Origin of the sequence: Adlercreutzia sp. ZJ304 (assembly GCF_011039075.1) — a bacterium.
Taxonomy (GTDB): Bacteria; Actinomycetota; Coriobacteriia; order Coriobacteriales; family Eggerthellaceae; genus Adlercreutzia_A.
Map to the genome: position 1 here is coordinate 1 of NZ_JAAKEG010000013.1, position 57,671 is coordinate 57,671.

General features: G+C 45.0%; 50 protein-coding genes (1 of these 50 running past the window's edge). 40 read left to right on the forward strand and 10 right to left on the reverse strand.

Annotated features, from left to right (window positions below; translation table 11 throughout):
• The first annotated feature begins 142 nt into the window (after positions 1-142).
• Positions 143-976 carry an EcsC family protein gene (locus G7Y46_RS07500; RefSeq protein WP_165253725.1) on the forward strand — a complete coding sequence of 278 codons (834 nt, stop codon included), beginning with the start codon at positions 143-145 and terminating at the stop codon, positions 974-976.
• Positions 977-1,014: 38 nt separating this feature from the next.
• Here G7Y46_RS07500 and G7Y46_RS07505 read toward each other — a convergent pair whose 3' ends face one another.
• Positions 1,015-1,281 carry a hypothetical protein gene (locus G7Y46_RS07505; RefSeq protein ID WP_165253727.1) on the reverse strand — a complete coding sequence of 89 codons (267 nt, stop codon included), beginning with the start codon at positions 1,279-1,281 and terminating at the stop codon, positions 1,015-1,017.
• A gap of 581 nt (positions 1,282-1,862) precedes the next feature.
• On the opposite strand from G7Y46_RS07505, the gene G7Y46_RS07510 reads away from it, so the two are divergent.
• Positions 1,863-3,176, forward strand: coding sequence for an AAA family ATPase (locus G7Y46_RS07510; protein WP_165253729.1), 1,314 nt, complete (start codon positions 1,863-1,865; stop codon positions 3,174-3,176).
• Here G7Y46_RS07510 and G7Y46_RS07515 read toward each other — a convergent pair.
• The 3 genes from G7Y46_RS07515 to G7Y46_RS07525 form a co-directional block, all read right to left on the reverse strand.
• A complete protein-coding gene (locus G7Y46_RS07515) occupies positions 3,173-4,327 on the reverse strand; it encodes an SLC13 family permease (RefSeq protein WP_165253731.1) in 1,155 nt (384 codons plus the stop codon). The two genes, G7Y46_RS07510 and G7Y46_RS07515, sit on opposite strands and share 4 nt — an antisense overlap.
• A 92-nt stretch (positions 4,328-4,419) precedes the next feature.
• Positions 4,420-5,112, reverse strand: a complete 693-nt coding sequence (locus tag G7Y46_RS07520) for a hypothetical protein (protein WP_165253733.1) — start codon at positions 5,110-5,112, stop codon at positions 4,420-4,422.
• Positions 5,113-5,396: 284 nt separating this feature from the next.
• Positions 5,397-5,873, reverse strand: a complete 477-nt coding sequence (locus tag G7Y46_RS07525; protein ID WP_165061584.1) for a type II toxin-antitoxin system antitoxin SocA domain-containing protein — start codon at positions 5,871-5,873, stop codon at positions 5,397-5,399.
• Between the two features lie 486 nt (positions 5,874-6,359).
• On the opposite strand from G7Y46_RS07525, the gene G7Y46_RS07530 reads away from it, so the two are divergent.
• Genes G7Y46_RS07530 through G7Y46_RS07540 form a run of 3 tightly spaced genes read left to right on the forward strand, consistent with a single transcriptional unit; the run spans position 6,360 to position 9,935 of the window.
• Positions 6,360-8,462 carry a DUF4012 domain-containing protein gene (locus G7Y46_RS07530; RefSeq protein ID WP_165253735.1) on the forward strand — a complete coding sequence of 701 codons (2,103 nt, stop codon included), beginning with the start codon at positions 6,360-6,362 and terminating at the stop codon, positions 8,460-8,462.
• Between the two features lie 7 nt (positions 8,463-8,469).
• Positions 8,470-9,351, forward strand: a complete 882-nt coding sequence (locus G7Y46_RS07535; protein ID WP_165253737.1) for a decaprenyl-phosphate phosphoribosyltransferase — start codon at positions 8,470-8,472, stop codon at positions 9,349-9,351.
• Positions 9,352-9,368: 17 nt separating this feature from the next.
• Positions 9,369-9,935 (forward strand): haloacid dehalogenase-like hydrolase, encoded by a 567-nt coding sequence (locus G7Y46_RS07540; protein WP_165253739.1) that lies wholly within the window; start codon positions 9,369-9,371, stop codon positions 9,933-9,935.
• Here the strand turns inward: G7Y46_RS07540 and G7Y46_RS07545 are convergent.
• Positions 9,914-11,053: an MraY family glycosyltransferase gene (locus G7Y46_RS07545; protein ID WP_165253741.1), complete on the reverse strand. Its 1,140-nt coding sequence runs from the start codon at positions 11,051-11,053 to the stop codon at positions 9,914-9,916. The two genes, G7Y46_RS07540 and G7Y46_RS07545, sit on opposite strands and share 22 nt — an antisense overlap.
• Before the next feature lie 77 nt (positions 11,054-11,130).
• On the reverse strand, positions 11,131-12,138 hold the full coding sequence (locus G7Y46_RS07550; protein WP_165253743.1) for a glycosyltransferase: 1,008 nt from the start codon (positions 12,136-12,138) through the stop codon (positions 11,131-11,133).
• Positions 12,139-12,346: 208 nt separating this feature from the next.
• Between G7Y46_RS07550 and G7Y46_RS07555 the strand changes: the two genes are divergently transcribed.
• Entirely contained in the window at positions 12,347-13,696 is a 1,350-nt protein-coding gene (locus G7Y46_RS07555; protein WP_165253745.1) for an LCP family protein, read from the forward strand.
• 8 nt (positions 13,697-13,704) lie between these two features.
• Here G7Y46_RS07555 and G7Y46_RS07560 read toward each other — a convergent pair whose 3' ends face one another.
• Positions 13,705-14,064 (reverse strand): Hpt domain-containing protein, encoded by a 360-nt coding sequence (locus G7Y46_RS07560; protein WP_165253747.1) that lies wholly within the window; start codon positions 14,062-14,064, stop codon positions 13,705-13,707.
• 249 nt (positions 14,065-14,313) lie between these two features.
• On the opposite strand from G7Y46_RS07560, the gene thyX reads away from it, so the two are divergent.
• Together thyX and G7Y46_RS07570 are read left to right on the forward strand one after the other, a co-directional pair.
• Positions 14,314-14,994: an FAD-dependent thymidylate synthase gene (thyX, locus tag G7Y46_RS07565; RefSeq protein ID WP_165061560.1), complete on the forward strand. Its 681-nt coding sequence runs from the start codon at positions 14,314-14,316 to the stop codon at positions 14,992-14,994.
• A 46-nt stretch (positions 14,995-15,040) separates the two neighbouring features.
• Positions 15,041-16,264, forward strand: a complete 1,224-nt coding sequence (locus G7Y46_RS07570; RefSeq protein WP_241157096.1) for a DUF1385 domain-containing protein — start codon at positions 15,041-15,043, stop codon at positions 16,262-16,264.
• 1 nt (position 16,265) lies between these two features.
• Here the strand turns inward: G7Y46_RS07570 and G7Y46_RS07575 are convergent, their stop codons facing one another.
• On the reverse strand, positions 16,266-16,721 hold the full coding sequence (locus G7Y46_RS07575; protein WP_165253749.1) for a hypothetical protein: 456 nt from the start codon (positions 16,719-16,721) through the stop codon (positions 16,266-16,268).
• A gap of 128 nt (positions 16,722-16,849) precedes the next feature.
• On the opposite strand from G7Y46_RS07575, the gene G7Y46_RS07580 reads away from it, so the two are divergent.
• From G7Y46_RS07580 to G7Y46_RS07685, 22 genes are all read left to right on the forward strand, one after another.
• Complete coding sequence (locus G7Y46_RS07580; protein ID WP_165253751.1) at positions 16,850-19,330, forward strand: DNA topoisomerase I; 2,481 nt, start codon at positions 16,850-16,852, stop codon at positions 19,328-19,330.
• A 281-nt stretch (positions 19,331-19,611) separates the two neighbouring features.
• Positions 19,612-20,241, forward strand: a complete 630-nt coding sequence (locus tag G7Y46_RS07585) for a hypothetical protein (protein ID WP_165253753.1) — start codon at positions 19,612-19,614, stop codon at positions 20,239-20,241.
• Between the two features lie 206 nt (positions 20,242-20,447).
• On the forward strand, positions 20,448-21,293 hold the full coding sequence (locus G7Y46_RS07590; protein WP_165253755.1) for a class B sortase: 846 nt from the start codon (positions 20,448-20,450) through the stop codon (positions 21,291-21,293).
• A complete protein-coding gene (locus tag G7Y46_RS07595) occupies positions 21,286-22,929 on the forward strand; it encodes an LCP family protein (RefSeq protein ID WP_165253757.1) in 1,644 nt (547 codons plus the stop codon). The genes G7Y46_RS07590 and G7Y46_RS07595 overlap by 8 nt, the downstream gene beginning before the upstream one ends.
• A gap of 183 nt (positions 22,930-23,112) precedes the next feature.
• Positions 23,113-23,583: an ATP synthase F0 subunit B gene (locus G7Y46_RS07600; RefSeq protein WP_165061541.1), complete on the forward strand. Its 471-nt coding sequence runs from the start codon at positions 23,113-23,115 to the stop codon at positions 23,581-23,583.
• A 2-nt stretch (positions 23,584-23,585) separates the two neighbouring features.
• Positions 23,586-24,119: a DUF177 domain-containing protein gene (locus G7Y46_RS07605; RefSeq protein ID WP_165253759.1), complete on the forward strand. Its 534-nt coding sequence runs from the start codon at positions 23,586-23,588 to the stop codon at positions 24,117-24,119.
• A 111-nt stretch (positions 24,120-24,230) separates the two neighbouring features.
• Entirely contained in the window at positions 24,231-24,701 is a 471-nt protein-coding gene (rpmE, locus tag G7Y46_RS07610; RefSeq protein WP_165253761.1) for a 50S ribosomal protein L31, read from the forward strand.
• A gap of 153 nt (positions 24,702-24,854) precedes the next feature.
• The gene (locus G7Y46_RS07615) at positions 24,855-26,201 is read left to right on the forward strand and encodes a glutamine synthetase family protein (RefSeq protein WP_165253795.1); all 1,347 of its coding nucleotides are present in this window, start codon (positions 24,855-24,857) and stop codon (positions 26,199-26,201) included.
• Positions 26,202-26,876, forward strand: coding sequence for a winged helix family transcriptional regulator (locus G7Y46_RS07620; RefSeq protein WP_165061532.1), 675 nt, complete (start codon positions 26,202-26,204; stop codon positions 26,874-26,876).
• A 46-nt stretch (positions 26,877-26,922) separates the two neighbouring features.
• Positions 26,923-29,550, forward strand: coding sequence for a DNA polymerase I (gene polA / locus G7Y46_RS07625; protein WP_165253763.1), 2,628 nt, complete (start codon positions 26,923-26,925; stop codon positions 29,548-29,550).
• 78 nt (positions 29,551-29,628) lie between these two features.
• Complete coding sequence (rplU, locus tag G7Y46_RS07630; RefSeq protein WP_165061526.1) at positions 29,629-30,183, forward strand: 50S ribosomal protein L21; 555 nt, start codon at positions 29,629-29,631, stop codon at positions 30,181-30,183.
• Between the two features lie 3 nt (positions 30,184-30,186).
• A complete protein-coding gene (rpmA, locus tag G7Y46_RS07635) occupies positions 30,187-30,444 on the forward strand; it encodes a 50S ribosomal protein L27 (protein WP_165061523.1) in 258 nt (85 codons plus the stop codon).
• 95 nt (positions 30,445-30,539) lie between these two features.
• Positions 30,540-31,943 (forward strand): GTPase ObgE, encoded by a 1,404-nt coding sequence (gene obgE / locus G7Y46_RS07640; RefSeq protein ID WP_165253797.1) that lies wholly within the window; start codon positions 30,540-30,542, stop codon positions 31,941-31,943.
• A gap of 15 nt (positions 31,944-31,958) precedes the next feature.
• Complete coding sequence (gene proB, locus G7Y46_RS07645) at positions 31,959-33,080, forward strand: glutamate 5-kinase (protein ID WP_241157097.1); 1,122 nt, start codon at positions 31,959-31,961, stop codon at positions 33,078-33,080.
• 8 nt (positions 33,081-33,088) lie between these two features.
• Positions 33,089-34,387, forward strand: coding sequence for a glutamate-5-semialdehyde dehydrogenase (locus G7Y46_RS07650; RefSeq protein WP_165253767.1), 1,299 nt, complete (start codon positions 33,089-33,091; stop codon positions 34,385-34,387).
• 9 nt (positions 34,388-34,396) lie between these two features.
• Positions 34,397-35,098 (forward strand): nicotinate-nucleotide adenylyltransferase, encoded by a 702-nt coding sequence (gene nadD, locus G7Y46_RS07655; protein ID WP_241157098.1) that lies wholly within the window; start codon positions 34,397-34,399, stop codon positions 35,096-35,098.
• A 9-nt stretch (positions 35,099-35,107) separates the two neighbouring features.
• Complete coding sequence (gene yqeK, locus G7Y46_RS07660; RefSeq protein ID WP_165061515.1) at positions 35,108-35,731, forward strand: bis(5'-nucleosyl)-tetraphosphatase (symmetrical) YqeK; 624 nt, start codon at positions 35,108-35,110, stop codon at positions 35,729-35,731.
• On the forward strand, positions 35,728-36,171 hold the full coding sequence (rsfS, locus tag G7Y46_RS07665) for a ribosome silencing factor (RefSeq protein WP_165061512.1): 444 nt from the start codon (positions 35,728-35,730) through the stop codon (positions 36,169-36,171). Before yqeK ends, rsfS begins: the two co-directional genes overlap by 4 nt.
• A gap of 153 nt (positions 36,172-36,324) precedes the next feature.
• Positions 36,325-38,958, forward strand: a complete 2,634-nt coding sequence (locus G7Y46_RS07670; RefSeq protein WP_165253769.1) for a BTAD domain-containing putative transcriptional regulator — start codon at positions 36,325-36,327, stop codon at positions 38,956-38,958.
• A 141-nt stretch (positions 38,959-39,099) separates the two neighbouring features.
• Positions 39,100-41,886: a preprotein translocase subunit SecA gene (gene secA / locus G7Y46_RS07675; protein ID WP_165253771.1), complete on the forward strand. Its 2,787-nt coding sequence runs from the start codon at positions 39,100-39,102 to the stop codon at positions 41,884-41,886.
• The gene (prfB, locus tag G7Y46_RS07680; RefSeq protein ID WP_165253773.1) at positions 41,876-42,961 is read left to right on the forward strand and encodes a peptide chain release factor 2; all 1,086 of its coding nucleotides are present in this window, start codon (positions 41,876-41,878) and stop codon (positions 42,959-42,961) included. Before secA ends, prfB begins: the two co-directional genes overlap by 11 nt.
• A 50-nt stretch (positions 42,962-43,011) precedes the next feature.
• Positions 43,012-44,307, forward strand: a complete 1,296-nt coding sequence (locus G7Y46_RS07685) for an amidohydrolase (RefSeq protein ID WP_165253775.1) — start codon at positions 43,012-43,014, stop codon at positions 44,305-44,307.
• 4 nt (positions 44,308-44,311) lie between these two features.
• On the opposite strand, the gene G7Y46_RS07690 is transcribed toward G7Y46_RS07685, so the two are convergent.
• A complete protein-coding gene (locus G7Y46_RS07690; protein ID WP_165253777.1) occupies positions 44,312-44,845 on the reverse strand; it encodes a LuxR C-terminal-related transcriptional regulator in 534 nt (177 codons plus the stop codon).
• 326 nt (positions 44,846-45,171) lie between these two features.
• On the opposite strand from G7Y46_RS07690, the gene G7Y46_RS07695 reads away from it, so the two are divergent.
• The 7 genes from G7Y46_RS07695 (at position 45,172) to G7Y46_RS07725 (ending at position 52,956) form a co-directional block, all read left to right on the forward strand.
• Complete coding sequence (locus G7Y46_RS07695; RefSeq protein ID WP_165061475.1) at positions 45,172-47,247, forward strand: elongation factor G; 2,076 nt, start codon at positions 45,172-45,174, stop codon at positions 47,245-47,247.
• 92 nt (positions 47,248-47,339) lie between these two features.
• Positions 47,340-48,269, forward strand: coding sequence for a SpoVA/SpoVAEb family sporulation membrane protein (locus G7Y46_RS07700; RefSeq protein ID WP_165061472.1), 930 nt, complete (start codon positions 47,340-47,342; stop codon positions 48,267-48,269).
• Between the two features lie 8 nt (positions 48,270-48,277).
• Positions 48,278-48,571: a hypothetical protein gene (locus G7Y46_RS07705; protein WP_165061469.1), complete on the forward strand. Its 294-nt coding sequence runs from the start codon at positions 48,278-48,280 to the stop codon at positions 48,569-48,571.
• Positions 48,572-48,808: 237 nt separating this feature from the next.
• Positions 48,809-49,351: a hypothetical protein gene (locus G7Y46_RS07710; RefSeq protein ID WP_165253779.1), complete on the forward strand. Its 543-nt coding sequence runs from the start codon at positions 48,809-48,811 to the stop codon at positions 49,349-49,351.
• A gap of 156 nt (positions 49,352-49,507) precedes the next feature.
• On the forward strand, positions 49,508-50,713 hold the full coding sequence (locus G7Y46_RS07715) for a glutamine amidotransferase family protein (RefSeq protein WP_165253781.1): 1,206 nt from the start codon (positions 49,508-49,510) through the stop codon (positions 50,711-50,713).
• Positions 50,706-52,211: a glutamate synthase-related protein gene (locus G7Y46_RS07720; RefSeq protein WP_165253783.1), complete on the forward strand. Its 1,506-nt coding sequence runs from the start codon at positions 50,706-50,708 to the stop codon at positions 52,209-52,211. Before G7Y46_RS07715 ends, G7Y46_RS07720 begins: the two co-directional genes overlap by 8 nt.
• A complete protein-coding gene (locus G7Y46_RS07725; protein WP_165253785.1) occupies positions 52,198-52,956 on the forward strand; it encodes a glutamate synthase in 759 nt (252 codons plus the stop codon). The genes G7Y46_RS07720 and G7Y46_RS07725 overlap by 14 nt, the downstream gene beginning before the upstream one ends.
• A 96-nt stretch (positions 52,957-53,052) precedes the next feature.
• Here G7Y46_RS07725 and G7Y46_RS07730 read toward each other — a convergent pair whose 3' ends face one another.
• Entirely contained in the window at positions 53,053-54,306 is a 1,254-nt protein-coding gene (locus G7Y46_RS07730) for a glutamate-cysteine ligase family protein (RefSeq protein ID WP_165253787.1), read from the reverse strand.
• A gap of 307 nt (positions 54,307-54,613) precedes the next feature.
• Between G7Y46_RS07730 and G7Y46_RS07735 the strand changes: the two genes are divergently transcribed.
• The 3 genes in view from G7Y46_RS07735 to G7Y46_RS07745 are tightly spaced (at most 34 nt apart) and all read left to right on the forward strand, a layout consistent with a single transcriptional unit that may run on beyond the window.
• Positions 54,614-56,815 carry a PBP1A family penicillin-binding protein gene (locus G7Y46_RS07735; protein ID WP_165061453.1) on the forward strand — a complete coding sequence of 734 codons (2,202 nt, stop codon included), beginning with the start codon at positions 54,614-54,616 and terminating at the stop codon, positions 56,813-56,815.
• 34 nt (positions 56,816-56,849) lie between these two features.
• Positions 56,850-57,350, forward strand: a complete 501-nt coding sequence (locus G7Y46_RS07740) for a hypothetical protein (RefSeq protein ID WP_165061449.1) — start codon at positions 56,850-56,852, stop codon at positions 57,348-57,350.
• Positions 57,347-57,671, forward strand: partial view of a U32 family peptidase gene (locus tag G7Y46_RS07745; protein WP_165253789.1) — the 5' end (the start) only. 2,168 nt of this gene lie beyond the right edge of the window; 325 of the gene's 2,493 nt are visible here — the first part of the coding sequence; it begins with the start codon at positions 57,347-57,349; its stop codon lies off the right edge, out of view. Before G7Y46_RS07740 ends, G7Y46_RS07745 begins: the two co-directional genes overlap by 4 nt.

Below are 57,671 nucleotides of genomic sequence, written 5' to 3' on the forward strand. Positions count from 1 at the left end.
AGGCATTGTGTGATTGTTGAATCACGGGAATTGAGACACCTAGATGCTAGCCCAGATTTTGGACTGAATAAACCATTTGTTCAGGTCGGAGCCTCTTTGTGTAACATCCCGATGGACATATCATCAGTTTTATGCGGAAGCGATGAAGGTTATCGCAAAGGGATTCGGCACCCTAGAAGAGCAAGCTGCAAAGTTCACTGTCAGTGAAAAGGACGTCATCAACAATATTAACAAGCAGTCTGATATAGAGATAGATTCATTGGAAGCTATTTGCTTAGCAAGAAGCTATGACATTGCAAAAGCTGTTAACACTGATCGTCTTCCTAATATTGGTTTTGCATTAGCGGAGGGTGGTGGAACTGGTGTATTTGGCTTTGCGGGAATTCCGTTTAATATAGTTCTCAGCACCTTCTGCTATTACCGAGCTGTTCAGTCTGTTGCAATGTTCTATGGATATGATATTAAGAATGACTCAGATGAATTAGCGCTGGCTTCTGAAGTTTTCACTACGGCACTATCGCCCACTTCTAATTCCTCAGAGATTGTTGGTGTTATCGGAAAGATTATGATGGTTACGGAGGGAGAGGTTGTTAAGCAGACGGTCAAAAAGGGCTGGACTGCAATGGCATCTCGTGGTGGGGTTAGTCTGCTTATTACTCAAATGAGAGCATTAGCTCACAAATCTGCTGTTACAGCTCTTAAGAAAGCAGGAGAAGAAGGGCTTGAAAATAGCATCTTCAGAAGTATCTTTGAGCAGATTGGGAAACAGCTAACCCAAAAGACTGTTCAAAGGGCTGTTCCTATTGTATCAGCCCTTATCGGGGCATTGTTTGATGCGGGAATGATGAATAAGGTTTTAGATTACGCTAATACGTTCTATCAGAAACGTTTCATTCTTGAAAAGAGTGATCGCCAAAAGGCGCTTCTAGAGAAGCTTGAATCTGAAGAAAAAGAACTAATAACAGTGGAAAATTAAAATCCTTATATAAAATATAAAGGAGAGTTCTTGTTAAGTTAGTTATCGTCTTCTGATAGATACCAACCATGCTCAGTGTGATAGGTTGAAAAGCTTTCATCATTCTTTTGTTTCGATCTACGTGCACCGATGATTTGATCTATACGTTCAAGGTCGTAATATGCCTTTTTTGAACCAGAACACATCTTTTGACGAACTTCTTCCCTGACGTCATTAAGTTCACTATCTGATCTCGAATGAAGATATAATCCTCCATAGCGTTTATCAGAGCCAATAAATCGAACTAGTAAATCAAGTAATCCCATAATGACCTTACCAAGAACAATGCAAATGCCCTATGTATATGAGTATTTCCGTTTTCTATTATATATTCTCACCGCGACATCACTGAGGGGAGTAATAGGAATTTAGAAATAGGTCCGACTCCGCAATGCTTAAATTGCTAAAACTGCTAAAACGGCTAAATCGTTACGAAGCAGAGTAGGTGCGATAAGCAAGTTGTGACCGTTCAAATATTTCTAGAGATGAATTCCAAAGACTCAAGCTGTCTTTTAGACATTCAAGAAACACCAGTTCAAAGACCATATTTGTCATGCAAATAGAAATCAACGATAATGCTCTTTGGAGTATCAAGCTGGTAAGTTAAATGGCAGGGCTAAGACAAGATAGACTCAGAACTCCGTTCTGTCACGTCGGAGGTCGCGAGTTCAAGTATCGTACATCCTGCCATAAAGCACTAGGTCAAAAGTCATTTTTGGCTCCTGTTTTTTTGCAAAAACGATGTGCCGCAGAAAATGGTTTTCTCGCGAAACACTGCATTTTGTTACAAAACGCTATAATGAATTCATGTATTTTGTCGCAAAACTAACCTTTAAAAGGATGCAAAATGCTCAAACGTAAGGTTTACCAGCAACTTATCGATTGGAAGTCAAGTCAGCAGCGAAAGCGCAAAGCGCTTCTAGTAACGGGAGCACGCCAGATCGGCAAGAGCTATATTATTCGCCACTTTGGTATGATGCAGTACAAGGCGCTAATTGAGATCAATCTGCTTGAAGACCGAGCCGCCCAACAATCGTTATCCCGCGCAACGGATACGCAGGATTTCATAAACCGTTTGATGCTTATTGCTCGTACCGAGCCTGTCGATGGCAGCACGCTTATATTCATCGACGAGATCCAAGAATCGCCCGATATCATGACATATGCGAAATTTCTAGTGGAAGACGGTCGCTTCGATTACGCATTCTCAGGATCTATGCTGGGAGCCGCGTTCAAGGGGGTTAGATCGTTTCCCGTCGGATTTGTTACCGAGATAGAGATGCGTCCGCTCGACTTCGAGGAATTCTGCTGGGCTACCCTTCCCACTACCTCGCCGCTCGATGCGACCCGTCAAGCCTTCTTGGACCAAAAGCCGCTGGAAAAATATATCCACGATACATTGATTGCCGCTTTCCGTTCGTATGTAATTGTGGGCGGGATGCCCGAGATCGTACAGCAGTTTGCAGATGTGGGAACATTGGAGCACATACGTCCGCTACAGCTCGAACTCAATCGCCAGTACGCCTATGACATCTCACGGTACGCCGGGCGCCGCGCCTTGCAAGTTCAGGCAATATTCGACGAATTGCCGGTGCAGCTTGAAGAGATGAATGTGAAGTTTGCCGTAACCTCGCTTGACAAAACCGCCCGCTATGATCGCTTCGAGCAGGACTTTATCTGGATTACCCGCGCGGGGGTTGGGCTGAAAGTCAATCGTGTAACCGAGCCGCGTCCGCCGCTTCGTCGCACGCAAAAAGCATCCAACTTCAAGCTTTACCAATCCGATACGGGCATGCTTGTCGCGCGCTTTTCGCAAAGCCTAGCACGTGCGATCTATGAGGATAGTCGCACCGTGAACATGGGAGGCGTGTTTGAGAATGTTATCGCGCAGGAGCTGGTGGCTGCGCAGTTCGAGCCGTACTACTTTATGTCACGCAAGGCAGGCGAGGTCGATTTCCTGATAGAGGGCGAGAATGGCATCGTTGCGCTTGAGGTGAAGTCAGGGCGCGACTACCTTACACACGCGTCATTGGCGAAAGCGATGCATGCGCCCGGATATGAGATCGACCGCGGAATCGTGTTGTGCCGATCGAACTTTGAGGTGCGCGACGGCATACTCTATGCTCCGTGGTATGCTTCGATCTGCTTCTCTCAACTCTAGCAGAAAGCAAGCAGCATCACGAAAAAGGCAGCGTTCATCAGCCCGAATAGACAAAGGAAGTGTCCCATCGTGGGCGCGTCGTCAGCGCGAAGGCGGGGAAACACCTTGCGCGCTAGGGAAAAATACCGTATAGCTATGAGGCTAGCTAGCGACCCTACGAACGTCCCGGCGCCGCCGATATTCACGCCCACGAGCAGCGGCTGCCATGCTTCCGTGAAATGGGACAGCACCACGGCTGCTGGGACGTTGCTTATCACCTGACTGGTGCAGGCAGAGACGAGCAAACCCCATCGATCCATCAGCGGACCGAGGAAATCACCCATGGTTGGCAAGCGCGACATATTCCCCGCGAAAGCGAAGAAGCACATGAATGTGGCTAGTAGCGCATAATCTACTTCGACCAAGGCCTTGCGGTCGGCAATGGCGAGTGCGCCTGCAATCACGACAACGGCTGCGGCTGTGGGCACGATGCGGAATACGGCCATCAGGGTGACGACAAAGAGGAACCCGTAGGCCGAAAGGCGCCGCCGGTCAATTGGCATTTGAGGGGAGAAAGGTTTTGTGGCTGGCGCTTGCAGCTCTTTCTTATTTAGGTTTCCTGTGGTTGTTTTGCCAGTTGCGAGCATAGTAGCGGCAATCACTCCAGCGAGTGAGAGCAGGAAAGGTGGAATCATTGTTGTTAGAAACTCGACCAACCCTAGATGGAAGTGCGAGTAGATGTAAAGGTTTTGCGGGTTACCGAACGGCGTCACCATTCCACACAGGTTGGCTGCTAGGGCTTGCAGCGCAAACACTGCGGGAACTAGCCGCGTCTGGTTGAGCTCTACCAACACTGACGCAGACAGCGGCAGCATAATAACTAGGGCAACGTCGTTGGTGAAAGCCATAGAAAACGCTGCCGTGGTGAGGACGATAGTAAGTGCTAGCGTCCGAGGGCTGCTCTGGCGGGCTATAGCCATACGCGCTATGCGATCGAATGTCCCAATACGGCGCAGCGCGTTTGCCATAGCTAGCACGCAGAACAAACACCCTATGGTCTTCCAGTCGAAATACCTAAGGTAAGCCTCGTCGGGCGGTACCACAAGCATGGACGTCAGCGCCGCCAACGCCGCAGCTGCTAGCATCCAATGCTCTCGAATGAAGTAGACCATGTTTGGGGTATGCCTCCGATTCGCCGTTTGCCTTCGATGGGTTCAGCGTGCTGTTTATTGGTGCATGCTTGTGCGCTCCGCGCCGGGACATTTTACATCTTCGGCATTGTTTCAATACAACTATCCAACCATCTAACAAATACAGAAATATCGGAATAGTAGTTAGGATAAGCTCGTCGCAAGTCTTCTAATGAACCAGCTCGGGCTAATAAATAAACTAGACCATCTTGTGCGCTGCTTTCTAGTTCGGTATATCTGGCAGCAGCATCATCTTCTTGATCACTTGGAAAAATCTCTAGGTTGATTTGCTGTACACCAACATCAACTGTAATTAGACAGCTATCTGATCTATTAATATCGCTCTTACTGTTATATACAACGTACATGGAATTCATAACTTCGCGTAATGAAGCAAGTATATTAAGCTTTTTATCTAGTTGTCTCAATTCATCTATAGATTCGTTTCTGTTGATAACAGCATCGTTCATAATTGTAGAAACAAGTTGGAAATAGCGTTTTTGCTCATTAGATCCGCTGCCGAATTTAAGATTAGCGTTGGATATCATGTCGTATATTTCGACGGCGGTTGCCCAATCGTGTTGAAGGAATGAACGAACCTGAACTTCTACATTAAGGTTTTCATAGCCGAAGGATTTGGCATCATGGCGACAGATCAGATGGATGCCGCGATAACCAGATGATTTTGGGTTAAGCATATAATCTTTGATGTCATAGTATTGTCCTGTTGCTTGAATTGCTTCAGAAATCTTGCGAACATCTGACAATAAGTCTGCAGCCAGCTATATCTCGAAGTGTGCTTAAAGTGAAGTTGTATCCAGGTCGGCGCAGTTTATTGATAATTGTGTCAATGCGCTTCATCCGACTAACCAATATAGTTGACTCATTTTGTCCGCAGACTTCTTCTAACATCGAAAGAGTTTTATGTAATGGTTCCATATGGGCAGCTCTCCAATGCCCGACCATTTGTAAAGTAGCATTCTTTTTGCGCTCAGAAAGAGAGCCGGCAGCTAGTGCCTCGCCAGCTCTTCTAATTTCTCTCTTGCTGTATCTACTCTTCATTTGGCTGGCATGCAATGGGATTTAGGCATATGGGCGATGTGTAGAAATCGAGCATTGCTTCTATTGTGATTTCATTATGGCATCGTTCATCAGGTTTATAACCTTTTCGCGCATTAGCCCAAGGCGCTTCTGAATGTGTCATCTCTCGAAGCTGTTCGCCAGAGTATCCTCCGAAGAGGTCAACTACTTTATCTGCCGCCAAACGTTGGGTGTTTGTCAGCGCGGATGTATGGTTCGACAGTATCAATTCTTCATGGCTAATCATATATTTGCCGGAGTGAACTCGAAATAAATCGGGAACAACGGGACCATTAGCCCATGCCTCTATACGGTTCTCAAATAGAGGAACTCCATTCATAATTAAGTATCGAACTTGCGTATAGTAAATTAATTTTTGGAGTTTCATGGTAGTGACATTACCGATTCGCTCTAAAATGTATGCAGCAACATCGATTACATTTGCCATGCTCACTCCTTTCTCTGTGTGAAAAAATATCTTACCTTTGTCAAATACTCCTACGCAATAGCCATTCAAAAAGAACTTGACAAACGCTATTAACGGTGCTTGACGTTTGATAATTGCAAGCTATTAGCCTGCTTGTCCACTTCATCTTGAATTTGGTTGCGGCAAAGAGGAATAGAAATGAAAAAAGACCTTGGAAGCGCGGGAGAGTTGTTTTCGCAATCGGTGTTTATTACGGGTAACTACAATGTAAAAGTTTCGGCTTTCTAATAGCTTCAAAACTATGTATGTCTTTCTCCTTTCGGTAAAGATAAAGACAATGGGTTAAAATAGGCATTACTCTGTCCGTTGGATTTTGGTAAATGGAAGTGCAAGATTTGAAGTGCTGGTCTTTCGCGCCTAAACTTGAAAGTTCAAGTCTCGCACATCCGCCACTGAATTGACTGTCAAGAGGTTTGCGCTTCTGGCATTTTGATAGTAGGAGTATTTATGTCAAATAACCCGCGTGCAAATCGCGATAATGCGAGACGTACAGCTACAGGTCGTCCTTATAGAGATTCATCTTCTACATCGCGTCCAAAGGTAAATTCCCGACCAGCCAGTTCCAGATCAACTAGTTCTAATGGGGCTGCGAATAGGACCACGAATAGGACCGCGAACAGGGCTGCTCAAAGTTCATCTGCACGCTATGGTCGCGTTGATGCGGCTAGCAGACAATCGCCCATTCGCACAAATCTGCGCTATGCCAACACTCGCGCAAATACTTACAATTCAAGTCGCATTCCGGAAATGCCTCCAAAAAAGCGCATGGGTAAAGGCAAGAAAATAGCCATTGTGGTGGTTGCCGTTGTACTTGTACTAGGGCTTTGCTGCGGTGGAGTTGCTTTTGCTGCGGCAGGTCAAGCAACCGAGCTGAAACAAAAAGCATCGCAGGCAATGACGGATATAAATTCTGTTATGGACAGCGTGAAAGCTCAGGAATATACGGCGGCTGTAAATTCTGCGATAGATGCTAAAAACACAGCTGACGATATTCAAGAGCAACTAAGCAATCCTATATGGAGCGCCGTTTCCATTCTTCCTGTGGTCGGCGAAGACATTCGTAATGTGCGCGTGGCTGTTAGTGCGTTGCAAATAGCCACAAACGATGCGCTTATTCCACTAACTTCCGCTTTGCAGGCAACACCGCTAAGTGCACTAATAGGCGCAGATGGCGCAATAAATATAGATGCTATGAATACGCTTCTCGATTCTGTGGAAGCAGCTGCGCCTTCAATGCAGAAATGTACAGATATGATAGAAGGGCTTCCCGATTTCCATTTGTCGCAAATACAGAATAGTTTTGGAGGGGCGAAAGAAAAAATTGCTCCGCTGAACGACAAGTTCCAGCAACTTAGTTCGCTGGCTCCAATTATAGGCATGCTGCTAGGTTCAGAAGGCGACCGTTCGTATATGATAGCCGCTCAGAATTCTGCAGAATTGCGTGCGGCTGGTGGTTTCCCCGGCTCTATTGGCTTTATGTCAATTAAAAACGGTCTTATTTCTATGGAAGATTTCACGAATGTATACGACGCGCTTCCAGAATCTGCTATGCCCGCAAATGCAAATATTACCGATGTAGAGCGCCGCTTGTTTGACGACGAGAAGAATCACCTTAAGCGCACAAACGACCTAGGTGCTATTCCCGACTTCGAGCGTGTGGCATCTATTTGGGCGCAAGTATATGCCGATCGCGGCGATCCGGTCGATGGCGTAATCTCGATAACTCCTAGCGTTGTCCAAGATGTGCTGGCAATATCGGGTGCTATTACGCTGTCTGACGGCACCATGCTAGACGGCACAAATGCAACGAAGGTGCTAGAACACGACCTTTATTGGAAATATCTGGGAACCGATGAAGAAGCGGCTAAAAATGCTGAATTGATTGACTTGCTCTTTGCGGAAGCCGCCGCAAAAGCCATGTCTAACCTTTTTGCAAACTTAGGATCGGGTGGTTTGACCGAACTTGCAAAAGTAATTTTTGCCGATATGGAAACACGCGAATTTATGGTTTGGTTAACCGACGAGGCTGAACAGGCACAACTTAGCGTGCTTAATTGTTCTGGCAGTATTGGTGGCAGTGTTCAAGCGCCAGAATTGGGGATATACACATCAATAATGACACCATCTAAACTTGGTTGGTATTTAGATATTGACACCGAACTTGCGTCTCCCGTAACAAACGCAGATGGTACCGTAACTTATTCAGCTACCACCACGGTAACAAATAGCCTAACTGAGCAAGAGTGCAAGAAAGGCAGCAACTACATCATAGGTCGCAATACTTATTATCCGTGGGCGGAAGGCGATATACATCCTTGGGTTTACTTTGTGGCTCCCAGTGGTGGCTCTATAACCGATTTGCAAGACGATGCCGGAGCAACCATCATTTCCGACACGTACAACGACGTGCAAGTAATAAGAGCCATATCTAAGCTAAATGTGGGCAAAAGCGCTACGTATACTTACAAAGTTACTATAGCGCCCGGTGCTGAAAGCGAGCTTTCTGTTACCGGCACGCCGCTTCTTACTGAATATAGATTAGCAGGGTAGATTTTTCGTGCGCGAATGGCTAAAACTACTTAGGGTAAAGCACTGGCTGAAGAATCTGCTGGTGCTTTTTCCTTTGTTGTTTTCGGGTCGTGCAGTACACCCAGACGCTTTAATACAGGGAATAGTTGCATTTCTCGCGTTTTGCTTTATGGCATCTGCAATATATGTTGTAAACGATATTCGCGATGCGGAAAACGATCGCGCACACCCTACAAAATGCTTACGCCCTATTGCAAGCGGGGCTATTAGTACAGCACCAGCAATAGTTGTGGCGTGCGTTTTTGCGGTGTTGGCTGTGGTGCTTTGCATTCCTTGTGCCCAGCAAACACCACTTGCAATTTTGTTTTTGATAGCATACGCAGTTTTGAATATAGCCTATAGCTTTGGGTGTAAAAATGTACCTATATTAGATATAGCTATGCTTTCAGTGGGCTTTCTGCTGCGTATTTTGTTCGGCAGCGCTTTTTGCGGCATCGAAGTATCGTCTTGGTTATTCCTTACAGTGTTGTCGCTTTCGGTATTTTTATCTTTAGGTAAACGCCGCGGCGAAATAGAGCGTTTTGGAACATCTGCGCGCGCCTCGCTTATGCGCTACGACAAATCGTTCCTAGATAAGAACATGTATGTTTATCTAGGGCTTGGTCTTGTGTTTTATTCATTGTGGACTTTTCAAGGAATGGATGTTGCTTATCTCGGATATAGTATTGGTCAATTGGCGCTTGTGGCTGGAATCCCGTTAGCAATGTTTGCATGCATGCGTTATAGCTTTTGCATAGAGCGCACCGCATCCGATGGCGACCCAATCGGTGTGGTTTTGGGTGACAAGCCACTTCTTGTGCTAATGATTTTATGGGTTGTTGTTATGATTATTGGCGTGTATATGCCATAGACGCGCAGGAGCGCAGAATGCAAGTATTCGACTTTGACGGAACTATATATGATGGCGATTCAACGGTAGATTTCTATAAGTTTGCGCTGCGGAAATGTCCAGCATGCGCCTTTGCGCTGCCCACTCAGGCAGCGGCGGCTACTTTATATATAGCAAAGCGCATATCGCTAGACCAATTTAAAGGGCGTTTCTACACATTTCTTCAGCGGATAGATAATACAGATGCGCTTGTTGCGCAATTTTGGGATTCTCATTGGCACAAAATAAAAAAGGAAGTAGTCAGCCTTATAAAGCCGGGAGATGTGGTTGCTTCGGCTTCACCAGAATTTTTGCTGCGCCCTGCCTGTAAGCGTTTAGGTGTGGGTCTTATAGCATCAAAGGTAGATTCAAATACGGGTAAATTATTAGGTCCTAATTGTCGCGACAAGCAAAAAGCACAGCGTCTTCGTGAAGCTGGGCTTGAAGGCAAAATAGAAGTTTTCTACACCGATTCTTCTGCAGATGAAGCATGTATTGCAATGTCTGATAGGGGAGTGCTTGTGTGCGGGCGCAAACTTAGCGACTATTCGCTTTCGTCTTCTTGAGAACCGTCTTCTATAGGCTTCATGGTGCGAGGGTTGTAGTGGTGCAACAGCACAGGGTCTAGTAAATGTAGCTTCATTATGAAGAAAATTGTAACTGCTGCAGCTAATACTATAACAGCCGCTCTGAAAAGTCCGTCTGTTTCTGCAATCATAATGCTGCATATAGCCAAAAGCGCTGTCCATCCCCACATTATTAATACTGTTTTCCGCTGACTAAAACCGGCGCTTAACAGTCTGTGGTGAATATGCCCGCGGTCGGGTGCATCTATTGGTTGATGCGCTCGTACTCGGCGAATTATTGCCATCGCCGTGTCTATAACAGGAACGCCCGCCGCCATTATGGGCACCATAAGCGATATGAACAGCGTTGAACGTGCAACAGCTAAAAGCGACACAATACCAAGAGTTAGCCCTAAAAGCAGGCTTCCAGAATCGCCCATGAAAATTGAAGCTGGGTTAAAGTTGTAGCGCAGAAACCCTATGCATACTCCAATTATTATGATTGCCAGTATTGCGGCATCTAGGCGGTGAGCCAGTACAGCAAACGTAAATATTGTGGCTGCCGATATTGCACTAATTCCTGAAGCCAGTCCGTCTAGACCGTCAATAAGATTAATAATATTGGCGAACGCCACTAAATAAAAGACGGTTATAGGGTAAGAAAACAACCCAAAATTTATGAATGCGCCTTCAATAAAAGGATTTTGTATATTCGACAGCAAAAGCCCCGACGCACTTACTAAGCATGCCGAAATAATTTGCCCAACTAGTTTCACCTTAGCCGATAGGTTTTTTATATCATCCACCAGACCAACTGCGAACATAAATATTACGCCGGCGCATAGCAGCCAGTAGTTAATATCGAATCCAAGATAGGAATAAAATGGGTCTATCCAGCCGAAAAACTCCGTACCTATTTTCAGCACCGCTATACTAACTATCATACCGATGAATATAGCTACGCCGCCCATGCGGGGAATGGGTTTAGTATTGATTCGTCGTTGGTCTGGATAATCTATCGCATTCGTTATGAAAGCGATGCGCTTAGCTAAAGGCGTGCATGCTATTGTGGCCGCGATAGCGACGGCAAGTAAAATGCCGCATTCCAGCCAATTCATCAGCTATGCCGTATTCCCTTCCTCAGCGCTTTTCGCACATGATTAAGACAGTAATGTTTAAGATTATACCCTTAGAGTTAGGCTTCTGTATGCGGGAGTGAACACACTTTGCTATATGGATGCCATTGTGCATCATGTTTTATCGCGCGCGAATCGCGCATGCCTCGGCGAAGTTCACGCAGACTGCTTCGTTTGTCAGCAGTACTGCCGCTGACAAACAAGCGAACTAGCTCTTTTGCGAGTGTATAAGCTGTACCTAGCTTAAAAAATAGCGGGTTGTATTGTCTGTACAATTTCAAGTAATTAGCCATATATCCGCGGTTTCTCATAATGTAATAACGCGACATATCAGATGCAGGGGTTAGCTTACGTGCGCTGCCTACGCGCATAGTTTGCATTGTGCGGGTGCGAATAAGGGTGTAATCGTTTATGAAAAGCATTTTTGTATACTGCGAAAGCACATATCCATAAATAGTGTCGTCGGCATATATAAAGAAGCGCGCATCGGGCAAACCAGCCTCTTCTACTGCGCGTCTGTGTACTAATCCACCTTCAAAACATAAGCAATTTATGGGTGTGCTTGGCTGGGATTGTACGCGTTTAGCACTAGCTAGTGGGTTTTGCATTCCAAATTTAGTAGAGAATTTGTATTGCCAGTAGAAAAACGAACTGTCGTAGTTGCGTCTAGCAGGTTGAAAAGCGCCTACGGTTTGGCTAATTGGAATGCCGTTTGCTAAATCGGTATCGGTTTTTAAGGTCCACTTCGCCAACTCTTCAATGGCGTTTGGTAAAACGGCTACATCGTCGTCCATAAGCCAAAACCACTTGTGCCCCATTTGGTAAGCCTCGGCTACTCCGCGAGAAAACCCACCTGCTCCACCGGTGTTGTTTTCCATAGCTACATAGCGCTCTACGTTAAACTGTGCGGCTATTGCCTCTGTTTCACTTGATTTTTCGTTATCTACCACCACTATGGCAGCAGGTCCTACTTCCAATTCGCGAATGCTTTGAAGAAGACCGCGCAAGAGTTCTTGCCGTTTATAGGTGGTTATGACTATTGCTATATCGGGGATGTATGCCTGCAAGGGTAATTCCTAGTCGGTTTGTTTTTTGTAATTGTAAACAATCATAATTGTAATGTCTGTTGCTTATGGCTGCACCTAAATCTGAAAAGTAATTCGGGGGCGTGGACGTTTTCGTAGTTTTTGCAAATAACCAGCTAATTACCTGCCATGGTCTATAATGGCATCTTAAAAATTCGCATCTTAAAATTAAAACAGGAGCAAATTGCTAATGTCTATTTATGGTTCGAATAACAATAACAGATCTAATCAACAGTATCAGATAAGGCAGGCAGCAGGGTCTGCTGGTCAATATGCCCGTGATGCGCAAGCGTATCATCAGGCATCGCGTATGGCGCATAGGGGCAAGCGTATTGCTATTGCTGTTGTGGCAGCTTTTCTTGTGGTTTTGTTGGGTGGAGGTACAGCTTTTGCGCTTTACATGAATCACATTAACAACCAGCTTACCCGCGGTGATAAAACAGATGAAGAACTGCTCAACATTGACGATGCGCTGGGATATGGCACATCGCTGGATAAGCCATTTAATATGTTGCTAATCGGCTCTGATAGTCGCGAAGGGAATTCCAGTATGGGCTCACGTAGCGATACTAATATCGTTGTGCGTGTCGATCCGGAAAATAAGCAACTTACAATGGTTTCTATTCCGCGCGATACGAAAATTGAACTTAAAGGTCATGGTACTCAAAAATTTAACGCTGCTTATGCCTTTGGTGGCGCGGCTGCATGTATAGATGCCGCAGAAAAGCTGCTTGATATAGAAATATCTCATTATGCTGAAGTGAACTTCAAGAATATGGCTGGGCTGGTGGATGCGGTTGGTGGTATTACCGTAGAAAATGAATCGCGCATTGATAACCATAAATGCGACGATGGCGATGGCAAGCACTACATCATAGAAAAAGGCACGCAGCACCTAAACGGGGGCGAAGCTCTTACATTTGCCCGTAACCGCGATTATCCCGATGGCGATTTCACACGTCAAAAGCATCAGCGTGCAGTAATTCAGGCTGTTATTGATGAAGTGCTAAAGACTTCAATTACTGGTATTCCCGGCGTTATAGATGCGGCATCAAAGTGCGTTACAACCGATTTGGATGTTTTAGATGTTATTGGGCTTGCGCAGATGTTTGCCGAATCCGGAGACATTACTATTTATTCAGCTATGCTTCCGTCCTACACGCAGACCATCAATGGCATTTCTTTTGTTATAAACGATGCTGAAAAGACGAAAGAAATGATGAAAATTGTCAACGAAGGCGGCGATCCGAGCGAAGTAGTGTCCACTATGACCGCCTCTGACACAACTTCTTCCGATTTAGACACTTCGAAGGTGCTTTTGTTTGAAGACGATGATGAAGTAGCTTCAGGCAAGATGAAAAAGAACACAAAGAACAACGCGTCTAATAGCACTTCTAAGAGCTCTAACGGTGGTTCAGCAAGCACCTCAGCAGGTTCTGGTACCGCTTCAGAAACCAGTTCCGGTAGTGGCGGCAACAATACCACCACTACCGATACTTCCACCGGTTCAGGTTCTAATGCGTCAGAATCGGCAGAATAGTTAATAGGCTACAATTCGTCGTCTGCCCATTTGGTTAGTCCGGCTATAACCTTGTCGTGCGCTGCCTTTACATCGCTTAGCATTTCCTCGGCAGCCTGATATTCGCCTTCGCGAAGTGCTTCAGATTCAGATGCGGAAATTTCGTACAACTCGTTAAACGAAAGATTGCCAGACGCGCCCTTTAAGGTGTGTGCTGCTGTATATGCTGCATCGAAGTCTTGAATTTCCATGGCGGCTAGCAAATCGGCCATACATTCGTTGTCCAAATACTTCATCGCTAGTTTCTTATATAAATCAGCGTTGTTGCCCATGCGATCCATTGCATCGTTGTAGTCAATGCCATATGCAAGAAGTTTATTGTTAAGCATTTCGCTCATTCCTCCTCTAATTAAAAGTCTATATGTAAAAGTCTAATCATATTGCGCAGTTAAACCCCGACATTGTTAAACGTGTTACCATTTTGAATTATTACTAAGCATTCGTTTTTGTGCGCAGCGCGAAAACTTTGCCGTAAAACCACGCCTTTCGGCAATGCCTAAATGCGTAAGTACGTATTCGTCCATATACTGAAAGCAAGCTAAACAGGTGCATTTTCGCCAATAATTAGGAGCAATCTTATGCAAGTAGAACTTCTATATCATACCCCCGATCCGCAACGTGCTATAGCTACAGCTGCCAGACTATGCTATGCGCCAGTAGGTGCTGCTGAATTGATGGAAACTATGCCGGAAGATCGGGTCAAATCGGTACTTACAACCATAATGGAAAGCGGGCATTTCTCAACGCTTGAACACGCTAGTTTTACGTTTGCGATAGATGGCGTGTCGCGCGCTTTAACCCATCAACTGGTAAGGCATCGCTTGGCTAGTTTTAACCAGCAATCGCAGCGTTACGTGAAATTCAAAGATGGTTTGTCGCGCATAAAGCCACAAAGTGTTGCCGATGTGCCAGAGGCAGATGAGCTGTTTGAAAATGTTATGGAAGTGGTGGTAGATGCGTATTCTCGCATGTTAGAGCTTGGCATTCCCGCCGAAGATGCGCGGTTCATATTGCCCAATGCGGTAGAGACAAAAATTGTAGTTACTATGAATGCGCGCGAACTTCTGCATTTTTTTGAGCTGCGTTGTTGCAATCGTGCTCAGTGGGAAATAAGAGAGCTAGCGCATAAGATGTTACAGCTGGTTAAACCTGTGGCACCGTTTATTTTTATGGATGCGGGCGCTCCGTGTGTTCGCAGCGGTTGTGTTGAAGGAAAGATGTCTTGTGGAGATCCGTATCCTCGCATAAAACGCGATTAAAATACCTAAAAACACATTCAGACAACGAAAAGTGGTTGATAGCAAAGTGACTGAGAATAAAAAGAAAAACAGCGATTTGAAGCGCGCATTTGCTGAAGATGGCGAACTGAAGACCCATGTGGGGGGTCAAGCTTTGCTTGAAGGCATAATGATGCGTGGTAAATACAATTGGGCAGTAGCCGTGCGAGAGCCAGACGGCAATATTTATGTTGAAGAGCACGACTTAGCTTCTGGAAAAGAAAAGCACAAATGGTTGCGCTGGCCGCTTGTACGTGGTTGTACAGCGCTAGTAGAGTCGTTGGGTTTAGGGTTTAAGGCGCTAGAAATTGCAGCTGAGCACGCATTTGGCGATGAAGATGCCGAAGAAGAAAAGCGTGCGCAGGCAAATGAAATGGTTGATTCACTAGAGTCTCAATTTGAACCGGAATCTACTGCGCTGAGTGCATCGGAAGTTGTTGCTGCTGAATCGGAGGCAAAAACTGCATCTAATAAAGATGCAGAATCAAGCGATGCGCGCCCAGATTCGCAAGATGGCATCGGCAAAGGCGCTATGACTTTCTCGATGATACTTGGTGTTGTGTTGGGCGTGGTGTTATTTATAGTAGCTCCGGCGGCTATAACAAATCTTATAGTGGGCGAATACGATAGCAACACCGTACTTTGGAACATAGTTGACGGTGTATTGCGCGTTGCTGTGTTTATTTTCTACATATGGCTGATTGGGCGTATGGAAGACATTAGACGCATGTTTATGTATCACGGAGCCGAGCATAAAACTATTCATTGCTACGAACATGGGCTTGCCCTAACGCCTGAAAACGCACGGTCGTTTCCGCGGTTGCATGTACGTTGCGGTACGGCATTTCTGATAATGGTGCTAATAATTGCAATTATTGTGTACACCATAGTGCCAGTTAATGCCCTAATTAGTGCGTGGGGTATACCCGATGGGTTGCCGAAATTGGCGCTTGTTATAGCGGTTCGCATACTATTTTTGCCAGTAATAGCGGGCATATCTTACGAAATAACAGTGAAATGGGCCGGATCGCACCCAGATAATCCTTTGGTGAAGGTAATTCTGTGGCCCGGCATGCAGATGCAGTACTTAACAACTAACGAGCCAGACGATTCGCAGATAGAATGCGCTATTTTGGCTATGCAGCGGGTGTTAGAGCGCGAAACGGCAGAAGCGGAAGCAGAAGCTAAAGCGAAAGCGAAAGCAGCCGCCGCCTCGGGTACTAAAACTCCAGCAGCAGCGCAAGCATCATAGCTTACAAATATCCTAAATAGCCAATGTAGTCTTGCGCGGAAGCGGGCACTTCAAGCGTTACTTCGCCAGCGCCTGTATCTACTGTAACAACCGACGGATCATCGTATGTAGTTACAGTAGCGGACACGCCATCATAGGTCATACTGGTAGTTCCTGTGGCTGTTGCGTCAGCTGGCAGGTTTGTTACTTGCCAGCTTTCAATATTCAAATTGTCTATCATGCTATTTACGCTAGACACCGGCAGTCCGGTTTTTTCAGCAATTTTGCTCGCATTGCTGCGCAGCGCTGAATCGGCTTTGCTTTTTATGCCCGATGCATCTAGTGCTGTATTGGCAGCTTTATTTGCAACGCCAGATATAGGAGTTTCTATGCCGGCTTTCTCCAGCAAAATGCCGCCGCCTAAAACCAGCACTACCGCTATAACTAATACTGCCAATAATTTCAGAGCTTTTTTCATGTGCGTTTGTCCTCATGTATTGTAAAGTGGTCATTCGCATGTAAACCAAGTTTAGCAACAACGACACAATCGACAAAATTGTGTATGCTTATCATCCGATAAGTTAGTGATTATACCTAAGGAAGCATATGAAGCTCATAATCACAGAAAAAAACGATGCAGCGCAACAGATTGCACGCCTGCTTTCAAATAAAGCACCGAAACAGGAAAAAGTGTACAACACTCCTGTATATCGTTTCGAATCGGGCGGAGAAGAATGCGTAACTATAGGTTTGCGCGGGCATATTCTAGAGCCCGACTTCACGCCGCAGTTGGTATACAAAAAGAAAGGCGGATGGCAGGGCATTACTGCTGAAGGCGAAGCGGTGCCCGCCGAAATTCCCGACAGTCTTCCCAAGCCGCCATTTAAAAAGAAGAAACCGTTTTCTGTAGATGGCGTAGATCTGAAAGGCTGGAAGATGGAGGCGTTGCCTTACTTGGCTTACGCGCCCATAGAAAAGCTGCCGAAAGAAAAAGACATAATCCGTTCGCTGAAGAATTTGGCGAAAAAGGCTGACGAGATAGTAATTGCTACCGACTTCGATCGCGAAGGCGAGCTTATTGGCTCTGATGCGCTTTATTGTTGTAGAGAAGTTAATAAGACATCTCCTGCGCTGCGCGCTAGGTATTCGTCGTTTACACGTCCTGAAATAGAGGGCGCTTTTTCAAATTTGGTAGACATAGATACCGCTCTTGCCGATGCTGGGGCAACGCGGCAAGATATCGATCTTATTTGGGGTGCTGCGCTTACTCGCTATTTAACTATAGTGAAATTTGCGGGTTACGGAAATGTGCGCTCGTCTGGGCGCGTGCAAACGCCTACACTGGCGCTTATTGTTGCGCGCGAGAAAGAGCGCATGGCTTTTGTTCCGGAAGACTACTGGGTAATTAAGGGCTTTTTCGATGCTACGGCGCAAACAGGACCAACCGATGCGCAAGACGAATTTGAAGCACCGCATGCCATAGCCCGCTTCAAAAACGAAGAAGAAGCCAATGCGGTAATGGCTGCAGTAGATGGCGCTAAAAGTGCCATTGTTAGCAACGTCGAGAAGAAAAAACGCACGCAGGCTGCACCGGCACCGTTTAACACCACGTCGTTAATGGCTGCCGCTGCAAGTGAGGGAATATCACCCGCGCGCACGATGCGTATGGCAGAAAGCCTATATATGGATGGCTATATTTCGTATCCTCGCGTCGATAATACGGTGTATCCATCTACATTAGACCTTACAGAAGTAGTGCAGGCGCTGCAGAAGAACCCGGCATATGCGCCGTATTGTAAGAAGTTGCTGGCAAAGGGTAAGCTTGTCGCTACGCGCGGCAAGAAAGAAACTACAGACCATCCGCCAATTTATCCTACAAAAGGAGCCACGCCAGACGATTTGAAGCCAGCCGAATACAAGCTATACAATCTAATAGCTAGGCGCTTTTTGGCTACTTTGTCCGAGGGCGCTGTTGTTGAAGGCACCAAAGTAGTGCTAGATGTGCGCAACCAGCAATTTGTCGCCAAGGGAGATGTTTTGGTGAAAGCTGGTTTTCGCGAAATATATCCGTATGGCTTGAAGAAAGACGAGCAACTTCCCGCCATGGATGCGGGGCAAACTATTGCGTTTAATGGTGCCAGCATAAAGCAAGACCAGACAAAACCGCCAGCTAGGTATAGCCAAGGTAAGCTTATTCAGGAAATGGAAAAGCTGGGGCTAGGCACGAAATCTACCCGCCATTCAATAATAGAGCGTCTCTATAACGTGAAATATATAATGAACGACCCAATAGAGCCTTCGCAGCTAGGAATAGCGGTAATTGATGCGCTAGATCGCTTTGCGCCGCATATTACGCATCCTGAGATGACGGCTGAACTGGAAGCCGAGATGGACCACATTGCGGAAAGCAAGCAGACAAAAGCTGAAGTGGTTATGGAGTCCCGTAATTTGCTGGCGCACGAATTAGCGGGGTTGATGCCTCATTCCGACGAGGTTGCCGAAGCGCTAAAAGATGCGGTGGCAGCCGATGCATATGTTGGGAAATGCCCCAAATGCGGAAACGATTTGCAAATAAGGGCATCCAGCAAGACCAAGAGTATGTTTATTGGTTGTGCCGGTTGGCCCGATTGCGATGTAACGTATCCGTTGCCTAAGGGCAAAATAGAATCTGTAGAGGAAGTTTGCCCTACTTGCGGTATGCCTCAGGTGAAAGTAACAGCATTTCGCTCGAAGCCGCGCATTGTGTGTATTAATCCACAGTGTGCAACAAACCAAGAGCCAGAGCTTGTGGTGGGCAAGTGTCCGGTATGCAAGGAAAAAGGCATAGATTCAAATATGATAGCGCGGCGTAATCCAAAGACGCTTAAGCGCTCTGTTACTTGCGAAAACTTTGATGAATGCAACACGCGCTATCCGCTTCCGCAATATGGCGATCTTATGGCTACAGAAGATGTATGTGAACATTGCGCAGCGCCAATGGTTGTGGTGAAAACTGCGCGCGGTCCATGGAAGCTGTGTCCAAATTTCGATTGTCCAGCTAAAGATGAAGAAGCCGCCAAGAAACCTACGCGCAAAACCAAGAAATAGAAACAGATATAAATGCAGTCTTGTCTTTCTATTTATTGAACGCCATATGCATGGCGAATGAAGCAGGAATTTCTTGGTGTATATTTTCGTGCTTGGCATAATATGTAAATGTGCATTTACACTGGGATGTGTTGTTCAGGCTGCTAAATAGTGGCTCGGGAACCGCAAACCACAATATTTGGAAATCTCGGTTGACAAAAGCGCGCGCTGGGGTTTAGAGTCTTAGCTGCATGTGAATGTGCATCTTTCAAAAAATGTAAATCTAATGAAAGGTATGAGGGATGAAAAAGAAGATAACAGCTTCTGTTGTCGCCTTTGCTCTTGCTCTGGCTGTGCCTACTGCAGCATTTGCTTCTGAGAGCGTTACAGCCAAAGCGGTAGACGGCAAGGCTTCTATTGAGCTTAAAGATGATGCCACCACGAAGGGTCTAGAGATAACAAATGTCAAGGGTGACATTTCAGTAAAGACTTATAATTATGAATATGATGGTCAAATTGGTAGTGATTATCAAGCCGCAGCTAGTGATGTATTACAAGCTGTTCTTGACAAAGATAAGAACAACACCACTATTAAAGCAGCTTATAACGATTATACACGCCAGTGCGAGAAGATTGTAAAAGATGGCGGCGACTGCATTTCTGCTTTTGTGATTAATGGTGAAGTTGAGAAGGGCAAGACTGCTACCGTTAGCGTTTATCTAGACGAATACTATGGTGGCAAGACCGTTACTTATGTAATCCTGCATGAGGATGGCAAAATCCAGAAGAAGACCGTTAAGGTCAATGCGGATGGCACCGTTAACATTAACGTAACTCAGTTCTCTGCATTCTCGTTCTTCCTGACCGAGGGTCTAGAGGGCTATGAGGCAGTGCCGCAGGATGGCGCTGTTTCTCCGAAGACAGGTTGCTAATTTAAGTTTTAATAAGTTAGAAAGATGCATGATTTCGCGATTTCATGTGGAGAAGGGGTTGAGTTGGTCAGCCCCTTTTTCATTATGAATTTTTTGCATCGTCTAAGCCACCAGATGTTATATGCGCAATTCATTCATTAATATGAACGCATGAATAGCACATATAACATCTTAGTAAGGCATGTTTAGAGCAGGAAGGCGAGGAAATGTCAGCTTTATCTAAGGCAAATATAAAATTAAAATTACTTATAGGAGCAGTTATTGCACTGTTGTGCGCTTTGTCGATTGCCTTTTTATCGGGTTGTGCGGGGCAGGCTAGCGAATCTGATTCTACAAATATCGATGGCGGCGCGCAGGAATCCGAATTTGATGCGGGAATAGAAAACCCGGTAAATTGGAACGAATGGCTAAACCGTAACGACAATATATATGCATGGATAGTTGTTGATGATACAAATGTGAACCTGCCTATCCTACAACATCCTTCTCAAGATAATTTCTATTTGAAGATGAATGTTGATGGTTCGTCCGACAGACTTGGCGCTCTGTATTCACAGGGTAAATTTAACTCTAAAGATTTAACTCAAGACCCTGTAACAGTTGTGTATGGACACACTTTTACCGATAACGAAGAAATGTTTACCACTCTGCATAAATTTGAGGATGCAAAATTCTTTGAAGAGCATCCAACATTTTATGTATACACTCCAACGCAGCGCTATACCTACGAGGTAGTGTCGGCTTTTGAAAACGATAATAAGCATATCCTTATGAAATACGATATGTCTAACATTGCGCAGCGTACTGATTTCTTTAATAAGGTTCAAAACCCCGATTCTATGAATAAGCAGGTGCGTACTCTAGAGACTCCGCTCGATCCAGAGAAAGATAAATTGCTCGTTCTTAGTACCTGCACACAACCTGCTAACGATAATGCACGTTATTTAGTAACTGCAGTTCTTCGCAATGTTGAAGACACTAATACTCAAGAGATTAATATAGAAGAGCCTGAAGTTATAGAGGAAGAAACTTTACGCGAAGCAAATGCCTAAAGCTAACGGAAATAATAAGAGTAATAAGTCGCTGACTAGCCGTCGCAAAGAGGAAGCTATAGCGAAAGCATGGGAACGCGCTAAGGCTGATTCTTTGAAGTTCGACAAAATGGGTATAGAGAGTACCTCTATACCCAAAGAGTCGCCAAAAAAGGCAGTTAATAAGCCAGCGCCTGCTGTTCATGCCAAAAAGCAGAGGTCTGTGTCACAAAAACCTGCAGAGCATAAACAAAAGTCTAATTCTGAGCAGAAGTCAAAGAATACCAATAAAGCAGCTTCTGTTAAGAGCGATAAGGTTGTAAAAGCTTCTGCTAAAACTGCGGGCATAGAGGAATTTCATCCGTACAAGCCTAATCCGGCTCCAAAAAATAAAAAAGTTGCAGATAAAACTAAAGCAATAAAGCCTGTTCAAGATATCAAGCCTAACAAAAATCTCAAGGAGCCAAAATCCGATTCTACGGCTGTTTTGCCTGTAATGGCTACAAAGCCTAAGAGCACCAATAAAGCATCGAATTCTAAGGCTGTTAATTCTAAGGTTTCACAAAAAGCTAAAAAGCCCAAGAAGAAGCGCTCTAAGAAACGCATAGCGGCTGTAATTGCAGCATGTTTTTGTGGCATTTTGCTCTGCGGTGTAGGTGCTGTAGCTTTGGCACTTAATATGGGTAAATCTAATCTTGTTGAGCAGGGCAATGTAGACGTTAATGAAAATGCCGTATCGTATGATAACGGTCAGACCGTTGAATATAACGGTGTAACGTACAAGCGTAAAAATGATATGACATCCATTTTGTTGCTCGGGCACGATGGGCGCGATGGCAAGAATCTAAATGGACAAACCGACCTTATTATGGTGCTTGCTATTGACACTAATTCTGGCAAGATGGACTTAATTTCAGTTCCGCGTGACACTATGGTAGATGTTCGTCGAAATTTTAATAAGAGCGACGAATATGCTGATACGCAGAGAATGCAGATAGCTACTGCATTTGCTTACGGGTCAGACTTTGAACATTCAGCAGAGAATGTGTGCAATACAGTTTCTAGTCTTATCTACAACATTCCTATGTCTTATTACTATGTTTTGAACGTTAATGGCGTGGCTCCTCTTACAGATGCGGTAGGTGGTGTGGAAGTTCAAGCTTTAATGGACGTTCCGCCTGCTGGTATAAAAGAAGGGCAGACATACAATCTTACTGGCAAGAAGGCATACTATTACGTTCAGTATAGAAATACCGGCATTAGCAACTCTGCTGTAGGTAGGCTTGATAGGCAAAAGCAATTCTTAAACGCTTATGCCAAGAAAGCATTTGATCAGGCTAAGGGAAATGTTGGTGTTTTGGTTGATGTATTCAATACTGTGTCTGAGTATTCAACAACCAACATAGGTATACCTGAATTTACTTATTTGGCTTCTACATTCCTTAATCATGGTATAGACGATTTTGAAATAACCACATTAGAGGGTGAGCGTAGCTACAACAGCTCAACCGGATATGAAGAGGTGGAACTCAATCGCGACTCCGTATATCAAACGGTCTTAGATGTATATTACGAGCCGCTAGAGGAAGCTCAGAAATCCGAAGCAGAAGCTGAAGCCAACAAAAGCATCGACCACGTAAGCGACACTTCGTTTTAAATCTCTGTTTTTTGTACGCCGAATGCTTATGTTTTCTGAAAGGGTTTAGGGGAAATACTAGCATCGCTCTGGGCACTTTGCGTATATCTTGTATGCAATCTTCATCCTTGTGTTAATATAGTACAGATTGTGCGCTTGTAGCCATTCATACAGTCTGAAACGTAGCCGACTAGGGAGATATATATGGACGAAACCGGAGTATTGGGTCTTCTCGAAGAACTTTCTATCCTTCTTGAAGATTCGAAGGCGGTCTTCGGGAAGAGCAATATGCGCCAAGTAGATATTACTGCGGCGTTTGAGATTATGGACGAAATTCGCGACTTATTCCCAAGCGAATTCGCTCAGGCACGTCAGATTGTGCGCGAAAGACAGGCACTTCTTGACGATGCGGAAGCTGAGGCTAACAGGCTTATAGAAGATGCACGCAGTCAGGCTATGACCATAGCTAGCGAACAAGAGATAGTACGCATTTCCCAGCAGCAAGCCGAAACCATTATGGCTGATGCCCGCGAACTAGAGCGCGAAACACGCGCCGGCGCTGAAGATTATGCAGACGAAGTTTTCAGCCACGTTGAGCAAAGTTTAGACAACGTACTTGGGCAAGTTCGCCGCGTGCGTGACAGATTGAATCAGAACAGCACAGTTCCTCGCTAATTTTGAATTCTATTCCCATTCATATTCCTAAGGATCTTTTTGAACCGGCGGCTATTCGGCACTACGAGGCTGAATTGTCGCCGTTTTGCCTATCTGTCGGTATAGATGAATATTCATTTGACAAACCTCTGCATTGGCAGGTTGATATAACAAATACAGGTGGCGCGCTGTTGGTGGCTGGTACGGTAGAGGGCACGGCACGTGGTATATGTGCGCGCTGTTTAGAAGATGCTGTGTTTGATGTTACAGGTGAAATAGAAGGATACTTTTTAATACCCGGCGTTGAGGCTGACCTAGACGATATTGATGAAGACGAGTTTGACACATTACCTGCAGACGATGTGCTTGATATGGCACCGCTAATAGAGGCAGCGCTTATTTTAGAGATGCCTCTTGTGCCGGTGTGTACTGAAGACTGCAAAGGGCTTTGTGCAAAATGCGGCAAGAATCTAAACGAGGGTGAATGCGATTGTATCTTCGAAGACGCGCTGCCACTCAATCCGTTTGCTGCCTTGAAAGATTTCAAGTTTGAATAGTTTGCCATCAGATATGCTTTCTTATATGTGAAAACTGCAATTTGTGTGTTAAACTCTTCAAGTTTGCTTATATGCTTTGGTCGGAAACCAAGGTGCCCATAAGGAGATGACATGAGAAAAGATATCCATCCTGAATACATGGATTGCACTGTTAAGTGCAGCTGCGGTAACACTTTCACCACGCGCAGCACCAAGCCCGAACTTCGTTTGGACATTTGTAATGTATGCCACCCGTTCTACACTGGCACTCAAAAGCTGATTGACTCTGGTGGACGTGTTCAGCGCTTTGCTGATCGCTTTGGTAATGCTACCGATTTGGTGGCGTCTCGCGAAGCTGCTCGCAAGGCAGAGCGTGCCGCTAAGGCTGCCGAGAAAGAAGCTGCTCGCAAGGCAGAGCGTGAGGCTAAGGCTAAAGTTAAGGGTGAGCGCGCTGCGAAGTATGCTGCCGAGGCTGAGAAAGCCGAAAAAGCAGCCGCAAAAGCTGAAAACAATGAAGCGCAGGCTACCGCAGAAGCTGCTCCTGCAGCTGATGAAACCGCCGCACCTGAGGCTAGTGCTGCAACAGAAGAAACTGCTGAATAGCTTTTTCGCGCAATTCGCATTCGAAACCCGGTATCAACTTAGATGCCGGGTTTTTCTTTTCTGCAAAGGCGATAATTAACGCAGACGAAACATGGTCGATATAAGGTATTCTTAAAAAGTCGGTGATGGGAGTCTAGTTTGGAATTCTTAGATATGGAAAACCTGAACCCAGAACAAGATTTTGTGCTAAAAACGGTAAAAAGTCGCGATGTTCATTTTGTGCGCTGTTGGTTTTCTGATGCGCTGGGAAATATGAAATCCTTCGCTATGGTGCCCGGCGAATTGGAAAACGCATTTGCCAACGGAATGGGCTTCGATGGCAGTTGTATAGATGGTTTTTCGCGTACTCAGGGTTCGGATATGTTGGCATTTCCGCAAGCTTCAACTTTTCAAGTGTTGCCTTGGCGCCCTGAATCAAACGCTGTAGCTCGTATGTTCTGTAATATATGTACACCTGATGGCAAGCCTTTTGCGGGCGATCCTCGCAATATTTTGGTGCGTACAGTACAAAAAGCTGCCGATATGGGCTATATGGTCAACATCGGCTCCGACTTGGAATTTTTCTACTTTAAGGATGCCGAAGATACGCAAATTTTAGATAGAGGCAGCTATTTCGATCTTACTTCGCTAGACTATGCAAGCGATTTGCGCCGCGATACGGTTCTTGCGCTGGAAAAAATGGGTATACCGGTGGAATATTCGCATCATGAAGTGGCACCATCGCAACATGAAATAGATCTGCGCTATTCCGATGCGCTGTCTATGGCTGATGCGGTTATGACGTATAAGCTTGTGGTAAAAGAAATTGCTCTAAAGCATGGAGTTCACGCTTCTTTTATGCCTAAGCCTTTACAGGAATATCCCGGAAGCGCCATGCATGTACACATAAGCCTTGTTGATGAAGACGGCAATAATGCTTTCTTTGACGAAGCTGACCCCATTGGTTATAACCTTTCTTCAACGGCAAAAAGCTTTATTGCTGGAATTTTGAAATACGCATCCGAGTTTTGTTTGGTTACAAATCAGTATGTGAATTCGTATAAAAGATTCTTTGGAGTGGGCAGCGCGCCTTCTGCGCTGGCTTGGGCGCGCGGTAATCGTTCGGCTTTGGTACGAATACCCGGCTATCGTCCAAATTCTCAGGAATCGTGCCGTATAGAGGTTAGAAACCCCGATCCTGCATCAAATCCGTATCTGGCATTTTCTGCGCTTCTTAGCGCAGGGCTTGCGGGCATACAAGAGGGCTTAGAGCCTCCTGCGCCTGTAGAAATGTCAGATTTGGGAACAAGCAGTCGTGAAGAACTTTTGGCTGACGGAATAAGCAGCTTGCCTGAAACCTTGGGTCAAGCGGTAGACCTATTCGCCAATAGTCAGCTGATGCGAGATACGCTTGGCGAACATACTCACAGCTATTTGGTGCGCACAAAGCGTGCCGAATGGGAGGCTTATCAAGGTGCAGTTTCGCCGTGGGAACTTAACAGGTTTTTGGCGGTGTTGTAAATGGCCAGCAAAAAGGTCATATTCATAGCCGATTCTCTGGATAGTGCTCACAAATTTCAGAAAGTGTTTTCCGACATGGATGTTGAAGTTGCGGCTTCATCTTCGGCGCAATTCAAGCAGGTGTTATCTCAGAATTTGGGATACGATTTAGTTGTATACGAAGCGGCACAATCGGCATCGGCAATAATAGAGCAAATGGAAAGCCAGTTAGCTGAAGATGGCAGCGCTGGGCTTCTTGCTATAGTTAGCGCAGAACAATTAGGAAGTTTTCGTCTGCCCGTACAGGTTAGAAGCGATTTTGTGGTATCTAGCGCTAGTGAAGAAGAATGTGCGGTGCGGGTGCGTCAATTGTTATGGCCGGGCAACGAAGCCACATCAGCCGATTATCTGGTTGTGGACACAATGGTAATGAATTTAGCTACCTATCAGGTAAAGGTTAATGGCGAACCGCTCGATTTAACCTATTTGGAATATGCACTGCTAGCATTTTTGGCGACGCATCCCGGTAGAACGTATTCGCGCGATGCGCTGCTTAGGCGTGTGTGGGGTTTCGATTATTACGGCGGGTCGCGAACAGTAGATGTACACGTTCGCCGCGTTCGCGCTAAACTTGGACCAGAACTTGCTAACAGGCTTCAAACCGTGCGCGGGGTTGGCTATCTTTGGAGTGCTTAGGTAGGGTAGAATCGGATAAACATCCGTCAGCGCACAAAGGAACATTATGCCAAAAAAGGTAGCTGTCATTGATGGCAATTCTCTGATGCATCGTGCTTATCATGCTATACAAACGCCTATGAGCGCACCAGATGGAACGCCCACTAATGCCATATTTGGGTTCATGCAAATGTTCTGTAAGTTTATAGAGAGCGCAACGCCCGATGCTGTTATTTGCGCATTCGATGCTGGCAAGCCCGAATTTCGCATGCAAGAACTTCCTACTTATAAGGCGCAACGTCCGCATATGGATGATGAATTGCGAGTACAATTTCCAATAATTGAAGAATTGCTTGAGAGCATGTGTGTGCCCGTGGTGAAAGTTCCCGGCTGGGAGGGCGACGACATTTTGGGCACTATAGCTGCACGCGACGAAGCGCTAGGGTTTGAAACTTTGCTGGTTACTGGCGACAAGGATGCTTGCCAGTTGGCAACCGATCTTACGCATGTTATAACCACAAAAAAAGGTATATCAGATGTCGAAATATTAGGACCTGCGGAAGTTTGGAAAAAATACGGCGTTACGCCCCAGCAATTTAGTGACTATTTGGGCTTAATGGGCGACAAATCTGACAACATACCGGGAATTACTGGTATAGGTCCGAAGCATGCTTCCAAATTGCTTCAAAAATATGGCAGCATTGAAGGCATATACGAGAATATAGATGACCTGCGCGGTAAGCAGCGCGAGCGTTTAGATGAAGAGCGCGATATGGCGTTTCTCAGTCGCCAAATAGCCACCATAGTTACCGATTTAGATTTTTCGCTCGACATAGATAGTCTGAAATTCCCTAGCTTTTCGGCTCAAGCGGTAACAAAGGCGTTTACGCGATACTCGCTTTTAAGTCCGCTTGCCCGCGTTCTGAAATTGACGGGCGAAAATATTACGATGCCGCAAATGCATATAGATTGCGAACCGGTACTGCATGGAAGCGAGGCATTAGCTCTGCTTGATGATGCAATAAAGGCGAAAGATGTTGTAGGTGTGGCTGTTGATGCATCTGGGCAAGACTCTCTGTTTGAAACAAGTTTGCATGTAGCGGTGAATGCTGCAAGTGGTACTGCCATGTTTGAAGGCGAAGCGGCATGTGAAGCGCTGCGCCGCATAGTGTGCAATGCGTCTTTTTCTGCGCTGGACGTAAAAGAAATGATTCGAAATATCTATCCGGCAGACACATCGATTAACGCGCATGTTGATGCAAGCGACTTGGCATCTATGGACGCTTTCGATTTGGGTCTTGCTGCCTACATTTTGAATTCTACTGTGTCCACTTACACATACGAGCAGCTTTCGCAGCACTACTTAGGTGGGGAACTTCCAAAGCCAGAAGATGATGATATGCAGTTGGCGTATAAAGCGTGTGTTTCGCGACTTTTAGAGGCTCCGCTTCGAAAAGAACTTGCCAAAGATGGCTCTGATGAAGTGTACAAAAAGATAGACTTACCATTGGTTCCTGTACTTTTGCAAATGGAGCGCGTTGGTATGGCAATAGATTGCGCGCGTTTGTCAGAATTGGGCGAACATGCACGTACTGAACTAACGGCGCTGTCCGATAAAATTTATGACATAGCAGGCGAAACGTTCAATATAGATTCGCCAAAACAATTGGCTCACATCTTGTTCGAAGTAATGGGCATACCGCCAATGAAGAAAAACAGGCGCGGGTATTCCACAAATGCTAGCGTGTTAAAAGAACTTGCAAAAACTCATGACATCGCCGCGTTAGTAATAAGATATCGCGAATTGGCGAAGATAAAATCTACTTATATAGATAGCTTGCCCAAAATGCGCGCGACAGACATGCGCGTCCATACGCAATTTCACGAAACCGTTACTGCAACAGGGCGCTTGTCGTCCTCTAATCCAAATTTGCAGAATATTCCCGTAAGAACCGATTTTGGGCGCAAGATAAGAGAATGCTTTGTGCCTCTATCAGACGAAGATGTATTCCTATCTGCCGATTATTCGCAGATTGAGCTGCGTCTTCTTGCCCACTTGTCGGGGGACAAGCATTTAATAGACGCATTCAACTCCGGTGAAGACTTTCATGCAAATACAGCTGCGCGCGTGTTCGATTTACCTATTGACCAAGTTACACCTCAATTGCGCAGCAGGGCAAAGGCTGTGAATTTCGGCATAGTTTACGGACAGCAGGCATTCGGTTTATCGCAGAATCTTGATATACCAATCGATGAAGCGCGGGAAATGATTGACAGATATTTTGATGCATATCCCGGCGTTCGTAGTTTCTTAGATTCCACTATCAAGCAGGCGGAAAAGAATGGATATGCCGAAACGATGTTTGGCAGGAAGCGCCGCATTCCGGAATTGTCTTTATCCAATAAGCGCATGCGGGGAGTTGGTGAGCGCACGGCTATGAATCATCCTATGCAGGGAAGTGCAGCCGATGTAATTAAGCTGGCTATGATAGAAGTTGCGCACAGGCTTACAAATGCGAAACTGGATGCAAAAATGATGGTGCAAGTGCATGATGAACTAGATTTCTCTGTTCCTAAAGATAATGTAGAGGAACTGGCGGCTTTGGTTAGCGATGTAATGGAGAATGTTGTGCAGTTAAAAGTTCCGCTAGTCGCCGATGTTTCATGGGGTTTGAATTGGTCAGATGCCCATTAACAAAATTAACTGTTGACGTGGCTGGTTTGCATTGTTAAAGTAAATCCTTGCGTTTAGTCACTTTCAAGGAGACATGTAATGTATGCGATCGTAAAAACCGGTGGCAAGCAATATAAAGTATGCCCGGGCGACAAGTTGAATATTGAAAAGCTCACTGCACAAGTGGGTGACAAGGTGAAACTGGATGCTATCTGCGTTGTAGATGGCGACAAGACCGAGTTAGATCCTGAGAAAGCTTCTAAGACTGCTGTAGAGGCTGTGGTTCTTGAGCAATTCAAAGATAAGAAGAAAGTTATCTTTAAGTTCAAGAAGCGCAAGAACTACAAGCGTCTACGCGGACATCGTCAGGAAATGACTCGTATCCAGATAACCGCTGTAGGTTCTGAAAAGTATGAGCCGAAGCCGAAGAAGGCTGCTAAGGCAGACGATGCTAAAGATGCTAAGGCTGCCGATGCTAAGCCGGCTGAAAAGAAGGCTGCCAGCACAAAGGCTAAGACTGAAGATAAGCCGAAGGCTAGCACGAAGAAGCCTGCTGCCAAAAAGACTGCAGATGCGAAAGAAGATAAGCCTGCCGCTAAGAAACCTGCTGCAAAGAAGGCTTCCAAAGCAGAAACTAAGGCTGAGGAGGAATAAGAGATGGCTCATAAGAAAGGTCTTGGATCTACACGTAACGGTCGCGATTCTCACGCGAAGCGTTTGGGCGTAAAAATGTTTGCCGGACAAGAAGTTCATACTGGCAATGTTATAGTTCGTCAACGTGGTACGCATTTTCATCCGGGTGAAAATGTTGGTCGTGGCAGCGACGATACTCTGTTTGCTCTTTGCGATGGCACGCTGAAATTCACAAAGGGTGATAAGAGAAAGATTCACGTTATACCTGCCGTGGCTGAGTAGTTAGAGATTTGTGTTCGCTCAAGTTTCTAATCTATAAATCAGTTATTATTTAAGCCCTTGGGAATCAAGGGCTTTTTTTATTGAGGTGACGCTTTATCTTTATAGACAAGGTACATATAAATGTGAAAGCCGGCGACGGTGGTAGTGGATGTATGTCTTTTAGGCGAGAAGCTCATGTGCCAAAAGGCGGACCGGATGGCGGCGACGGAGGGTGTGGCGGCAACGTTGTTCTTTTGGCAGACTCGTCAGTTTCTTCCCTGATAGACTATCGCTTTAAGCACCATTTTAAGGCGGGCAGAGGAATGCACGGCAAAGGTAGTCGCATGCATGGTGCAAATGGCGAAGATGTAATTTTGCGAGTGCCTGTGGGGACTGTTGTTCGTGAATACGATGACGAAACCCGGCAAGCAGGCGACACGATAGCCGATTTAGTTTGCGATGGGCAAAGTATTGTGGTTGCTCGCGGTGGTGCCGGTGGGCGCGGCAATGTACATTTTGTCACTTCTACTAGACGTGCTCCTGCGTTTGCTGAATTGGGAGAACCCGCGCAAGAGTGCTCTATAGAATTAGAGATGAAACTTTTAGCCGACGCGGCGTTGGTGGGAGTACCTAGTGCTGGAAAATCTTCCATGATTGCACGAATGAGTGCTGCACGACCAAAAATAGCCGACTATCCTTTTACTACTTTAGTTCCTAATTTAGGTGTGGCTACAAGCGGCGATTTAAGCTTCGTTTTAGCTGACGTGCCCGGCTTGATAGAAGGCGCTCACGAGGGCAAGGGGCTTGGGCATGAATTTTTGCGCCATATTGAACGAACGGCGCTTATAGTTCATGTAATAGATATGACTGGCGGGTTTGAAGGAAGAGATCCTTTGGATGATTACATGATAATCAACAAAGAGCTTTCTCTTTATGCTGAAGAGTTATCCGCGCGCCCGCGTATTGTTGTGGCAAACAAAATAGACGCACTTGCTACAAGTGAAAATATGCAGGAAAACTTAGATAGATTGCAAGCGCAGCTGAAATTAGATTCCATCGAGGCTGCTGGTGGAGATGAATTTGCGATAAGCCCTATAGACCCAAAGCTTTACAAGGTAAGTGCTCTTACGGGCGAAGGTGTCGACTCTCTGAAGGCGGCTATTGCGCAAAAAGTGCATGAGTTGCGCGAGCGTGCAAAGATTGAACAAGATTCACAGGAATGTGAATATGACAAAGTGTGGACGCTAAAACGCCAGACGAGCGATTCTGAAATTCGCGTCAATAAAGAAGAAGACGGAGTATTTAGGGTAGAAGGTCGTGCTGTTGAACGCATGGTTGTTCAAACCGACTTAGACAATGAAGAAGCGCTAATATTTCTACAGCACAGATTCCGTCGCATAGGTCTTGATGATGCGCTGCGAGATGCGGGAGCCCAAGATGGCGATGAGATCCGTATAGCTGAATTGGAATTTGAGTATGTCTCTGATGCCGCTGATGAATTTGCAGAACTTGATATATAGATAGGAAATATGGGCGTGGATACTGAAAAGCGTCTTGTTGTAAAAATTGGATCTTCAACACTGATGAGCGCGGAAAATGCCGTGGATAGCGGGCGTATAACCAACTTGGTTGATCAGGTTGCAAAACTTGTTGAAGATGGCTGGCAAGTGGTTATAGTTACATCGGCAGCTATAGCAGCTGGTTTAGGTGCGCTTTCAATAGAGAAACGTCCAAAAGATATGGCAACACTGCAGGCTGCTGCTTCCGTGGGACAGTGTGAACTTTCTGGTGAATATGCAAAAGCATTTGCCCGTCATAATATTTTGACATCGCTTGTTTTGCTTACAAGGCGCGATACGGCGGATAGAACTGCATATCTGAATGCTCGTGCAACATTGGATAGGCTGTTATCGCTTGGAGTTGTTCCAATTGTTAATGAAAACGACACTGTGTCCGTCGAGCAAATACGTTTTGGTGATAATGACACATTAGCTGCATTGGTTGCATGTCTTGTGGGCGCTAATCTGCTTGTAATTCTCTCTGATATTGATGGACTCTACAATTCTAACCCTAGAGCCAATTCAAATGCTCAGCTTATTTCTGTAGTTAACAGAATAGATCGCAGTATAGTAGACGCTTGTGGAGGCGCAGGTAGTGTTGCCGGGTCAGGCGGTATGATTACTAAGGTTTCCGCAGCGCGCGTCATGATGAGCGCCGGAATTCCTATGGTTATAGCCCATGGGTGCAAGAAAGACGTTGTGCTAGATGCGGCTTTAGGTAAATCTGTAGGCACTCTATTTTGTCCGGGCGAAGCGCAGCATGAAATAACTTCCAGAAAGCTTTGGATAGCACTAGGAGACGCTGTACATGGTTCTATTGTTGTTGATGAAGGCGCAAAGCATGCTCTGATAGACACCGGCAGTTCTTTGCTTGCTGTGGGAATAATAGATGTGGAAGGACGCTTTGTTGAGGGCGATATTGTAGAAGTACGCGATTCTCAGGACTATGTATTCGCTCGTGGTAAGGTGAATGTGCAAAGCGATGCCATAAGTTTGGTATGCGGAATGTCTACTGAAGAGATTCTGGAGAACAGCTTATTGGCTCCTATAGCTGAAAAGCCTGTTATACATAGAGATGATTTAGTCGTATTCGAGTAGAGGTATTAATGAATAACGCTATATATGATGATGTTCTGCACTTGGCTGAAAAAGCAAAAGACGCATCGGCAGTTGTGGCTAGAACAACAATAGATGAAAGAAACGGCGCGCTAAGCTGCATGGCTAGGGCACTTCGCGATAATACATCTTCAATATTGCAGGCTAATAGTCTTGATATGAAAGCGGCTGAAGCTGCTGGGACAAGCGATGCCATATTAGATCGATTAATGCTTGATGAGGCTAGAGTTAACTCTATGGCTGATGCGCTTGAAGATTTAGTAAAGCTAGCAGATCCGCTTTCGCGCACTTTAGAAGCGCGCGATATGTATAACGGAATGTATCTTGAACGTGTTAGCGTTGCCATGGGTGTTGTTGGAATAATTTACGAAGCGCGCCCGAACGTAACTGCTGATGCGGCTGGAATATGTATCAAGTCGGGTAATTCGTGTATTTTGCGAGGCGGCAGTCTGGCGGCGCATTCAAATGAAGCTATAACCAATGTGTTGGCAAGTGCTGCCATGCGCGCCGGAATGCCTTGTGGTTGCATAAGCGCCATAACTACTACTGACAGAAGTGCAACGGATGCTTTAATGCAATTGCATGGCATTGTAGATTTAATAATTCCGCGTGGTGGTGCGGGTCTTATTAGACACTGTGTTGAAAATTCGAAGGTTCCTGTCATAGAGACTGGCACGGGAAACTGTCATGTGTATATCCATGAAAGCGCTGATGTCGATATGGCTAAGCAGATAGTTCTCAATGCAAAATGTAGGCGTTATGGGGTATGTAATGCTGCCGAAACTTTGCTTGTAGATTCTACTTTTGATGCGTCTGGCTTAGCTCGCATAATGGATGCGCTTGTGGAAAAAGGCGTGCTTTTGCATTGCGATGAAAAGGCAATGAATATAGCTAAATCAGCAGGGATAAAGACTAGCGGCAACAATAGTCAGGCTGTATTAGCGACACAGGCTGATTGGGAAACTGAGTATCTTGCTCCTGAGATAGCTGTGAAAATTATTGATGGCGGAGTTGAAGAAGCGCAAGCTCATATTAACAAGTACGGAACGGGGCATTCGGAGGCTATCGTAGCAACAGACGATTCTGCGATTGAGCTTTTTTTAAGTGGTGTTGATGCTGCTGCGGTGTATGCAAATGCGTCTACTGCTTTTACCGATGGTGGTCAATTTGGTTTAGGTGCCGAAATTGGCATATCGACGCAGAAACTGCACGTGCGCGGTCCGTTTGCACTAGAGGCTCTAACCTCTTATAAATATATATTGCGCGGTAATGGTCAGGTGCGTGCATAGGTGGGCGCATTGGATGATACAGAAGAGTTGGCTTTTAACGGCGCTGTGCCAACAGGTGTGTGCGATGCTGTTGTAAGTAAGAAATTTGACCGGCTTGGCAGCGATGGGCGCGCAGCTAGGTTGGGCATTATGGGTGGCACGTTTGACCCTGTACACATGGGGCACTTGGCGTGTGCCGAGGCGGCATATAGCGAGTTTAATCTTGATGCAGTAGTGTTTATGGTTGCAGCTAATCCTTCGCTTAAGCAAAAACAAGCGCTAACCGATATGACCGATCGTCTAAATATGTGCAAATTGGCGGTGGCTCATAACTCTCATTTTGATGTAAGTGCTATGGAGATGCGTCGCGGTGGTATTACGTATACATCAGATACGTTGCGTCAACTTCGCGAACATTATCCATCTAATGTTGAGCTGTGTTTTATACTGGGCAGCGATTCGCTTACCACATTGCCTGAGTGGCACGAAGCTGGCGTTGTAGCTGAACTCGCGCGAATAATCTGCGTGTCGCGTCATGGGTTTGAAGATGAAGAGCTTGTTGAAAGGGCAAGAGAAGCCGGATTTACAATAGATATTTTGCAAGCGCCATTGCTAGATATTTCATCAAGTGAAATTCGTCGCAGGGTGGTGCTGGGCAAGTCGATACGCTATCTTGTTCCGCTGTCTGTGTGCGATTATATTCGCTCACATAAGTTGTATACAAAGAGCTAGGCAGAGTTTATGGAAGATGTGTTCAGTCAAAAATTTTTAGATGCCCGAATAGAAGATCTAAAGGGGCGTGTTAAACCTAAACGTTTCAAGCACATTATGGGTGTTGCTGATACGGCAGAGTTGTTAGCGAAAACATATGGCGAAGACAGAAATAAGGCGCGTCTAGCCGGTCTTCTGCATGATTGGGACAAAGGATATCGCGACAAAGAAATAAGACAGCGCGCCTACGATTTAGGTGTAGATGCTCTTGTAGGCGAGTGGATGATAGAAAATATGCCTGAGGTATTGCACGGACCTACTGCTGCAGCTGCGCTTGAGAGGGAATTTCCGCAAATACCATCAGATGTACTAAAAGCTATACGTTGGCATACGACTGCTTCGTTGGATATGAGCAACTTAGATAAAATAGTTTATATTGCTGATGCACTAGAACCATCTAGGAGTTTTCAAGAAGCTGAATTGCTCAGATCGTATATTGGTCAAATATCCTTAGATGAACTCTACTACAGAGTTTACAAATTTTGGACACTTGCACTTATAGCTAGCGATAGAGTGTTGCATCCTGATACTATCAGTATATGGAATTCTATAGCCGCAGAGAAATCGAAGGCGAAGAAGGAGAAATACGCATGACAAAAGAGTGCGCAGAAAGTTCACGCCAGATAGCCATTGCCGCAGCGATTGCTGCTGACTCTAAAAAAGCTACAGACATAATGGTGCAGGAAGTGCGCGAACTTATTGGAGTGACCGATTATTTTGTAATAGTCACGGCTAAGAATACGGCGCAGGTAGAGGCAATAATAGATGCTATAGAGGAGAAATTGCGCGACGATTTCTCGGTAAAGCCTACACATCGCGAAGTGTCTGGCGACGGCTCTTGGTCGTTGCTTGATTATGGCAGCATAGTTGTGCATGTTTTTCAGCCACAAACTCGCGAATATTACAGATTAGAAGCGCTTTGGAACGATGCTCCTGTCATAGATTTGGCTGCCGAAGCAGGCTTGAGAGATTTAGAGTATTCCGAGCGCATTGGAAAACTAATTCGCGATGCCGCATCTGCTACACAGAAGTAACAAATATTTTTTGTAGCCAATGTGCAAAATCCCACGTTTGACTTATGTAGTGCAAAGCCGCTTTATGTTTTGGGCTTGATGTTCAAATATTGTTGACACTATTTTGAACAGTGTTCTCTAGTCGAAGAATGCCGTCAGAAAGAGCTGATATGTATGGCATCTTTCGTGGAATCTTGCAGATGTAGTGGCGCTAGACCAGCTGGAATTGTCGGGCATAGGTTTACATCTCGCCCTGATATAGTCGGACGCCTTTTGCGCGATAGGCATGTAGTAAGGTTTGTTGTCGCGCCAACTGGTTTTGGGAAAAGTACTACAGTTTTCGAGTATTCAAACATAATATTTGGCTTTCGCGATATGCTTTGGATGAATTGCAAATCGCCATGCTTTCTAAGAGATTTAGATGCAAACGTTTTACTATCTGCAATAAGGCATATTGAACCTGCGCTTAGGCTTGCCGTTTTTGAAGACGTGCCTTGTCTCGATGACGATCGCGCAATAGCGTTTAGCAATGTCTTAGATCAGCTTTTATCTTTAGATTATGAAGTTATAGTGACATGTACACCATCTGCTGACACCTTTTCGCATTTACAAAGAGATCGTATGATGCTAACGGGCAACGATCTGCTTCTCTCCGATGATGAGCTTGTCACGCTTACTGTAAGCAATAGATATAGCGAACAAGACATTTCTGCTATTCCTAGCATATCGCGCATTGCGGGAATGTATTGGCGCGATGAAGGCGCGCGTGCGCTTCTTCAGGGCGTATCCTTAGAAGAACTTCCGCAAGATGTAGTTTTGACAATGATTGTATTGCTGGTTCTTGGGTCGGGGAATATAGATGATATTCAGGCATTTTTAACGCCGGACAGAGCCAGAGAGGCTGGCGCAATAATTTCAGAGAGTTATCCATTTTTCGGATTGGACAGTAGAGCGGGCGTATATAAAACTGTAGACGTTTCAATTGCGCAGATTGCCGAGAATTTTGGGGCTAGAATGTCTCGGTTTGCTGCTTGCTCTACATTTGGCGATAAAGATGCGCTTGCGTGTCGTTTAGCCGACATGCTTATAGAAAGCGAACAATATCGCAGGGCATGCGAATTTATGTGCTCATTTGCGTCGAAATCTGCGGCGGCGGGATGGTTGGTGCGCTCTTGTAGGTGTCTTATTCGCAATGGGGAAGCGTATGCTATAGCGAAGTTGCACGATGCGATTCGTCGAGGCGCAACTGGACAGCTGGATGCGCTTTCAATTTGTAAATCGTGGGCATCTTTAATGATGGGTGATATTGATGCGGTTTTAACTTTTTCAAAACGAATTTCGCGCTCTGGTGCAGCAAGTGTTATGCAGAAGATGCAGGCATTTTGTTTTCTCGTTCTATTTGGCGACAAACAAAGCGTGAAGAAAGCGGCTTTCAAACTAAGTCAAATATTGGATCAATTTGACGAGTCTGCAGCAAAATGCGAGGAAAGTCTTTACTGCGATACGTTGGTTATGGCGAAATTTGCCTTAGCGATAGAAGATGAGGGACTTGCCGCTGTTAAAGATTGGGATTTAATGCGAACGCAAGATTCGCAAAATGCAGCTAAGCTAGATGTATTGCTTTTTTGTGCGGGCATTCTGATGAAATGTATTGTTGCCGAATTATCTAAAGACGACAGTTCAAGCATCAATGGTTTCAAAGATGGCAGCATGCAGTCAGATTTGCTAAACCGGCTTAGAACCATGCTTGCATTCTGCAAAAACTCTGTAGAAGCGCATGTGTCTAGCAATAATTGGTTTATCTTCTTTGCTGCTCAAAATATCTTAGATATTACAGATGCTTTACCTTTGTTCTCCGACTTAGCGCTGTCGGATAAGGCTGTGTCCAACTTTCAGCGAATGCGGGCATCAATTTCAAAACAATGCGAAGAATACGGTTTAGATGTGCGCAGAGCCAAAGCGAAACAGCATGAATATAATGTTACCAACCCAAGTATATTCCGATTTGAAGAAGACATTTCCAAAAATGAAAATGCCAGCACATCCATTCCGACGCTTAGTGTGAATTTATTTGGTGGCATGGAGGTGCGTTTGGGCGGAAGAATTTTAGAACCTAACAAATTAAGCAGGATGAAAACGAAAACGCTATTAGCAGTTCTTGTTATTAATCGTGGAAAAGAAATACCTAGGCATCGTCTAGCTGAAATACTATGGCCCGACTCTGGCATAGATTCTTATAGACGCAATTTCTATTCAATATGGTCACAGTTAAAGCAATCGTTATCCATTGATGGAACTTGTCCGTATCTTATTAGGTCGCAGGTTGGATGCAGCATAGATATGCGTCTTGTTACAAGCGATGTATACGAGTATGACAAAATTTGTCGAGCATTGCTTTTTGGCAGCGACGAAGCGAACGACTGGGAGTATCTCTATTCGCGTGTTTGTAACGAATATGCCGGAAAACTTATGCCGTGCGAAACAGAAAATAAGACCATAGTGTCGCTTCGAGATCATTATCATGCTCAAATGGTCGATGGGTTAATTGCTACATCGGCTAGATTGGTCGCCATGAATGAACCTAGGGGTGCGCTATGGTTTGCCCGGGAAGCTGCTAGGCGCGAATCTAAGCGCGAAGACGTGTTTATTGCGTTGATGGAGGCACAGATAGCAGCAGATCAACGCTCGGCTGCTTTGGAGACATATTTTGAGTGCCGTCAATTTCTAAGTGAAGAGTTAGGGATAGATCCTTCATCGCGTTTGGTGGGGCTATATCGGTCCATAATTGAGACTGAAGATGTCTTCTAACTGCCTTAATTTGTTTGTTGGTCGCGGATTACGTGTGAATTCTTACGCATATTCTTTGGCGTGTATTAGAATTGGCTAGATACATTCAATTTGACAATGTGTGATATACGTAAGCATGTAGAAGAGATAGGCAAACTAAAAATGGGAATACTCTCAAAGCTGTTCTCGGCTGGCGAAGGAAAGCAGCTTAAAAAGTACCAAGGCAAAGTGGATAAGGTGAATGCTCTTGAGCCTACAATGCAGGCTATGAGCGATGAAGAACTAAGGGGTATAACCGCTAAATTTCGTGAAAGATATGCCGCGGGAGAAACTTTAGACGATCTGCTGCCCGAGGCTTTTGCTGCTGTTCGCGAAGCTAGTGTGCGCACCATAGGGCTTCGCCACTACGATGTGCAGCTGATAGGCGGTATGGCGCTTAACGCTGGCGAGATTGCTGAGATGAAAACCGGCGAAGGTAAAACGCTTGTATCTACTTTGGCGGGTTATCTAAACGCAATACCCGGTCATAACGTTCACATAGTCACCGTTAACGACTACCTTGCCAAGCGCGACTCGCAATGGATGGGTCAGATATATGAATTTTTGGGAATGAAAGTTGGTCTTATACAAAACGGTATGCGTCCAGCTGCGAAAATTCCTGCGTATCAAGCCGATGTTACCTATGGTACTAATTCTGAATTTGGCTTTGATTATCTGCGTGACAATATGGTTACTCGTGCCGATGCAAGAGTTCAGCGCGGGCACCATTTCGCTGTGGTAGACGAGGTTGACTCTATTCTTATTGACGAAGCGCGAACTCCGCTTATTATTTCCGGTGCTGGAATGCAGGCAGCCGATACCTACAAGAAATTTGCTGCGGTTATGCCCGGTCTTGTAGAGGGCGAAGACTTCGATATGGACGAAGCTAAGCGTACTATTAATGCTACCGAAGTCGGTCTTGAGCGCATTGAAAGCATGCTTGGCATAGAAGACATATACAGCGATCCTTCCGGTCAGCTAGCCAATCACCTGCAGCAAGCATTGAAAGCGCAATTCTTATTCCATCGCGATATAGACTACGTTGTTATAGATGGCGAAGTGAAAATTGTCGATGAGTTTACTGGTCGTATCATGGAGGGTAGGCGCTATTCCGAGGGTCTACATCAAGCGCTTGAAGCGAAAGAGCACGTTAAAGTTTTAGATGAAAATCAGACTTTGGCTACTATTACACTTCAGAACTATTTCCGTTTGTATGAAAAACTTTCAGGCATGACCGGTACCGCTATGACTGAAGATGCGGAATTCCGTCAAATATATAAACTGCCTGTTTTTGCTATTCCGCCCAACAAGCCCGTTATTCGTGACGATTTGAACGATTTGGTTTATCGCACGGTAGATGCAAAGTTTAATGCGGTTGCGAATGATATTGAGGCTAGAAACGCCATAGGGCAACCCTGCCTGATAGGTACTGTTTCTATTGAAAGTTCTGAAAGACTGTCGCGTTTGTTGGATAAGCGCGGTATTAAGCATGAAACTCTGAATGCTAAAAACCACGAACGCGAGGCTCATATTGTTGCGCAGGCTGGTCGTGTAGGCGCTGTTACTATTGCTACTAACATGGCTGGTCGTGGTACCGACATTTTGCTGGGCGGCAACCCTGATGTGTTGGCGCAAGATATTTTACGCGATCGCGGGTTTGACCCCGATGCGCCAGAGTTTGACGAAGATGGTCAGGCAAACGAGCTGTTTGCACCCGCAGCCGAGCGAGATAAGGCTTTAGAAGAAGCGCGTGCTATATGCAAGCAAGAACAAGAGATTGTAAAATCGGCGGGTGGTCTTTGCGTTATAGGCACAGAACGCCACGAATCGCGCCGTATTGATAATCAGCTTCGTGGTCGTTCTGGTCGTCAAGGTGATCCGGGCGTAACGCAATTTTATCTTTCATTGGAAGACGATCTGATGCGTCTATTTGGCGGCACTCGCATGGATTCCATATCGAATATGATGCAAAAAACCGGCATGGAAGACGATATGCCAATTCAGGCTAGCATGGTATCGAAATCTATTGAAAGTGCTCAGCGCCAAGTTGAAAGCATGCATTTTGCAGCCCGTAAAAACGTTCTTGAATACGACGATGTTATGAATCTGCAGCGCAAAGCTATCTATGATGAAAGAAACGCTATCTTAGACGGCAAATCTATGCTAGAGCGCATTCCGCAGATTGTAGATGATTCTGTAGCAGCTCAGGCATCCGAGATGCTTGGCGATGCCGCAAGTGACGATTGGGATAAGCGTGCACTAGAGCTGTGGGCGGCAAATATGAGCGGTCGCAGCGATTTCAAAATAGACGAAATAGATCACGATGACGATCCAGAAGTTGTTGAAGATGCTCTGCGCGATTTCCTGATGGGAACCTACAACGAGAAACTGGGTGTTCTCGGACCAGATATTATGTCGAATCTGTCTAACCAGATTATGCTTCGCATAATGGATACTCGTTGGATGGCGCATCTGCAAGAGATGGATTACTTGAAAACCGGTATTGGTTTGCGTGCATTCGGTCAGCGCGACCCGTTAGTGGAATACAAAAATGAAGCATACAGTGCTTTTGAAAATATGACAGCGGGCATGTACGACGACTATCTGCGCACGCTGTTGCGTCTTGAAATAGCGGTAAAAATAGAACCTGTGCAGCAGGAAGATCCTACTGAAAAGGAACTTAGCTATTCGTCTCCCGAGGCTGTTCTTGAAGACTCTGGCGTGGCGCAAGCGCGTACTACTTCCGGCAACGCTACTGTGCAAACAGCCACGCAGGCTCCACCTAAGCCTTCTGCAAGCAAGCCGCAAACTTATGTAAAAGATAAGGAAGACCCTTTCGCAAATGTGGGTCGCAACGATTTGTGTCCTTGTGGTAGTGGTCTTAAATACAAGAAATGCCATGGAAAGTAAGAAATTTGAAGAATTGGAAAGTCGGGTGCATGCAGCACACGACTTTCTTCATATAGAGAATATATCAGAGGAAATCCGAACGCTAGAAGCCGAAATGGCTAAGCCTGAGTTTTGGGATGACGCTGTTCATGCACAGGATGTGTCGAAACGTGCGGCTACAATAAAGGATACTTTGCATGCCTATTCACAGGCTGAATCTAAGCTAGGCGATATAAAGACGGCTTTAGAGTTTGCTTGTGAAGATGAGGCTTTTGAAGCGGAGGCGCAACAGGCGGCACAAGCTCTTGCTGCTATGCTTGATGTGCTCGAAATAGAGTCGTGGTTTTCGGGGCGCTTCGATTCAGGAGATGCAATTTTGTCGGTAAATCCCGGGTCTGGAGGACTGGAAGCTCAGGATTGGACCGAGATGCTGTATCGCATGTATTCGCGATATGCTGAACATCGGGGCTGGAAAGTTACCATTTTAGACATAGTTCCCGGCGAAGGTATAGGGCTCGACAAAGTTACTATACAGATAGAAGGCAAGAATGCTTACGGAATGTTGCGCAGCGAATCAGGCGTGCATCGTTTAGTGCGCATCTCGCCTACAGATGCGAAAAAGCGTCGTCATACCACTTTTGCTGGTGTAGAGGTTATGCCGGTTATCTCTGACGATTTGGAAGTAGATTTGAATCCGGCAGACGTGCGCGTCGATGTTTATCGCTCTAGCGGTCCGGGTGGACAGTGTGTAAATACTACCGATTCGGCTGTGCGTTTGACGCATATTCCTACAGGTTTGGTTGTAACTTGCCAAAACGAGAAAAGCCAGTTGCAAAATAAAGAAGCTGCATTTCGTGTCTTGCGTGCCAAGCTCTATGAAATTGAGGAACAGAAGCGTCGTGCGGAAATGGAAGAATTGCGTGGCGAGCGTATGGAAAACTCGTTTGGTAGTCAGATTCGCAACTATGTACTCTATCCCTACCAATTAGTAAAAGATGCAAGAACCGATATAGAGACTGGCAATGTTGATGCTGTTTTAGATGGCGATTTAGACGATTTCGTTATCGGATATCATAAATGGCTTAATTCGCAGTAGTTCTGCGTTATTATTAGACATTGTCCAATCTTTTCAATAAAGGAGTCGGAATGCTTCTGCGTGACATTGCTATTCTCGATGAGAATTTAGATTTTCAAGATCATCAATATGTCGGCATAATTGATGGCGCAATAGACTACATTGGATCAGAGCCACCTGCTGATGTTATGCGCTATGGTGATGTGTATAGCGGTTGTGGCAAATTAGCAATGCCTGCGCTTTACAATGCACATGCCCATGCTCCCATGACGCTTCTGCGCGGTTTTGCCGAGAACCTTCCGCTGGATAGATGGCTTAATGAAAAATGCTGGCCCTTTGAAGCGAAAATGACACCTGAGGATAATTATTGGGCTACATTGCTTGCGTGTGCCGAAATGTCGAGATACGGGGTAGTTTCATTTAGTGATATGTATTATGCCACGCCCGAGCGCGCACGCGCTGTGGGCGAAGCGGGTATGAAAGCTAATTTGTGCGAAGGATTGTTGGCGTTTGAGCCAAAACCATATTCCGAATATCCTATTTGCCAATTAAATGAACAGTATGTGCGCGATTTGCATGGCAGCTATGATGGGCGAATTCTGATCGATTACAACATTCATGCGGAATACACGTCTAATGAACAAACCTGCAGAGATATTGTAGAAATTTTGCACGGCAACAATTTGCGTCTTCATCTGCATCTCAGCGAAACTGAAAAAGAAGTTCAGGAATGTCGTCAGCGCCATGGTGGGTTATCGCCGGTAGAGTATTTCGATAGTATTGGAGCTTTTGATGTGCCGTGTACAGCTGCACACTGTGTATGGCTTAGCTCTAACGACATAGATATATTAGACCGTAAGGGCGTTTTTGTGGCTAATAATCCTGTTTCAAATATGAAGCTAGGAAGTGGCTTTGCGCCAATCCCTGAGATGCTTGAACGCGGCATGAATGTATGTGTTGGTTCCGATGGTATGGCATCGAATAATAACCATAACTTATTTGGAGATTTGTACGTAATGGGTCTGATATACAAAGGCTCTACACTAGATCCATCGGTAGTTGAACCCAAGCAGATTCTTCGTGCAGCTACGCGCACAGGCGCACTTTCGCAGGGGCGTGGCAACTGCGGCGTTATGAAAGAGGGAATGCGTGCCGACATATGTGTTCTAGATATTACAGGTCCGCAATGGTGTCCCATGGTACAGCCCGATTACAATGTTGTTTTTGCAGGGGATGGCAGCGATGTTGTTATGACTATCTGCGATGGCGAAATTGTGTACCAAAATGGTTCGTGGACAGGCATTGATATAGAGCAGGTGAAATTTGAGGTACAGCAACGCACGCAAAGGATAATATCTGAACTTTAGAAACTTAAGCTTTCTTGTTTGATTCATAAGTTGACGAATCTTCTTGTTGTATGCGGGCGCGTATTAGACTGCGCAATTCTTGGCAATTTTTGGTGCCGGTTTTCTTGTAAACCGATCCTAAGGAGTGTCTAATTGTGCTTTGGGATACAAACATTTGCTTTGCTATCGATGTTGAGGATTCGCCCAAAACGGCTTTTGTAGCAATTTCTATTTCTCGTTCAGTCAACCCAAATCTTGCAAGTTGCTGTGCGTGAAGTGCGTAATACATGTGAATTATGGTCTGCGAATTCATGCGCGCCAAGTTACTTCCCGCTAAGCGTAACTCTTCTATACGCGCGTTATATTCTTGTACTTCCCGCTTCATTTTAATGACTATTCTATCGTCTGCTTTCTTAGACAATTTTGTTATAAGTGCCGACGATAAAAAGGTAGAAGCAGCTGCGACCATACTAATTACGATGGCAACTTTATACATTGAAAGATTAGATTTTTTCGCTTCATGCTCACGCATTGCCGTGGATGCAGCATTGTGATTCATAAAATTTAAGCCTTAATCTTGTTGCATTAAACCTTAACATCTTAAAAATTGATGCACTAATAGTGCATTAGTAATGCCGCCATATACTATTTATAAAAGGAGAATGAAAATAATATCAGCATCATCTAATCGTTGTATGGGTTCAACGATAAACGGTTGTTGGTTAGGTGTAGCTATCACTTAATGCCTTCTAGAAATCGATATATTATGTGCTCGAGATATTCAGGTATAGCTTCCATGGGGTAAACTAATCATGCATATTAATGCACATCTATTGTCGTGGCATTTGCTACAGATGTGTTTAGATCTTCGAGATGGAGGAAAAGATGGCAGCTCCTGCTACTGAGCATGTGCGCAATATTGTCCTTGTGGGTCAAGATGGCGCAGGTAAAACATCACTGGCTGAAGCCATGCTGTACGTTTCGGGTAAAACTCCTAGAATGGGTACAACGCATGATGGTAAGTCGTTTATGGACTACGATTCAGAGGAAATAAAGCGTAAGTTCACAATAAGCACGAGCATAGCTCCTATTCCTTATAAAGACTACAAAATTAATGTGCTTGATACTTCTGGGCATCCCGATTTCATTGGCGATACTTTAGCTACTATGCAAGCTGCAGAAATGGCACTATTTGTGGTAGATGCAGTTGCCGGACCGCAGGTTATGACTACTCGTCTTTGGCGTGAAGCCGAAAAAATGAGGCTTTCGCGCGCAGTATATATCAATCATATTGATCGCGAAAATGCTAACTTTGATGCTGCTATGGCTACTCTGCATGCACGTTTCGGATCGCGTTTGGGCGCTGTGACTATTCCTATTGGTGTTAATCGCGATTTTGAAGGCGTAATAGATGTTATTCGCATGAAAGCGCGCTATCACAGAGGCGGCGGTACTGAGGAAACGGTAGAGGATATTCCCGCTGACTATATGGAAGCTGCGTTAATGGCGCGCGATAAACTTTGCGATTTGGTTGCTGAAGCCGATGACGAGCTTATGATGAAATACCTCGATGGCGAAGAGCAGCTAAGTCAAGAAGAGTTAGAATCGCTTCTCGATAAAGCGATTGCCCAAGAGTTATTCATTCCTGTATTTGTTGGTTCGACCATTATTATGCAGGGCGTAGAGAGCCTCATGGAAGATATATGTACATACTTCCCGCACCCGCGCAGTCATGGTCGTTTCCGTCAAATGTCTGATGGATTAACTATTCCAATTGATGAGACAAAACGTCCTAGTGCATTTGTTTTTAAGACTATAAACGATCCGTTTGTTGGGCGTTTAAGCTTCCTTAAAGTGTTATCCGGATATCTTGAGCCCGGACTAGAGCTGATCAATGCGCGTACCGGCAAGAAAGAGCGCTTGGGCAAGATTCAGGTAATGATGGGCAAAGAACCAATGGATGTAAAAAGCGCGAAAGCTGGCGATATTGTTGTTGTGCCAAAGCTTTCCGAGACGCGCAATGGTGATACGCTTTCCGTAGAAGGCGACATAGCAATTGAACCGCTTGAATTGCCCGAGCCGCTGTATCCGGTCGCAATAGAGGCTGTGAACAAAAATGAAGAGGACAAGCTAGGCACATTCTTGACACGTGCGGCTGAGGCCGATCCTACAATTCGCATTCAGCGCGACGATCAGACGCATCAAACTATAGTATATGCTATGGGCGATACTCAGGTTGATATGCTGCTCTCTCGCATGAAAGAGCAAGCTGGTGTAGATGCCAAATTGGTTGATGTTCGCATTCCTTATCGTGAAACTATTCGCCGCATGTCCGAGGCGCAAGGTCGCCATAAGAAACAAACCGGTGGCGCTGGTCAATTTGGCGATTGCTGGCTGCGCTTAGAGCCTATTCCAGATGGTGGATATGAATTTGTGGACGCTATTAAGGGTGGCGTTATTCCCAACGGGTTAATTCCTGCTGTCGATAAAGGCGTGCAAGAAGCTATGGCGGAAGGCTTTTTGGCTGGATATCCCATGGTTGATATTAAATGTACCGTCTTCGATGGCTCTTACCATGCTGTAGACAGTAATGAAATGGCGTTTAAGACTGCTGCTCGCATAGGCTTCCGCGCGGCATGTGAAAAAGCGAATCCGGTTGTGCTAGAGCCGATGGCTACGCTTGATGTTGCTGTTGATGAAGAGTATGCGGGTGCAGTTATGGGCGATATTTCGACACGTCGAGGTCGCATAATAGGTACTGACGCAGGTGCTGCTGGAGAGACAATTATTAAAGTGCGCGTGCCATATGCTGAAGTTATCAGTTACACGAAAGATCTTCGTTCAATTACGCGCGGCTCCGGTACATATTCAATTAAGTTGGAGGGCTACGAAGAGGCACCGAGAGAAGTGACCAAAAAGCTGATTGAAGCGCACGAGGCAGCACGAGCCGCGGGCAACTAAGGTTATAATCGCATGCGGCTTGCGCATCTAATGCGCAAAATACTAGGGGGTCAGCTGTTTATTTAGCTGATAGATGTTTAATAGGGGAAGATATGAAACCGTACAAGACAGTAATCTACAGTTTTTTTGTAGGAGGAATGTTTGCGCTTATCGCTCAGGCTATATTAGCGGTTTGGCAGACAGTGCTTGCTGGCACTCCGATGGAGTTTTTCATAGGTGGCGCCACGCTGGTATCTATGGGTGTAATTGGCTGCATTTTGGGTGGTCTAGCTTGCTACCAATACGTTGAGGAATGGGCAACATTCGGCGCTTTGTTGCCGTTCTCTGGTTTTGCTATGGCGGTAGGCATGAAAGCTGTTGGACCGTGGACCACCAACAATGAAAAAGCTGGAAAGTGCGTTATTAACGTTGTTTGGTTTGTACTGTGGTTCAATGTGGTTTTTGCGGCTATATGTATAGTCATAGGTTTCTTGTTTGGTATGCTTGGTGTTGAGCCAGCATTTACTATAGAAAAAACTACTGGCGCAATGCTTTTCCCGCTAGCTTTTCTTATTGGTGGTGTACTTGCGGCACTGTTCCAAATCCTTTTTGTTGCTTTGAAGTCAATAACACCGAAGGTTACTCCGCTTCATATATTGATGACAGCATGGATGTGCGGCGCAATATTTGCGCCACTTGGAGTTTCTGGTGCTTTGGCGAATCTCTCTGGGGAAGGTTTCTCCGTAATGATAACCGTTGGCGGTTACAACATGTACAATGTTGGATTCGACCTAGCCATGGGTGAAACCGGAACAGCTCTTCTGCATCTTGGTTCATTTGGACTGGCTGTATTCGGTCTTATGATTACCGCGCTGTTTACATGGATAATTTACAATGCGGTATTCGGACGTAAGCCTATTCATCAAGTTCACATAGATAAAGCACAGGCATCTATAGATGGTCTAACAAAGCAGGTGCCCGCTTCTGATAATGTTGAGGGTTTCGATTACGAAGTAAATCCGTCTTCAGCCACTAGTGCATAGGTGAATTTATGTCTCGCAACTCCAAAAATAAAGCCAAGATAAAACAGCAGATATATGAATTGAAGCTGAAAAAGCGCAATGGGTTTATGCGCTGCATAGCGGCAATTGTGGGTTTTGCTGTACTTATAGTTATCAAAATATCGCTTTCATCTAATGGTGTGGAGTGGGCGAGTACAACTGTGGCTAATGCTATCTTTTTCATTATGGCGTTAGTGGCGGCTGGTTTTGCCGGTCTAGGCAGTCGTGATTGGCGTCATGCGCGCGACGAGATTTTAGCGCTTAATCAGAAGCTGCATAAATAGACACTACTGGCTATATAAGCATTTGAGAAGGCATCTGCTGTTAGTGGATGCCTTCTTTTTATGAATTTATAAATAATATAGAACAAATGTTTTATTTATGATATAGTGAAGAAAATGAGCCAGTGCAAGCGCCTCTTTCAAAAAGAGTGTCCGCGCAGGTACCGTATTTCCCGCGGTACCCATACAACGCTTGCAAGATCCTCGCCGTATAGGGAATTAAAGAGAGTGGGTGCTACTATGCGTAAAGGCACGCTTTATTTTCCTGCGCAATTTTGCTCTTCTGATTCCATCGTAGAAGAGTCAGATATTAACACTGTTAAACATTTTCTTTGCATGTCTAATCCTGCAACCATAGCTGATCGCATTCTTTTAGATCGGTTTGATTGGTCGCCCGAGGCGCTGTCTGCTAACGAATCAATTAGGAATGCATTTGTGCATAAGATTCGGTCAGCGTTGTCTCTTATGCAGCATATAGAAGAGAGTTCAATTTCAGATTCCTTGCATATCGTAGTTCCTTGGCAATGGCCCAATCTATCTGATAAAGAAAAAGAGTCGAATTGTTTTATTGGGGCTGCGCTTGTTAACCTAGAAAATTCTAAGGTCACTGATATATCATCTTTGTCCAGCATGTCTTGGACTGACATGCTTAGCTATCGTATGTGGTTGCCAAATAACCTCTCCTGCATTGATTCAGTTGCAGTTATCAGCTATGTCTTTTGGTGTATTACACACGATGGATTTGGATCAGATTTGACAGAATTGATACGTGCCGTTATATAGCTCCATTTTTACGTTACGAAGCAGGCAAATATTAGGAGCGCTTAACACGATAGAAACATGCAGCACATTCATGCGTAACATAGCGATGTTAGCATTTTTCTAATATAGGTACACATGTATACAGATTATTGATCTCCACTTAAAGAGGTGCAGAATATGGCGGTTAAACCCATACCTAGAGAAGGTGACGTTAGAATCCCTTCCGGATGTGCGATATCTGCCGTTATGGATAAAAGCGGCAAACGCCATGACGGCAGCGACATTCTTAAATCTATTGCGCTGATGCACGATAGAGGCAATGGATTAGGCGGCGGCTTTGCGGCGTATGGAATATACCCTGAATACAAAGAGCTATACGCATTTCATATTATGTATGAAACTCACGAGTCGCGAATACAGACAGAGGCTTATATTGATAAGTATTTCATGATAGAAAAACAGGAGCGCATTCCTACCGAAAGCGTTGCCTCAATAAAGAATCCCCCTGATATTTGGCGGTATTTTGCTGCTCCGCATCCCATGCGGCTCAATATGAGCGGTTTAGATGAATCCGAATACACAATGCGCCATGTGGTGCATATTAATTCTTGTATTGATGGGGCATTTGTGGCTTCTTCTGGGAAAAATATGGGAGCTTTTAAGGGTGTGGGCTATCCGGAAGATATTGGTGAATTCTATAGAATAACCGATTATTCTGGTTGGGCATGGACTGCTCATGGTAGGTTTCCTACCAATACTCCGGGATGGTGGGGAGGCGCACATCCGTTTACTTTGCTTAACTGGTCTGTAGTTCATAATGGAGAAATTTCAAGCTACGATGCTAACCGAAGATATGTAGAACAATTTGGATATCTCTGCGATCTTCAAACAGACACAGAAGTTATAACGTATTTGTTCGATTTGCTTTCAAGAAGACACGGCTTGTCACAGGAGATGGCTGCTCATATTATGACGGCTGCATCTTGGGAAGAAATCGACAAGATGAGTCCTGAAGATGCGGAATTTGAAACAGCGCTTCGCATAACGTATGCAAGCGCCCTTGTGAATGGACCGTTTTCGGTTATTTTAGGCTCCGAAGAAGGTCTTCTGGCTTTGAACGATCGTCTTAAATTAAGAGCGCTAATGGTTGGAGAAAAGGGGAGCATGGTATATATGGCAAGCGAGCAAGCTGCCATAGAAGTGGTTTGCCCTGATGCTCAAAATGTTAGATCTATAGAAGGTGGCGTGCCATTTGTTGTACAACTTGACGAAGTGGCACAGCGCAAGATGAATGAATCCGCCGAAAACATTGCAAAGGAAACGCCTCTGGCGCACGAAACAGGAGTATTGCCTCCACGTAGAAGGGAGGCAACACATGCTTGATCATAGCCTTCCCAAATACAGGGTATATCGCGATTTGGAAGAGTGTAGCAACTGTGGAGTGTGCATACATTCTTGCTCTAACGGAGTGCACTATAAAAGCGCCGATGGAGTTGCCATAAAAGCCGATCATAAAAAATGCGTTAATTGTCTAAGATGTGTTGTTATGTGCCCAGAAAATGCTCTTGCTATTACTGAGTGGCCTCAAGTAGGTGTTGGGTCTTCTAATTGGACGCTTGGATATATGCAAGACATTGCAAAACAGGCTCAGACGGGGGCGGTGCTTCTATCGTCTATGGGTACACCTAATTCGTATCCGGTGTATTGGGATCATCTTCTATTGAATGCAAGCCAAGTAACAAATCCATCCATAGACCCATTGCGAGAACCTATGGAAACAAGAGTGTTTCTAGGCAGCCGACCAAACATGCTAAAAATTAACGAACGACAACGCAAAGTGGTTTCAAAAATGCCACCGCAACTTAAAATGAATGTTCCTGTTATGTTTTCTGCAATGAGTTTTGGGTCGGTGTCTCTTAATACCCAAAAAGCGCTAGCTATGGCAGCTCGCGAACTCGGTACTTTTTTCAACAGCGGCGAAGGTGGTCTTCATCGCGACTTGGAAGATTATTCTGACAACACAATTGTTCAAGTGGCTTCGGGAAGATTTGGGGTAGATCCTCATTATCTCAATAATGCGGCTGCTATAGAAATTAAGATTGGGCAAGGGGCAAAGCCCGGCATTGGAGGGCATCTTCCGGGCGAAAAAGTTACAGCTGAGGTGTCTGGTACGCGAATGATTCCACAGGGTTCAGATGCAATATCCCCTGCACCTCATCATGATATTTATTCTATTGAAGACTTGCGCCAGCTTATTTTTTCATTGAAAGAAGCCACTTTATACAAAAAACCAGTATTGGTAAAAATAGCTGCTGTGCATAATGCTGCTGCAATAGCTTCAGGTATGGCTCGGGCTGGAGCTGACATTATTGTTATAGATGGTTTTCGAGGCGGAACAGGTGCTGCTCCTAAGCGCATTAGAGACAACGTTGGTATACCAATCGAGTTAGCACTAGCGGCTGTAGACCAGCGTTTACGAGACGAAAGTATACGCTCTACGGTTAGTCTTGTCGTTTCTGGCTCTATTCGCAGTTCAGCGGACATAGTGCGCGCTATAGCGCTTGGTGCTGATGCTGTATCTATTGGTTCTGCAGCTCTTATAGCTGTAGGGTGTCATCAGTGTGGCGATTGCTATCGCGGGCGTTGTAATTGGGGCATTGCTACCCAAGATCCGAATTTAACAAGGCGCCTTCATCCAGAATCAGCCGCAAAAAGGATAGTGAATCTTGTTAGAGGCTGGAACAAAGAAATAGAAGAGATGATGGGCGGAATGGGGATAAATTCAATCGATAGCCTTCGGGGAAATCGTTATATGTTGCGCGGAGTAGGGCTCAATAAGAAAGAACTCGAGATACTCGGGGTGAAACATGCTGGAGAATAAAAAGCACTTTGTTTGCGACAATAATAAGGAAGAGCTAACACTGGGAACGTTGCATTTTCAAGAAGCGAATGAACTTATTCGCCAAAAGCTTGCCAAATGTAGCAGTCTTATACTGCGCAACGTTTTTGCGCAACGCTATATAGGATGCGCAATGCCCATGGGTAAAAGCATATATGTATTCGGTACGCCGGGAAATGATATGGCCGCTTATATGGATGGTGGCAGCATAGAAGTTTTTGGAAACGCGCAAGACCAGATAGGTAACACAATGAATGATGGTGTAGTTGTCATTCATGGGCGCTGTGGAGATGCAGCGGGTTATGCTATGCGAGGCGGTACCATTTTTATACGCGATGATTGCGGTTGGCGTGTTGGCATTAATATGAAGCAATATCAAGATAAATGTCCAACTATAGTTATCGGTGGTAATGCTGGGAACTTTCTAGGTGAATACATGGCAGGTGGCATTATTTTGCTTCTGGGCAAAGCCGGATCTTACTTAGCTACAGGTATGCACGGGGGCGTTATATATCTAAGAAAAAATATTGATTTGTCTGGCATTACAGATGATCTTTCAATTTGTCCCCTAGATGATAGTGACGAAACAAAAATAACAGGTTTGCTTAACAGCTATTCAGAAAACTTTGGAGACGAATTAGACAAATTTACATTACCCGATATAGAAGAGTTTGTAAAAATTATTCCCAAGTCAGCTAGACCTTATGCAAATATGTATGCAAATTAAACTTTGCATTGCATCGCTAAAGCCGGCAAGGCGTATTTATAACTGCGAAATTCCTGAATACACCCTTTCCGGCATTACGCATCTAAAGCGTACCTATTATATGTGCTCCATCTCTGCGATATCTGCTAGCGTTTTGCGATGCTCAACTAGTTCTGCTATTGGAACAATAAAATGTTTTTCCTCTTCCGATAAACTACTAGCCGCAATGCTTATCAGTTCATCGGCAATTTCAGACACTGGGCTTCCATACACGTCGGACGCATATCCTTTTTGCATTAAGAATGTTTTCGCATCTGCTATATCTTCGTTAGATACATTATCAAATATTAATTCCATCTGACTAAGAGCATTTGCGTTATAGAAAAGCCCCTTAATAAGCGCTGCATAAGCAACTACGTATTCTGATGGCATTGCATCTGCGGGTCTTATTTCTATATAACGTTTCAGGCGAACATCATTGAAAAACATTGATAAAGCGTGCTCTATATCGTCAGTAGACATAACTTTATCAGCAAATAATTCCCCAAATGTTTTTTTACATGGCTTATCGATATCGTCTATTTTTGCAACAAGTGCCGGTGTGTCCAAAATATAGGCAGCATATGCATCTAAAGAGAAATTCTTATCCATTACCTTTGGCACTATTCCGCACCGATCAGGGTCGCACTTCTGCCATATTTTCGTTCTTACCATATTGTGTGTTCTTGGTTTGGCTTCAAATATGGGCGAGTTATCGCATATCAGAGAAAATATAGGTACGCATGCATTAGAAAGACGCAGTTTTTGTAGACAATCTTTTTCAGAGGTGTAGTCGATCGATATTTGCGTAGAAGCGCTACCGCGCATCATACATATTCCAAACATAGATATGGCACCCAAATATTCATTCATAATAGCGTAGCGTTTTTTAGGTATTATCTTTAAATCTATTGCGCGCATTGTGGGGTGATATCCCGGCGTTAAAACCTCTATTCCGCAGTCTTTCCCAACGTCAAGCAACTCGCTTTCAAAATTATCAATACATTTTTTCGCCTCAAGTAAGCTATCGAATGGTCCAGCGGACAGTTCTACCTGTGCTGCTGGTTCTAGCGTAACGGTTTTATCTTTTCCAGCCATGCCGATTATATTGTTGCTATCGCACATAGGTTCCGGGAAAGATCCAGCTAGTTTTTTAAGCAACTCTTGTGCGCCGCAGTCGCCCTCATATGGTACTTGGCTTCCGTTTGGGTATACCAGCGTATGCTCAATTTCTATTCCAATTTTGGGTGTAGTATCTTTAATGCCGCTTCTGTAATAGTTGGCTATAGCTGCTATGTTTTTACTGCGCATTTCTTGATCGTATCGTCCCATCAAATATCCTCCGAATCTGTGCGCATCATTGACGTATGTCTATACGAATTATTTATTATTGAAATCGTATCACTAGCACGTTTGTATAACGGTCAATATAACCGAACGAATACAAAATGTGATTTTTCAGATAAGTTGCGATATTGTTTTACACATGGATAAATACTTCTTCATAATTATTACTGACAAGACGATATTGTATTGCTGACGTGGAGAAATAACGCATAATGGCTGGATTTAAATTAATAGAAATCAATCTAGCATTTTTCCGATGCTAGAATATCCAAAAACGTAATAAGGAGCATGAGTGAGTTCACGCGCCGTAAAGGGACGCTACAACATCAAAAAGAAGAATGGAAAGGTAATCGCACTTTCTATTCTTGCGGTGTTTGCAGCTATTATTATTTCATTTGCATTTGGTGTATCGGCACTGGCTAATAGTTGGCTAGAAGATCTTCCCGACTATACCGATTCAGATGCCTTCAACACCTCTGCAACTTCTGTAGTTTATGCATCCGATGGCACTACTGTTCTTGCGGAATTTCAACTTGAAAATCGTGAGCCTGTAGAGATGGATGCTATTTCTGATTATGTTAAACAAGGCACCGTAGCTACCGAGGATGAACGTTTCTATAACCATAACGGCTTTGACGCTATGGGTACTGGTCGTGCACTTGTTAACAATCTTACAGGGGGTGCCCTAGAAGGTGGCTCTACCATAACGCAGCAGTTAGTTCGCAACACTATTTTGTCTGAGGAAATGACAGACATTTCTTTCAAGCGTAAACTTCGCGAAGTTTATCTGGCTTTGAAGATGGAGGAAATATACAACAAAGACGATATTTTGTTGATGTACCTAAACACCATTAATTACGGTTCGGGCGCATATGGCATACAGGCGGCATCGGAGCGATATTTTTCGAAAAATGCTAGCGATCTTACACTTGCTGAAGCGGCTACGCTTGTAGGTATTCCGCAATCTCCCACCTACAACAATCCAATCAATAGTCCATCGAATTGCCTTGCGCGCAGGAATTTGGTTTTGGATCGCATGACATCTAACGGCTACATAACGCCTGAAGAAGCCGAAGCTGCTAAGGCAGAAGAACTAGTTTTGAATCCAACCGAGCCTTCTATGACAGGCATAAAAGCATATCCGTATTTTACGAGTTATGTGCGCAACCAATTGCTCAATCAAAGTGGTAAATATGCATTTAGCACAGCGGATGTATTTTCTGGCGGTTTAGAGATAATAACAACACTTGATGTGAATGCTCAAGCAGCTGCCGAGAAGGCGGCTGCCGAAAAAGAGAAGCAAGCAGGAGAGGGATTCGAGGTTGCTCTGGCTGCCATAGAGCCAGACAATGGATATATTCGCGCTATGGTTGGCGGCAATAGCGAAAGCTATGAAGCCCAGCAGGTGAATATGGCAACTGGCGAAGGTGGTTCTGGGCGGCAGCCGGGTTCTTCTTTTAAGACATTCACTTTGGTTGCAGCTTTAGAGGAAGGCATTAACCCTGAAACAATAATAGATGCTGGCGAATCCTATAAGGTTGAGGGTACCGATCAGCTGGTACACAACTACGACAATGCAGACTATGGCATTCGCCCTATAGATTCAGCATTCGCTGTATCTTCAAATACAGCTTTTATGCGCCTTATTATGTCTGCTGGGGTTGATAATGTTATAGATGTTGCACACCGTCTAGGCATTAAGTCTGATATTCAAGAAGTTGCTGGCATCACCCTTGGCATTTCTTCGGTGAACCCACTTGAAATGGCTAACGCATATGCAACCATTGCCAATGGCGGTACGCACTACGACCCAGAATGTGTCCTTACCATAAAAGACCGCAAGGGTAATGTTATAGTTGATAATTCTTCACCCGAAGGAGAGCGTGTCATAGATGAAGAAATAGCCGTTGCTGCTCTAGATGTTATGGAAGGGGTTATTTCAAACGGAACCGGCAAGCAGGCACGGCTTTCAACGAAGCAGCCTGTGGCTGGTAAAACTGGCACTACTGACGATAATAAGGACAGCTGGTTTGTAGGTATGACTCCGCAAATGGCTGTAGCTATTTGGCTTGGTGATAGAGCTCCTACCTACGAAGAGGCTCGCCCTGTTAAAACCACTGCCGCAAGTGCATTTGCATCGTTTATGAATAGCATTCTTGATGGGCAAGAGATACGTCAGTGGCCCGTTGCCGACGATCCTGACTATCAGAAAAACTATATTGACGAAAAGAATCATATAGGCAAAGGTTCTTGGGTTCGCTACGAGGAAGAAAAGAAAGAAGAGGAAGAAGCGGCCGCTGCTGCTGCCGCTGCTGCTGAAGCGATTCCCGATACTTCTACTGGTCGCAATCCCTTTGACGATTCTTCCGATAGTAGTGGAAGTAGTGGAAACAGTGGTGGTAGTGGAGGCAGTGGAACTTCTACTAAACCTCCCAGTGGAGGCAGCTCTAACCCGGGTTCTGGTGCGGCACCAACCCGGCATGATGGGGTATAATCGCCGTTAAACTAATTAACTTGATGGAGGCTTAATGTCCCGCTATTTTAGAAATTTTATTACAGTATTTTTTTCACTTGCTTGCGTTCTGGCTTTAGCTGGATGCACTATGCCTCAGCAGGCAAATAATCAAACGGATGCGGTTGCTAAAAATCGCCAATATATGTCGGCATTAAATCAAATGTCTGACGATTTGTCTCAGCGCTTAGACGGTTTTGCCGATGCGGTATCAAGAAACGATACTGTGGGTATGCGAACTCAGGCAGACGATGCCTTTCAGCTAATCGACAAAATGAAAGAGCAAGAGGCCCCGGAAGATCTTGTAGAACTTAAAGACGGATACATGCAGGCATGCGAGAGCTTAGAAGATGCCTTAAATTCATACATCAGTCTTTATGAAGACGTTTCTGCAGTTGGGTCTTCATTTGACTATTCCACTTATTCGGACAGAATAAAGGAAGTGCAAGAAAGCTACGATAAAGCAGCTTCTCTCTTAGATGAAACCGATCAGAAAGCTGCTGAACTACAAAAATGACGCATTTAGAACTGCTAAGTCCGGCTGGAAATGCCGAGGCGTTGAACGCTGCGGTTCGTGGAGGTGCCGATGCGGTTTATTTAGGGTTGGCATCGTTTAATGCTAGGCGCAATGCAGACAACTTCACACCCGATTCTTTGCAAACCGCTTGCGATTACGCCCATTTGCGGGGCACTCGAGTATATGTAGCATTAAATACAGTCATTTTGCCCTCTGAGGTAAAATCGGCTCTTCAATGCGCCAGCGATGCGTATGAAGCAGGTGCTGATGCGCTTATCATTCAGGACGCGTCGTTTGCGCATGCCGTATCATCGGCTTTCC

Bases quoted from the DNA above. Each gene is read 5' to 3' on its own strand.
- G7Y46_RS07500 (WP_165253725.1), top strand. From the start codon at position 143: ATGAAGGTTATCGCAAAGGGATTCGGCACCCTAGAAGAGCAAGCTGCA.
- G7Y46_RS07505 (WP_165253727.1), bottom strand. From the start codon at position 1,281: ATGGGATTACTTGATTTACTAGTTCGATTTATTGGCTCTGATAAACGC.
- G7Y46_RS07510 (WP_165253729.1), top strand. From the start codon at position 1,863: ATGCTCAAACGTAAGGTTTACCAGCAACTTATCGATTGGAAGTCAAGT.
- G7Y46_RS07515 (WP_165253731.1), bottom strand. From the start codon at position 4,327: ATGGTCTACTTCATTCGAGAGCATTGGATGCTAGCAGCTGCGGCGTTG.
- G7Y46_RS07525 (WP_165061584.1), bottom strand. From the start codon at position 5,873: ATGGCAAATGTAATCGATGTTGCTGCATACATTTTAGAGCGAATCGGT.
- G7Y46_RS07530 (WP_165253735.1), top strand. From the start codon at position 6,360: ATGTCAAATAACCCGCGTGCAAATCGCGATAATGCGAGACGTACAGCT.
- G7Y46_RS07540 (WP_165253739.1), top strand. From the start codon at position 9,369: ATGCAAGTATTCGACTTTGACGGAACTATATATGATGGCGATTCAACG.
- G7Y46_RS07545 (WP_165253741.1), bottom strand. From the start codon at position 11,053: ATGAATTGGCTGGAATGCGGCATTTTACTTGCCGTCGCTATCGCGGCC.
- G7Y46_RS07555 (WP_165253745.1), top strand. From the start codon at position 12,347: ATGTCTATTTATGGTTCGAATAACAATAACAGATCTAATCAACAGTAT.
- G7Y46_RS07560 (WP_165253747.1), bottom strand. From the start codon at position 14,064: ATGCTTAACAATAAACTTCTTGCATATGGCATTGACTACAACGATGCA.
- thyX (WP_165061560.1), top strand. From the start codon at position 14,314: ATGCAAGTAGAACTTCTATATCATACCCCCGATCCGCAACGTGCTATA.
- G7Y46_RS07575 (WP_165253749.1), bottom strand. From the start codon at position 16,721: ATGAAAAAAGCTCTGAAATTATTGGCAGTATTAGTTATAGCGGTAGTG.
- G7Y46_RS07580 (WP_165253751.1), top strand. From the start codon at position 16,850: ATGAAGCTCATAATCACAGAAAAAAACGATGCAGCGCAACAGATTGCA.
- G7Y46_RS07585 (WP_165253753.1), top strand. From the start codon at position 19,612: ATGAAAAAGAAGATAACAGCTTCTGTTGTCGCCTTTGCTCTTGCTCTG.
- G7Y46_RS07590 (WP_165253755.1), top strand. From the start codon at position 20,448: ATGTCAGCTTTATCTAAGGCAAATATAAAATTAAAATTACTTATAGGA.
- G7Y46_RS07595 (WP_165253757.1), top strand. From the start codon at position 21,286: ATGCCTAAAGCTAACGGAAATAATAAGAGTAATAAGTCGCTGACTAGC.
- G7Y46_RS07600 (WP_165061541.1), top strand. From the start codon at position 23,113: ATGGACGAAACCGGAGTATTGGGTCTTCTCGAAGAACTTTCTATCCTT.
- rpmE (WP_165253761.1), top strand. From the start codon at position 24,231: ATGAGAAAAGATATCCATCCTGAATACATGGATTGCACTGTTAAGTGC.
- G7Y46_RS07615 (WP_165253795.1), top strand. From the start codon at position 24,855: ATGGAAAACCTGAACCCAGAACAAGATTTTGTGCTAAAAACGGTAAAA.
- G7Y46_RS07620 (WP_165061532.1), top strand. From the start codon at position 26,202: ATGGCCAGCAAAAAGGTCATATTCATAGCCGATTCTCTGGATAGTGCT.
- polA (WP_165253763.1), top strand. From the start codon at position 26,923: ATGCCAAAAAAGGTAGCTGTCATTGATGGCAATTCTCTGATGCATCGT.
- rplU (WP_165061526.1), top strand. From the start codon at position 29,629: ATGTATGCGATCGTAAAAACCGGTGGCAAGCAATATAAAGTATGCCCG.
- rpmA (WP_165061523.1), top strand. From the start codon at position 30,187: ATGGCTCATAAGAAAGGTCTTGGATCTACACGTAACGGTCGCGATTCT.
- G7Y46_RS07650 (WP_165253767.1), top strand. From the start codon at position 33,089: ATGAATAACGCTATATATGATGATGTTCTGCACTTGGCTGAAAAAGCA.
- yqeK (WP_165061515.1), top strand. From the start codon at position 35,108: ATGGAAGATGTGTTCAGTCAAAAATTTTTAGATGCCCGAATAGAAGAT.
- rsfS (WP_165061512.1), top strand. From the start codon at position 35,728: ATGACAAAAGAGTGCGCAGAAAGTTCACGCCAGATAGCCATTGCCGCA.
- G7Y46_RS07670 (WP_165253769.1), top strand. From the start codon at position 36,325: ATGGCATCTTTCGTGGAATCTTGCAGATGTAGTGGCGCTAGACCAGCT.
- secA (WP_165253771.1), top strand. From the start codon at position 39,100: ATGGGAATACTCTCAAAGCTGTTCTCGGCTGGCGAAGGAAAGCAGCTT.
- prfB (WP_165253773.1), top strand. From the start codon at position 41,876: ATGGAAAGTAAGAAATTTGAAGAATTGGAAAGTCGGGTGCATGCAGCA.
- G7Y46_RS07685 (WP_165253775.1), top strand. From the start codon at position 43,012: ATGCTTCTGCGTGACATTGCTATTCTCGATGAGAATTTAGATTTTCAA.
- G7Y46_RS07690 (WP_165253777.1), bottom strand. From the start codon at position 44,845: ATGAATCACAATGCTGCATCCACGGCAATGCGTGAGCATGAAGCGAAA.
- G7Y46_RS07695 (WP_165061475.1), top strand. From the start codon at position 45,172: ATGGCAGCTCCTGCTACTGAGCATGTGCGCAATATTGTCCTTGTGGGT.
- G7Y46_RS07700 (WP_165061472.1), top strand. From the start codon at position 47,340: ATGAAACCGTACAAGACAGTAATCTACAGTTTTTTTGTAGGAGGAATG.
- G7Y46_RS07705 (WP_165061469.1), top strand. From the start codon at position 48,278: ATGTCTCGCAACTCCAAAAATAAAGCCAAGATAAAACAGCAGATATAT.
- G7Y46_RS07710 (WP_165253779.1), top strand. From the start codon at position 48,809: ATGCGTAAAGGCACGCTTTATTTTCCTGCGCAATTTTGCTCTTCTGAT.
- G7Y46_RS07715 (WP_165253781.1), top strand. From the start codon at position 49,508: ATGGCGGTTAAACCCATACCTAGAGAAGGTGACGTTAGAATCCCTTCC.
- G7Y46_RS07720 (WP_165253783.1), top strand. From the start codon at position 50,706: ATGCTTGATCATAGCCTTCCCAAATACAGGGTATATCGCGATTTGGAA.
- G7Y46_RS07725 (WP_165253785.1), top strand. From the start codon at position 52,198: ATGCTGGAGAATAAAAAGCACTTTGTTTGCGACAATAATAAGGAAGAG.
- G7Y46_RS07730 (WP_165253787.1), bottom strand. From the start codon at position 54,306: ATGGGACGATACGATCAAGAAATGCGCAGTAAAAACATAGCAGCTATA.
- G7Y46_RS07740 (WP_165061449.1), top strand. From the start codon at position 56,850: ATGTCCCGCTATTTTAGAAATTTTATTACAGTATTTTTTTCACTTGCT.